This window comes from Vulcanococcus limneticus LL, from assembly GCF_002252705.1.
In the GTDB taxonomy this organism is placed as follows: Bacteria; Cyanobacteriota; Cyanobacteriia; order PCC-6307; family Cyanobiaceae; genus Vulcanococcus; species Vulcanococcus limneticus.
Window position 1 is genome coordinate 1 of sequence record NZ_NQLA01000019.1, and the last position, 53,148, is coordinate 53,148.

The following is a 53,148-nucleotide window of genomic DNA, read 5'->3' on the forward strand; positions in this document are numbered from 1 at the left end:
AATTTGGCCGTAACAGGCCGATTTGCGCACATTTTACCGGCAGAAGCTGCTCAGATCCATTGCGGCGCAGAAGATCTGGTGTTTCTCAGGAGGCCCTGACTACAGCCAGGCGCGAGCGCCTGTCACATACTTTGAACCAGCCCTGCCCTCAGCCCCGAGCAGCAACAGCAGCCGGCGCAGGTCATGGGTGAGTGGGGGATCACCACCGAGCTGCAACAGCCAAGCCTTGAGTGCCTTCTCCACCGCCTGCTGCAGCCAGAATCCCCATCGGTCTCCAGATCGGCCATGGCGATCCGCAGCAGGTCTTCCGGCTCAGACAGCACCATCGATCAACAGCCCCTCCCGGAGTGCTCGACCGATCACGTGGCTGTGCCAGTTGCGGCGTTCCTCGCACTCCAGCCTGGAGTACAACAACAAGTCGAGCGACACATCCGCTCGCGCCAGCAGCCCCCAGAGCTGATTGAGCACCTCGAAGCGGTTGCGCCCCTCCAGCCAGGAGTCCGGAGCCGTGATCAGCAGGTCGATGTCCGACTCAGGACCCGCTGTGCCCCTTGCCCTGGAGCCGAACAGTCATACCTCCGAACCCGGAATCACGCCATGGATCACGGCCGCCATCCCCTGCAGGCGGGCATCGATCGGCAGCGCAACAGGGGTGCTCATGACCGCCATTCTGATGCCTCCCATTCGCCGTCGTTCAGACCACCGCCGCCGATCGGGGCATCAAGGCTCAGGATATGGACCCTACTCTCGCTGGTGCGGTCCCCAGACCCCGCCCTCGGAACCGCCCATCCGGGGTAGCGTCTGACCCTGGCGACAGGCCCGCTCTGGCATGACCTACGGCATCGGCTACTGGCTGGAGAAGGGCCTGGTGCTGGCCTCCGATTCCCGCACCAACGCCGGGGTGGATTACATCTCCACCTACAGCAAGATGACGGTGTTCCAGCCCGCCCCGGATCGGCTGTTCGTGATCCTGGCGGCCGGAAGCCTCGCCACCACCCAGGCAGTGATCAACGGCATCCGCCGCGATCTCGACCGTCCCGTCGAGCTCCAGGGCGGCGCCGGCCACGACCTGCGCCACTGCGACTATCTGTTTGAAGCCGCCGCCTACGTGGGCCGCCTGAGTGTGGCGGTGCAGCAGCAGCACGAGGAGGCCCTGCGCCAGTCGGGGGCCAGCGGCAGTGCCACCTTCCTGCTGGGTGGGCAGATCGGCAACGAACCCCATGAGCTCTACCTGATCTATCCCCAGGGCAACGCGATCAAGGCCACGCCGGAAACGCCCTACCTGCAGATCGGCGAGAGCAAATACGGCAAGCCCCCGCTCGACAACATCGGCCACGCCAACCTCTCCCTGGAGGATGCGGCCCGCCTCTGCCTGATCTCCCAGGTGCTTACCCAGCGCTCCAATCTCTCCGTGGGGCCGCCGTTTGAGCTGGTGGTGATCGAGGCCGGCAACAAGGCCATCGCCCACCAGATCAAGCTGGAGGCGGGTGATCCCAGCCTCGACGCGATGATCCACACCTGGAGCCAGGCCCAACGCGAAGCGCTGCACCGCCTGCCGCGCCTCCCCTGGGAACCCGATGACAGCGGCAGCGGCCCCTGATCCAGGCGGCATGACGCTGGAGGACTCCCTGATCGCCTGGATCGGCATCCGCGGGCGCCGCTGCAGCGTGGGCGAGGCGGCGGCCAGCACCGGCCTGGCCCTGCAGGAGGTGGAGCAGGGCCTGCTGGCCCTGGTGGCGGAAGCGCCCGGCCGGCTGCAGGTGGCCGACGACGGCACCTTGCTGTTCGTGTTCCCCCCCGCCCTGCGGGCGCGGTTGCTGGCCCGTAGCGGCCGCCGGCGCCTGCAGGCCCTGCTGCAGGCTGTCCTGCGTTTCGCGGCCCGGGTGATCCGGCTCAGCTTCGGGGTGGTGCTGGTGCTCGTCACCACCCTGGTGGTGGTGTGCCTGCTGGTGCTGCTGCTCGTGCGGCTGATCGCCAGTGACGAGGGCGGTGATGTCGCCCTGGGGGTGCTGCAGGTGGTCGCCCAGGTGCCCGTAACCATCCTCGATCTGCTGGTGTCCGGCATCGGTGCCCTGGCGCGCGAGGGCTCCTCCTCCGCCACGCGCCAGCAGCTGTGGAGCCTCCTCTGGGACCTGCCCGGCGAGGGGGGCGAGCCCGATTCGCTGGGCTTCCTCACCGCCGTGTTCTCGATCCTGTTCGGCGATGGCGATCCCAATGCCCGCCTCGAGCCGCTGCGCTGGCGTCGCATCGCCGCCTTCCTGCGCCTGCACGGTGGCGTGGTGATCGCCGAAGACCTCGCCCCCCTGCTCGTTCTGCCCGACTGCCCCTCCGATCCCGACCGTCGCCGCGACCTGGCCGATACCGCCATGTTGCCGGTGCTGCTGCGCTTCGACGGCCGCCCCGATGTGAGTGAGGAGGGCGATTTGATCTATTGCTTTCCCTCCCTCCCCGCCAGCGCCGGCGGTGAGGGCGTGCCAGCAGAGCCCCTCCCCGCTGCGCCGGTGCCGCCCCTGCGCGAGCGGGCCCATCGCTTCAGCAGGGCAGGCGTTGAGCAACGGGTGGCCTACGGCATCGGCGTGGGGGCCCTGCTGGTGCTCTCGCCGTGGCTGTTGGCGATCACGCCCGCCTGGCTGCCGCCCGTGGCCTGGCTGGCGCGCTTCGCCATCGTCTACGGCCTGTTGCTCTTGGTGGTGCCCCTGCTGCGCCTGCCGCTGCAGCGCTGGCGCAACCGGGCCATCGCGGCCCGCAATGGCCGCCGCCAGGCCTGGGCCAGGGCGGCCCGCTACGGCGGCTCCCGGCTGCAGCGGCGCCGTGCTGCTGCCCGCCGTCTCCGCGCCGCAGAGCCCCAGCGGCCCGAGCCGCGCCTGATCTACGACAGCGGCCGCGACCTGCTCGAGCAGAGCATCGACGAGCTGGCCACCGATCCAGAGCCCCCATCCAGCTCCCGCCTCTGACGCGCCACCAGGGCACCCGATCGGGCGGCTGGGGACACGCGGCAGGCTTGCGCCCGCCGCAGCTGCGGGCGAGCCTGGTGCCGTGCCTCGGGCTCCGCACCATGCCACCGGCTGATCCCTGGGTTCGATGCGGCGCCGCGGTGGCCGCAGCGCTGTTGGTCTGCCCGGCGGTCCCGCCGGCGGCGGCCGCGCCAGTGCCCTGCCCCGCGCCCCTGGTGGCCCAGATCGATGGCCTCTACCGCTGGCAGGTGGCCCGGCAGGACGTTCCGGGGCCCATCGATCTCTCCAGCCAGGCCGGCCGCTTCACCCCCGCCCTGGCCCGCCAGCTGCGCGCCGCCTTCCGCCTCGACCCGGTGGCCGATGGGCGCTTCGTGGATTTCGACGTGTTCAGTGGCACCCAGGTGGGCACCTTCGGCGCCCGGGTGCTGGGCTGCAAGCCCCTCCAGGGCGGTGATCTCGAGGCCCTGGTGGCCGTGCAGGCCGGCCTGCGCAACCGCCCGGCCGAGGCCCCGCAGCAGCTGCGCTACCGGATGCGGCCCGGCCCCGGCGGCACCTGGCGCATCGCGGACATCCACTACCCCGGCAACCCGGGCTTTCGTCTCTCCTCCTTCCTGGCCGATCTGTTGAAACCGCCCCGCCCGTGACTCCATCCGTCACCGGCCGGCGATGACGCTGGTGCCCCACCTCGACACCCTGCTACGGCTCGTGCTGCCGAAGCTGCTGTTCATGACCGTGCTGAGCGCGGTGGTGGGCGGCGTGGTGGGCGCTGTGGTGGCTGGGATCGTTTCCCTGCTGCGGCGTTCACGGCCAAGGGCCGTTGGGCCCGTGTGGGGCTCCTTCCTGGGGGTGCTGCTGGTCGGCCTGTTGCCGATCGAGGCCAATCCGGCCTCCCTGATCGGCGGGCCCTACGCCGGCCTCTGGTTCCTGTCCATGGCCCTGCTGTTCGTGCCCGTGGGGGCCGTGGGCGGCGCGCTGCTCGGCATCCTCGCCATCGGTCATCCCCGCGCGCGGCTGCGTGGGCCCCGGGCTCTGGCGGCCCTCACCTTGGGCGCCTACGCGCTCAGCGCCGTGGTGCTCACGCTCACCCTCTCGCCACCGGCCATCACGATCCGCACGCCCCAGCCCGGGGGGCCCTTCCCCCTGCTGGCCGAGGTGAGCGGCCTTGAGAGCATCCCTTCCCACCTGGCCCTCAGCGGCGATGGCCGGCAGCTGGCGGTGCTCAGCGTGCGCTACGGCCGCCAGCAGGTCGACATCCTCGATCTCACGTCGCGGCAGCAGCACCGGATCCGCAACTTGCACGGCAAGCCCGAGGGTCAGCAGACCCTGCGCGAGATCCTCTCCACCCTGGCCTTCACGGTGGATGGCAAGGAGCTGGTCACCGCCGCCCTGCAGCAGGTGCAGGTGCGACCGCTGCCCGCTGGCCGGCCCCGGCTGCGCCTCGATGGCGGCTCGGTGGCCTATCCCATGGCCGCTGGCCGCCTGGTGACCCTCACCCCCAACGACGCCAGCCCCGCCCCCCGCAACCTCCAGGTGTGGGATCTCGCCAGCGGGCGACGGCTGCAGGCGATGCCCGCCGATCTCAACACCGTGGAGCGCGCCACGCTTCCGGTGGCGGTGAGCCCGGATCGCCGCCTGCTTGCCTTTCCCCTCCGGGTCGACGACGACCGGATCGAGGTGTGGGACATCCCCCAGGCCAGGCGGATCACCACCCTGGAGCTGGGGCGCCGGGCCGGCCTGCTCGCCCTGGCCTTCTCACCGGACGGCCGCCAGCTGGCCGTCGCCCTCGGCCAGGGACCACCGATCGCGATCTGGGATCTGGCCACGGCCCGCCGGATCCGCAGCCTCGACAGGCCCCAACCGGTGCAGCAGCTCCACTGGACCACCGAGGGCCTCCTGGCCAGCAGCGACGATGGCTTCAGGGTGCTCAGCCCGCAGGACGGCCGCGTGCTGCACACGCTTCCCCCGGCTGCCGCGGCGCCTTCAGTGCCGGCCAGGCCTGTGCTGTCGCTGGGCCCCTCCGCCCTGAGCGGCGATCGCAGCACCTTCGCCGTTCCGATCCCCGGCCAGGGCATTGCGGTCTGGCGGGTGGGGCGGCCGGTGACGGCTGATTGAACCTCTGCCAGCAGTGGCGCCGCCACCCCTCAAGCCTGGCCCTCGATCCTGCGGCAGCGTCCCGTGCGCTTGCCCTCAGCCATCTCTGGCCCCGCATCGAGCTGCAGCGTCCACGCCGACGCGTAGTGCAGCGTGGAGAGATCAATCGCGTGACTGTCCCTCTGCAACTGGGGGCGATACATGCTGCTCTCCCAGGTGATGCGCCGCAGCGTGATCGTCACCTTGCTGTCATCGATGATGCCGCCACCCAGCTCCGCTGGCGGTTCGCTGGTGGTGATCGTGCGCGTCACCTCGCCCGTTTTGGGGTCCAGCTCCTGCACTTGCTGCAGCCGGGGCTCGATGCGGAACAGCGTTGGCGGGTCGGAGCCGAGGCTGCAGCTCAGGCGGAAGGGCTGTGCCGTCCAGCGCCAGAGGGTGTCGCATCCGCCCAGCAGGGGAGTGAGCAGCGCCAGCGCCGTGACGCGCCAGGGCATCGGGCTCCGGGCCCTGGAGCTGGCGGGAGTGGCGACTGGCTTCGGATCAGGGGCGTGGTGGGTCATGCCCAACGGCGGATCGCGTGGGAGGGGCCTGGGCTTGGCGACGGTTTCAGGATGGCTAGCCGCTGCCCACCGCGCTATCAGCGGGTCTGCCCCGCCCCGCCGCCACCACCCCGCGATGCCCGATGCCATCCTCGCCGTGAACCTGCAGGCCTTCGAGCGCGGCGATGCCGCTGCCCGGGCGGCGGTGGTGGATGGGGTGCGCCGCAGCCTGGCCACGGGCTTCGTGTATGCCCGCACCGATCTCTCGCCCGACCTGCTCGACACCGCCTACGGCCTGCTGGGCCAGTTCTTCGCCTGCGACACCGCCACCAAGGAGCGCTTCCGCGCCCCCGGCAGCGCCGGCCAGACGGGCTACACGGGCCTGCTGGTGGAAACGGCTGCCGGCAGCGCCCAGGCCGACTGGAAGGAGATGCTCAACTGGTCGGCCGCGCTGCCGCCGGACCATCCGCTGCGGCGCCGCTATCCGCTGCTCTACCCCGAGCCCCTGCTGCCGGAGGCTGTGGTGCCGGGCATCACAGCCGTGCTCGACAGCTTCCACCGCACCCTCGCCGAGCTGCAGCGCCGCTTCCTGCGGGTGGTGGCCCTGGCGATCGGCTGCGCCGACAGCTTCTTCGATGAGATCGTGCACGAGGCGCCCACCCTCAGCCGCGCCGTGCGCTACCCGCCCATGGCCCAGGCGCCGGCCGCCGGCCACCTCTGGGCCGAGGCCCATGCCGACATCAACCTGATCACCGCCCTGCCCCGGGCCACCTCCGCCGGCCTGCAGGTGCAGGTGGAGGGCACCTGGGTGGAGGCGCGGCCGCCCGAGGGCCACGTGATCCTCAACAGCGGCCTGATGCTCGAGCGCCTCAGCAACGGCGCCATCCCGGCCGGCTGGCATCGGGTGATAGCACCTGCCGGCCACAGCGGCGAGCGGCTGAGCGTGGTGCAGTTCTGCCACGCCCGCCCCTGGACGGTGCTCACCCCCGTGCCCTCCTGTTGCACAGCGGAGCGCCCACCCCGCTGGGCCGGCATCACGGCCGCCGATGCCCTGGAGGAGGTGCTCTACCGGATCAACCTGCTGGGGGCTCCGGCGCCGCGTCCCTGAACCAGCTCAGCGGGGGCAGGCCGTCGCCGCGCCAGCCGTCCCCGGGGCGGCGTGGGGGATCACGTTCTCCTGTTCATTGGCGTCGTTGCGGGCCACCAGGGCGATGGCGGGCTCCCGGCTGCTCAGGTTCACCGGCATGTGCGGCACGCCGGCGGGAATGAACAGGAAGTCGCCGGCGCGGTTGGTCACCGTCTTCTCCAGGCAGGTGCCGTAGAAGGTCTTCACCGTGCCGGTCAGCAGATAGATCGCCGATTCCGAACCCACGTGGCGGTGCGGCGCCGCCCGACCCCCAGGCGGAATCACCACCCGGTTCATCGAGAGGCCCCGGGCGCCGCTGTTGGCGCCGGAGATCCCCACGAACTGCTTCAGGCCCTGGCGGCTGGTGATGCTGCTGCGGGGCCGCACGGTCACGATTGAATCCGGCCCCGGGGTGCCGATCACCTGCACCGCGGGCGCTGCTGCGGCTCCCGGATCCGCCTGCGCCAGGGGGGGATGGGCTGAGGCCGGCCGGGCCAGCCCCGGGCCCGCCAGCGCCAGCCCCAGCAGGCAGGCTCCGATCCTTCCCATCGCCTCGATCTCCGGCCGACTGATCTCCGGAGGTTTAGCGCTTCTGCCGATGCCGTGCTAATCGCTCCGGCTCAGAGCTGGCGCTTGTCGAGGGCGTCGGCCAGGCGGGTCACGGCGGAGGCCAGCTGGGCCTGGGGGTCGGGCCCTGCCACGGCCTTCTCGGAGCGCCGCAGGGCCTCGATCGCACGCACGATCAGGAACACCACGAAGGCGATCACCACAAAGTTGATCAGGGCCACCAGCACGGCCCCGGCGGGCCACTCGGCGATGGCGGCCACGTTGGCGGCCTTGAGGGCCGGCTGCAGCAGGGCGCCCATCACCAGGCTCACCACGGCATCCACCACCTTGCCGAAGGCGCCGCCAATGACCACGGCCACCGCCAGGTCAACCACGTTGCCCTTGTTGATGAAGTCCTTGAAATCAACGAGGAATGAACGGCTGCGTGACATGACGAGCGAGGCCTACCAGGTGGAGGAACGCCCTCAGGTTTACCCCAAAAGGGGGGTGTTGTCTCAGGTCTGGCGGGCCATCGATGCCCAGAGCCAGGCCGCCAGAGTGGAGACGGCGGCCCCGAAGGCGAGAAAGGCGATCAGCAGGTCGGTGCGTTCCATGGCGTCATCCTGGCTCGGCCGGGGGCCGCGCGGCTGGCTCAGCCATCGGGCTGCTCGATCGCCGGTGGCGTCGTGGTGATCCCCTGCTGCTGCATCACCCAGGTGGTGGCGGCCCTCTGGGTGTGCCAGGCCTGCAGCAGTTGCTTCGCCAGATCGCGCAGCTGGCTGGCGTCAGCCGTGGCGTCGATCACGCGGTTAAAGCGTTCGATTTCGAACTGCTGGCCCACGCTCAGCTCGATCTTGCACTCCACAGGGCGACTCCCAAAGGTGGCCGCAAGGTATGAACAGCCGCGTTGAGAAGAGGTAGCGACAGCAACAGAGTGCGAACCCTGTCAGGGATCGGTGGTGTCAGCAGACCCTGCGATCACGCAGTCAATCAGCTAGTCGAATAGCAGTGATCAGCGCGACTGATTGGAATCCGAACGGGCGGAGCCTGCCTGGCCGTTGTCGTTCAGATCCTGGAGCAACAGCAGCAGGGCGACCCCCATCAGGGCCAGGGCGGTGCCGCTGTTCTCCTGGCCGGCATGCCCCAGGGTGCGCGCTGCAGACAGATGCTCGGACCAGGTGAAGCGCATGCCGCTACTTGAGCTCCTCTGTTCCTAGCAACAGTGGCCGGCTGGCGCGCCGCTGGCGGCCCGTTGCGGCCGGTTGCGTTACAAATGGTCACAGGGTGGAATCGGTTCTGCGGGCGGCCGCTGAGCCCCCCTGGTCCACCCCTCTGCCGCAGGAATCGCCTGTGTTTTGCAGGTGGTCGCCGATCGCTCCTGTTGCTGGATCTGTAGGGGAGGGATCTCGCGGCAGCTCAGCACCACGCCCCCGGCGCTGGATGGCCCGATAGCTGTTCGCAGACTGCAATGCAACGGGCCCTCCGCCGCAGTGCGAACCGCTCCACGGCGTGAAGCACTCAACGGCGCGTGCATCGAAGACCGCCTGAATGCCGGCGCGCCACCGGCTCGGGCCGGCCGGCCAGGGTGCGCACCAGGCATCAGGGCTGGGCTCGACCTTGCGGCCGCTGCTGCGCGAGCGGCCCCGGAGCATTGACACGCTCCCATGCCAGGGCTAGTACAGGTGTACTTAGCTCTCGGAAGGTCCATGGCTGCCTGTGCCTCCGTGTCGCGCGTCGTCGCCGCCTGTTCTCCCTACGCCGTGTTCCGCGCCAGTGAGCTGGCCCGAACCTGCGCCTGGGCCGCGCCGCCCTGCACGCCTCCGTTCGCGCCGCCCTCCACGCCGCCCTCCACGCCGCCGCCTGCCGCTGGCCCGCCTGTGGTCGCACCGCCGCAAGCCCCGCGGCCCTACCGGCCGCGCCACCGCCGGGGTGCCGCCGCCGTGATCCAGGGCGAGCTGTTCGCCCTGCCGCCGCGCCTGGCCCAGGGCAGCTAGGCGCCCAGCCTGCCCCTACTGCCCACCCAGCAGCTCCAGCAGGGCTTCGCCGTAGCGCTCCAGCTTGGCGGCGCCGATGCCTCCCACTTCCCCCAGCTCCGCCAGGGAGCCGGGGCGGCGGGCGGCCAGCTCCAGCAGGGTGCGGTCGTGGAATACCACGTAGGGGGGCACCGCCTGCTGGCGGGCCTGCTCCGTTCGCCACGCCTTGAGGGCCGCCACCAGCTCCGGATCCGCCTCGCCCCACTCCGCGCTGGCGCCGGGTCCCTGGGCGCCGCCACTGCGGGAGCTGGAGCGGCGCCGCTCCTGGCGCGGTGGCGGCAGCGGCAGCTCCACACTGCGCTCGCCCCGCAGCACCGCCCGCACCTCCGCCTCCGGGCCCCACTGCAGACCGCCGCGCCCCTCTGGCACCGGCTCCAGCAGCCCCATGCCCGTCATCTGGCGAATCAGCGACTTCCACTGCTCCTTGTCGAGTTCGCCGCCAATGCCGTACACGCTCAACTCCTGGTGTCCCTGGGCGCGGATCTTCTCGGTGTTGGCCCCCAGCAGCACGTCCACCAGATGGGCGGCGCCGAAGCGATGGCCCGTGCGCCACACCGCCGAGAGCAGCTTCTGGGCCGGCACCGTCACATCGGTGCGGGCCCGGGGCTCGAGGCAGCCGTCGCAGTTGCCGCAGGGCTCCGGCAACGCCTCGCCGAAGTGGGAGAGCAGCACCTGACGGCGGCACCCTGTGGCGTCGGTGAAGCTGATCAGGGCATCGAGCTTGCCGTGCTCGATCCGCTTCTGGGCCAGGGGCGCGTCCGAGTCGTCGATGAAGCGGCGCAGCTGGGGCACATCGCCCGGGCCGTGCACCATCCAGGCCACCGCCGGCAGGCCGTCGCGGCCGGCCCGGCCGGTTTCCTGGTAGTAGGCCTCCAGGCTCTTGGGGAGGTCCACGTGGGCCACGAAGCGCACATCCGGCTTGTCGATGCCCATGCCGAAGGCGATCGTGGCCACCACCACCACGCCTGACTCGCTGCGGAAGCGTTCCAGGGCGCGGCTGCGCTCGGCGGCGCCCAGGCCCGCGTGATAAGCCACCGCATCGAAGCCGGCGCCGCGCAGGTCGGCCGCCAGCTTGTCCACCCGGCTGCGGGAGCGGGCATACACGATGCCGGAATCCTGGCGATGGTCGTCCAGAAAGCGCAGCAGTTGCGTCCTGGGCTCCTGCTTGTCGCGCAGCAGGTAGCGAATGTTGGGCCGATCGAAGCTGGCCAGGAACACCTGGCCCTCCTGCAGCTGCAGGCGCTCCACGATCTCGGTGCGCGTGCGCGGATCGGCGGTGGCGGTGAGCGCCAGCCGCGGCACTGCCGGGAAGCGCTCCGCCAGCACCCCCAGCTGGATGTACTCGGGCCGGAAGTCGTGCCCCCACTGCGACACGCAGTGGGCCTCATCGATGGCGAACAGGCTCAGGGGTTCCGGCCCCGGCAGGGCCGCCAGCCGCTCCAGCAGATCCCCCGCCAGCAGCCGCTCGGGCGACACGTACAGCAGTTGCAGCTTGCCGGCGTTGAGCTGGCGCCACAGGGTCTGGGCCTCCTCCGGCTCCAGGGCGGAGTGCAGGGCTCCAGCCGCCACCCCTGCCTGGCGCAGCGCGGCCACCTGGTCCTGCATCAGGGCGATCAGGGGCGACACCACCACCGCCAGCCCCGGCCGGCACAGGGCCGGCACCTGGTAGCAGAGCGACTTACCACCGCCGGTGGGCATCAGCACCAGCCCCGAGCCGCCGCCGATCACGTGGCGCACGATCGCCTCCTGGGGGCCCCGGAAGGCGTCGTAGCCAAACACCTGGCGCAGCACCTGATGGGGCTCGGCGAGGGTGGCCGGGGTGGCGGCGGCGCCGGCTCCGGAGCTGGTCAAGGCGCTGGATCTGCCATCGGGATCTCCCACAATGGCCGCATCCAGTCCGGCGTGATGCAAGGCCCTTCCCCCTCGTCCGCCAGGCCAGCATTCCCCACGGATGGCGCGGCGGCCCGTCGCCGCAGCGCCACCGCCTGGGGGTTCCTCGCCCCCGCCCTGCTGCTGATCGGCCTCTCGGTGCTGATCCCCGCGGCCATGGCCCTGGTGATGAGCTTCACCCGCAGCGGCCTGGATGTGGGCGAACCGCTCCAGTGGGTGGGCCTGGCCAACATCCGCCGGCTGCTGGCCGATCCGATGTTCTTCAAGGTGCTCGGCACCACGCTCCTTTATCTGGTGGGCGTGGTGCCGCCGGTGGTGCTGGGCTCCCTGGTGCTGGCGGTGCTGGTGAACCGGCAGCTGCCGGGGATCCACTGGTTCCGGGCCGCCTTCTACACGCCGGTGCTGGTGTCGATCGTGGTGGCGGCGATCGCCTTCCGCTGGCTCTACGCCGAGACCGGCCTGATCAACGGCTGGCTCAGCGCCCTGGCCCGTGACGGCTGGCTGGCGGGCCTGCTGGGGGGCTCCTTCCAGCCCATCGGCTTCCTCACCAACCCCGCCCTGGCCCTGCCCTCGGTGATGCTCGTGACCCTCTGGAAGGGCCTCGGCTACTACATGGTGATCTTCGTGGCGGGCCTGCAGGGCATCCCCCAGGACCTCTACGAGGCGGCCGAGCTGGACGGCAGCGAGGGCTGGCGTAAGCACTGCGACATCACTCTGCCGCTGCTGCGGCCCTACATCACCCTGGTGGCCGTGATCTCCGCCATCGCCGCCACCAAGGTGTTCGAGGAGGTGTACCTGATGACCCAGGGCGGGCCGGCCGAGTCCACCAAGACCCTCGTGTACTACGTGTACGACCAGGCCTTTGCCGAGCTGGAGATCAGCTACGCCTGCACCGTGGGCCTGGCCCTGTTCGTGATCGTGCTGCTGCTCAGCCTGGTGCGCTTCGCCTTCGCCGGCGACAAGGGCTTCACCTGAGCCCCGAGGGCCCAGTGGTCCGCGGCCGCCATCGTCCCTAGGGTCAGCGCGCGCGTGAACCCGGCCATGGCTTGCTCCGGCGGCAGACGCCCCAGCGGCCTCAACGAGCGCCAGTGGCTCGGGGTGTTCAGCCTGGTCCTGGGCCTGGTGCTGTTCGGACTGATCGTGGCGCGCGGCAAGCAGGCCGAGGCCGAGGGCGACCAGAGCTTCCGCAACGACGCCCTGCTGGTGCTCGTGTCGCCCCTGGTGTTCTCCGCAGCCGGGGTGGCCCTGCTGCGCTCCGGCAGATCTGGCGCGCCCCGCGCCGTGCGCCCTGGTGCCAGCCCGGCCTGGGCCGCCCAGCGCCCGCGTGATTCCCAGCTTCCCAAGAGCCTCGATCAGGCCGCCACGGCCGCCCGCCGCGCCGATGCCAGCCTCAGCGTCGCTGCCGACTAGCTCCCGGGCCAGGAGGCCCGCCGCCAGGGCCAGCTCAAGATGGAGGCCTCCCTCAGCGGCCAGGCCGGCAGCGTGCAGGGAGTGGTGGCGGCGGCACGGGTTTCCCAGCAGCGCTCGGAGCAGTTGGCGGCCGAGCTGGCGGGCCGCCAGGCCGAACTTCGGGCGGCCCTGGAGGCCCTGCAGCACAGCCAGGCCTCGGAGCTGGACCAGGCCCGGTCCGCTGTGGCCCAGGCCCCGGGCGCCGCCCAGGCCAGCGGCGCCCAGCTGGAGCAGCTCGCCGCCAGCCTTGAGGGCCAGGCGGTGCTGCTGCGGGGCCAGCTCGATCAACTGGAGGCCCAGCAGGCCGGCGCGAAGGTCGCCACGGAAACCTGGAGCCTGCCCACCCAGGAGGGCGACCCAATTCCTGCGCTGCTACCGCGAGGCCTGCGAACAGATCGGCGTGCTGCCGGGTAGTTCCTGGCAGGAGGTGCGGGCGGTGTGGCGCCGCAACCTGCTGCAGTGGTATCCGGACCAGGACGGTGATACCGACCTCTGGGGGCGCCGCAATGCGGCCTACCTGCTGCTGGCGGCCTGGTACGAGTTCCACGGGGCCAGCTGAGCGCCAGGGGTGGTCTTGGGCTTCAGCTGCGGCCACCCGGCGGGGATGCGAAACTGGCCGATTGGTCCGCAGTGCCGGCTGGATCTGGTGAGCACGATCTCCCCTGCCTTCATCCCTGCGGCTGAGGCCGGCCCCGCCATCGGCATCGTGGGCGGCGGCCAGCTGGCCTGGATGCTCGCCGAGGCCGCCCGCGCCCGCGGCGCCGCCCTGCACGTGCAGACCCCCGCTGACCACGACCCGGCCGTACGGCTGGCCAGCAGCGTGGTGAGCGCCGGCATCCGCGATGCCGCCGGCACCCGGGAGCTGGCGCGGCGCTGCAGCGCCATCAGCTTCGAGAATGAGTGGGTGGATCTGGAGGCCCTGGCGCCCCTGGCCGCCGACGGCGTGCAGTTCGTGCCCAGCCTGGAGGCCCTGCGGCCGCTGGTGTGCAAGCGCAGCCAGCGGGAGCTGCTCGATCGCCTGCACCTGCCTTCCCCCCGCTGGCTGCCGCTGGACCAGCTGCTGCAGTCGCCGGAGCAGGCCCCCGAGACCGACCAGAGCAGGATCGCGGCCGAGAACTCCGGCGACGGGGCCCTGGCCGGCGCCGCGGCGGATTCCGCGGCTGGGGCCTCCGACCGGGTCTGGGCCTTGCCGTCAGGCTGGGCCTTTCCCGTGGTGGCAAAGGCGGCCACCGGTGGCTACGACGGCAAGGGCACCCAGGTGTTGCGCTGCGCCGAGGAGCTCGAGGACCTGCTGCAGCGCGTCCAGCCCCAGGACTGGATCCTGGAGGAGTTCGTGGCCTTCGAGCAGGAGCTGGCCCTGGTGGCCGGCCGCGATCGCGTCGGGGCGGTGGTGTGGTTCCCCCTGGCCAAGACCCACCAGCACCAGCAGGTGTGCGACTGGGTGCTGGTGCCGGCCCAGGCCAGCCACGCCTTGGAGCAGGCCGCCCGCAACATCGCCGCCTCCCTGCTCACCGCCCTCGATTACGTGGGTGTGCTCTCGATCGAGTTCTTCTACGGGCCGGCGGGGTTGCAGGTGAACGAGCTGGCGCCCCGCACCCACAACTCCGGCCACTACTCGATCGAGGCCTGCAGCCTCAGCCAGTTCGCGCTGCAGCTGCAGTTGGTGTCTGGCCAGACGGCCCTGCAGCCGGAGCTGAGTGCCGCCGGCGCCCTGATGGTGAACCTGCTGGGTTACCAGGACAGTGACGACAGCGACTACCTGCCCCAGCGCCAGGCCCTGGCAGCCCTGCCCCAGGCCCACCTCCACTGGTACGGCAAGCGCGGCTCGTCCCTGGGGCGCAAGCTCGGCCACCTGACCCTGCTGCTGCACGAGCGCCGCGGGCCCGAGCGGGAGCAGGAAGCGATGGCCCGGCTGGCCGATGTGCGGGCGATCTGGCCGCTTCCACCCTCCTGAGGGCTTAGGCTGATCCCGGACTGCTGTGTTGGTGACTGCCTTCTACAGTTTTCTGATCTGACTCCCTTTTCGACTTGGGGTGTCTGTCGCGACGGCAACGTAAACCGGCCCTGTAGCCGGAAACGGAACCCCGCTCTGACGCCCCTTCTGGTTTATCCAGGTCGGAATCTGGGGCAGAACGGCACGGTGGTCCACCCCTTTCTGGCTCGCGCTGCTCGCCGCCCTCCATGCAGAGCCGCCCGCCCCGTTCCCAGGCCGGCCGGCGACTGCGGGCCGTCCGCAATGGCATGGTCAGCCTGGCTCTCGGTGCCCTGCTGGCCCTGGCCCTGCTCCTCCACTCCGAGCAGGCCCGCCGCCAGGGTGACCTGCTACTGGCCCGCGACAGCCTGCGCATGCTGTGGTCCCCGGCGGTGTTCGCGGGGGTGGGGCTTGTGTTTCTGCTGCGCAGCATCGGCCCGCCGTACCGGCTGTCCGGGTCCGGACCCCGGCGGTACCAGGCGGAAAGTCCCTCCGAGCTCCACTCCGCTCCAGCCCGATCCAGCGCGGCAGCGGCAGGGAAGCCCCCGGTATCCCCGGTGGCCGCGCCAGCGCCCCACGCCGCCGCCGCGCCCGCCGCAGGGGACCGCTACGTGCAGGCGTGCCAGGAGCTGGGGGTCAGCCCCGGCGCCGACTGGGTTGTGATCCGGGCCACCTGGCGGCGGCAGCTGCACCACTGGCATCCCGACAACGGCGGCGAACCGGAGCAGTGGATCCGCAAGAAGGCCGCGTATGCCCTGCTCGAGGCCTGGGAGCAGTTCCGCGCCTGAACCTGCAGGGCCGATCTAGGTCGTCGCCAGGCAGATCTCGATCAGCCCCTGCAGCCCTGCCTGCTCCAGCGCCGTGACCACGAACACTTCCTGGGCGCTGGAGCCGCGCCGGGCCAGTACTTTCCAGCCCCCCGTGATCGGCGTGGACACCCGCAGCCGCAGCTCCGGCGCCCGGCCCCGCACCCGGCTGATCACAGCCGGTGTGACCGTGTCGATGGCGCGGTTCTCGGCGAGGCGGCGCAGCACAGGGATCAGGCCCTCCAGGTAGGTGCTGTGGGTGATCACCAGCCGCCCCATCGCCACTCCCGGATCTGTGACGTCCAATCCTAGGAAGTTCTGCTAAGAATCATGTCCCTCTGGCCCGCCCCATGGCCGTGGACCCGCCAGCTCCTCCAGACGCTGGGACCCAGTCGGACGGCGGCAGTGTGCCCTCCCGCCAGGTTCTGACCCGTGAACTCAGCGAAGCCCTCGGTGTTCCCGCTGCCGTGGTGAGCGTGAGGCCGGAGAGCCGCGGGCGGGTTCGGGGCCTGGCGGTGAGCTCCGGCCGCATCCTCAGCTTCGTGCGCGAGGCCCAGGGGCAGGGGCTGCGCACCCGCGAGCTGTTCGTCCTGGTGCGGCGCACCGTGGGCGCTCGGCTGACGCCGGAGCCAGAAGCCAGGCCAGCGTCAGGTCCAGGTTCGCTGGATGGGGATTGATCGCGCGGCCTAGCCCCGCTCCAGCGGCGCCATGGTGAGGCCCTCGGCCCCCAGTTGCTGGTGGTAGAGCTCCGCCTGCTCCAGCGGACCGCTCCACACCTCGGCGGAGCCGCTGCCGTCGATGCGGTGGGCCAGTTCCCAGGCCCGATCGGGCGTCATCGCCGGGATGATGCGCACCAGGCACTCCACCACGTGCTGGAAGGTGTTGATGTCATCGTCGAGGACGATCACGCGCCCATTCGGATAGGGCTGGCGCAGGCCCTGCCGATCGAGCACCTGCTGGGGGCTGGACAGGGTGGCGGAGGGGCGGACCGCAGCCATGGCGGAAGGGGCGAAAGCGAACGGGTGATCGGGCGCTCGACTGAGGTTAGAGGTCTACAGTGCGCCTGCACGACCGATTCGCCCCATGTTGATCACGCTGGGATGGGCCTCTCTGGCCGCTCTGTTCAGCTTCTCGATCGCCATGGTGGTGTGGGGCCGCAACGGCGACGGCTCCGTCAACTTCTGAGCTGCCTGGCCCTTGGTTGACCTGCCCCTTCCGGCCACCAACCTGCTCGCCATCGTCGCCACCGTGCTTCTGGTGTTCGTGAGCGGTGGCGTGCTCTATCTCTCCACCGTTGAATGGCGCGACCGGCGGCGGCGTCAGGCGGCCGGGTCCTCCAAGCGGTGAGCGGCCGGCCCGCAGCCCTGGCGGACTGGTCCTGGAGTCTTGCTGCAGACCTACTGGTCCCCCCTCCCGAACCGGGAACGCTGACTGCGGAGGTCTGCGCTGCTGCGCCCGACGGCGATCCAGAGGCTGGCCTGCAGAGCCTGGTGGAACGTCTGGATCACCTGCTGGATCCCCGTCGTGCCCAACCTGCCGGACCCTCCCAGGCAGCTCCGCTGGCCCTGGAGCTGCTCACCTGGCAGGCCCAGGCCTGTCCGTCCAGCGCCAACGATGGGCCCACCAGCGATGCCGGAGCAGAGCCCCCCGCCGTGGCCAGCCTGCGTCGGCTAGCCGACCGGAGACGCCAGGCCCTGGCCGGTGAGACGGTCACCTACGTGGTGAATCGCAACCTCAACTTCACCAACCACTGCCAGAAGCACTGCGGCTTCTGTGCCTTTCGCCGCGACGCCGGCGAACCGGGAGCCTTCTGGCACTCCCTGGAGCTGCTCCAGGAGCGCGCCCGCCAGGCCCAGGCCGTCGGCGCCACAGAGCTCTGCCTGCAGGGCGGTCTCAATCCCGAGGCACGGCTCGACGGCAGCGCCCTTGCCTACTACAGCCGGCTGCTGGAGGCCTGCCTGGAGGCCGCCCCTGGCCTCCACCTGCATGCCTTCTCCCCCCAGGAGCTGCTGTTCATCGCCGAGCAGGACGGCCTGCCGCTGCGGCAGGTGATCGCCGCGCTGCGGGCCGCTGGGCTGGGGTCGGTGCCGGGTACCGCCGCCGAGGTGCTGAGTGAACGGGTGCGGCAGCGGCTCTGCCCCGAAAAACTCAGCGCCCGGGCCTGGTGCGCCGTGGTGCTCGAGTTGCACCGGGAGGGCCTGGCCAGCACCGCCACCCTGATGGCAGGTCACATTGAGCAGCCGGCCGACCTGGCGGCCCATCTGCTCACCCTGGTGGCCCTGCAACAGCACGCCTGGCAGCATTCCCGCCGTGGCTTCTCCGAGTTCGTGCTGCTTCCCTTTGTCGGAGCCCATGCCCCGGCGCCGCTGCGGCAGCGGGTGGGGCGCGACCAACCCGACCTCCAGTCCATGCTCAGGCTCACGGCCCAGGCGCGCCTGCTGCTGGGGCGCTGGTTTGTGAACCACCAGCCCAGCTGGGTGAAGCTCACCCTCGCCGGCGCCCGTGAGGCCCTGCGTTGGGGCTGCAACGACCTCGGCGGCACCCTGATGGAGGAATCGATCACCAGCATGGCTGGAGCCCTGGGGGGCACCGCCCAGACCCCGGAGCAACTGGAGGCCGCCGCGCTTCAGCTCGGCCGGCCGGTGCGCCGGCGCACCACCCTCTACGGAGCCCCGGCGTGAGCCTTGCCCTGCCCAGGCCCCTCAGCCCCCAGCTGCGCTCCGCCCTGCTGCGGCTGCCCCTGCCCGCCACCTGCCTGGCCCTGGCCCTGTTGCTGGTGCTGCCCCTGATCGGTCTGCGCCGTCAGCCCCGCAGCAACGCCGCCGGGCTGCAGCGTCTGTTGGGGTCGGCCGCCCTGCTGCAGAGCTTTGGAACCGCCAGCGGCCAGCCCGCACCGGAGCTGTGGAGCCAGCGCCTGGGCCCGGCGCGGGCCCAGCAGCTCTGGCAGCGTCAGCCGCGGCTGTGGTGGCAGTTCTGGGGCGCCCATGCCGATGCGGGCGCCTATCTGGTGCTCCCGGCCGAGCTGGTGGCGCCCCGCCCCAGTTCGCCCCTGCCGGCCCAGGCCGTGCGTCTCGACGACCTGGTGGTGGTGGCCCCCGATCCCCTGGCCCTGCAGTTGCTGCAGCAACAGTTGCGGGTGCGGCAGCGGGCGCCCCACGGGCTGGAGCAGCGCTGCATTGCCCTGCTGGGCCAGCGCGAGGCGGTGCTCTGGAACGGGGCGGCCCTGGGCCAGATGCTCGGGCCCCTGGCCCCCCTGGCCCTGGCGCTGCAGCAGGGCTGTCTCGGCCTCGACAGCCGCGGCGCCTCCCTGCTCTGGCAGGGGGAGGCCAGCGCCACCGCGGGCTTGCTCAGCGCCGCGCCCCCCGTGCCCACCCCTGGCCCGCACCGAGCGCTGGCGGCCCCGGTGGTGCTGGAGCTGGAGGGCCGTCGCCTGGGGCTGATCAGCCAGGGCCTGCTCGCCAGCCAGCTGCTGCGCGAGCCCCTGGCCCAGCGCTACGGCCTCGGGCCAGCCCAGCTGCCGCTGCTGCAGCGCACCCCCTTCCGCCTGCGGCTGCGGCAGCAGCCCACGGGCCCGTTCCAGGCGGGCCTGGAGCTGGAGCTGGCCGTCGGCCCCGACCGAGGCCCCTGGCTGGAGGTGCTGGCCCGCACCCGCAAGGCCCTGCTCGATCAGGGTCTGCTGGAGCAGGAGTCCGGGGCGTCAGGTCAGCAGCTGCAGCGGCCGGGCCCAGGCTCCAGCCTGCCGGTGAGCACCTGGGAGCGGGAGGACGGCACGGTGGTGGGCGGCTGGCGCTGGAGCCTCCCCCGCGGCGGGTCCGCCCAGCTCCCCCGGCTGCTGTTCTCGCTCGGACCGGCCCCTGCCCTGACGGCCGGATCGGCTGGCGAGGCCGGAATGGGCAGCTCAGCCGATCTGCGGCTGAGGCTCAGGCCCGCCGCCCTGGCGCGGCTGGGACTGCTGCCCGAATCCTTGCCCACGCTGGTGCGGCGGGCGTCCCAGGTGGAGCTGCTGGGCCTCAGTGCCCCTGCCGATCGGCGGGGCTCCCAGGACCCGCAGCTGGGTCTGGCGGGCCGCCTGGAACTGGGCCCCTGAGCCTGGCGATTCGCGGCTCTCGCCACAGCCCGTAGGTCAGCTGGCCTGGGCGGGGGTGTCGCTGGCCGGCGCCGGTTGGGGAGCGGCTGCTTCGGTGGCAGGCGAGGGGGCGTTGGCGGCGTCCTCCTGGCGCTGGCGGCGGCGACGCTCGGCCGCCAGGGTTTCCTCCATCAGCTCCACCGCCTGGGCCAGCTTTTCCAGGTTGGCGGCGTAGAGGGCCAGGTCCTTGTCGACCCGCTCCTTGAGCAGGCCCATCGCCTCCCCGATCCTGTGGGCCGCCTCCCGCAGGGCCTGGGGCTCGAGCCCATCGGCGCCCTGGGTCCGCTGCAGCACGCTGAGCAGGCCAACGGCCACCAGGCGGGAGTAGTGGAAGTCGCTGCGCTGCACCTGGCCCAGAAGCTCGGCGATCGGGCCTGGGGCACCCTCGCCCCGGTTGGACAGCCAGCCGCTCACCTCTTCCAGGCTGTGGTGGCCCACGGCTTCGATCGCCTGGTCGGCCTGGCGGCGCAGGTCGCCCGCATCGAAGCCGTTGGCGCCGCAGAGGGCCTTGAACAGGGGGTCCTTCTGCTCGTCCGGGCGGTACCCGCGCGAGAGGCTGTCGAACACCTGGGTGAGTCCCACGGCGAACAGGCCATCGGGGCGGAAGCCCTTCTGGTGGCTGAGCAGGTGCAGCTCCACCAGCAGCTCATCCACCAGTCGGCGGTAGAGCGGCGCAATCACATGGGGAAAGGCCTGGTGGAAGGCGCGCTTGCTGTCGGCGACGGTGAGACAGGCGCCCACGCTGAGGGATTCAAGGGTCCTGGGACCTTAGCGCTGCAGCCGCTGGCGCCGCTCGCGCAGCGGCCGGGCTCAGTAGGATCCAACCCAGCCGCTGTCCTGTCTGTGTCCGTGATCCCGATCGTGATCGAAGAGTCGGGCCGGGGAGAGCGCGCGTTCGACATTTACTCGCGCCTGCTGCGCGAGCGCATCATCTTTCTGGGCGAGCCGGTGACCGCTGAATCGGCCAACCGGGTGGTGGCCCAGCTGCTCTTCCTCGAAGCGGAAGACCCCGAGAAGGACATCTTCCTCTACATCAACTCCCCCGGCGGCTCCGTCTACGACGGCCTCGGCATCTTCGACACGATGCAGCACATCAAGCCCGATGTGCAGACCGTGTGCCTGGGCCTCGCCGCCTCCATGGGCGCCTTCCTGCTCGCCGCCGGCGCCAAGGGCAAGCGCAGCAGCCTCACCCACTCGCGGATCATGATCCACCAGCCCCTGGGCGGCGCCCGGGGCCAGGCCAGCGACATCCGCATCCAGGCCGACGAGATCCTCTACCTCAAGAAGAAGCTCAACCAGGAACTGGCCGACCGCACCGGCCAGCCCCTGAGCCGGATTGAGGAGGACACCGACCGCGACTTCTTCATGTCGCCGGCGGAGGCCGTGGAGTACGGCCTGATCGACAAGGTGATCGACAAGCGCCCCGTTCGCCCCGTCTGATGGGTCGCGGCAAGCCGGACGCCCGTCCCGGCGGCAAGGGCCTGCCCCCCAGCCAGCGCCCCTCCAAGGTCTGCCCCGTGTGCGGCAGGCCTTTCGCGTGGCGCAAGAAGTGGAAGGCCGTGTGGGAGCAGGTGACCTACTGCTCCGATCGCTGTCGCCAGCAACGCTGAAGCCCCCTGGATCCACGCAGGATCCAGGGGGCTCGTCAGTAAGCGGCCGCAGGGGGGCGGCTGGAAACCCCAGGCCTCAGCCAGCTGCGGCGGGCTCGGGGGCAGCAGTGGCCTCCACACTCAGCTCGGTGAGGAAGGGCGAGAAGCGCTCCTTCTCGGGGATCGTGGCGAATTCACCCACGATGGCGCGGAATTCGTCGCCATCGAGGCTCTCCTTCTCGATCAGCAGCTCCACCACCCGGTCCATGCAGGCGCGGTGATCGGCCACGAGCTTCACGGTCTCGGCGTAGCAGGTCTGCACGATCTGGCGCACGGCGTCGTCGATCTTGCTGGCCAGGCGGTCGGAGCCATCGTTGCGGGTCATCAGGTCGCGGCCCAGGAACACCTCCTGGTTGCCGGCCTCGAACGACACCTGACCCAGGTCGCTCATGCCGAAGCGGGTCACCATCTGGCGGGCGATCGAGGCCACCTGTTGGATGTCGCCGCCGGCGCCGGTGGTCACCTCGGCGTGGCCGAACACCACATCCTCGGCGGCGCGGCCGCCGAGGGCGCCCATGATCCGGGCCCGCAGCTGGGCGCGGCTCACGAGCATCTGCTCCTCATCGGGCGAGAACCAGGTGAGGCCCTGGGCCTGGCCGCGCGGAACGAGGGTGACCTTCTGCACAGGGTCGTGGGCCTTCACCAGGGTGCCCACCAGGGCATGGCCCACCTCGTGGTACGCGATCAGACGCTTGCTGCGGCCATCGGTGAGGGGCTTGCCCTCCATGCCGGCGATGATCCGGTCCACCGCGTCATCGATCTCGGCCAGGGTGGTGGCCTCCTTGCGGCGGCGGGCGGTGAGGATCGCCGCCTCGTTGAGCAGGTTGGCCAGGTCGGCGCCGGAGAAGCCGGGGGTGCGCCGGGCGATCGCCTCCAGGCTCACGTCCGCTGCCAGCTTCTTGTCGCGGGCGTGCACGTTGAGGATCGAGAGGCGGCCCTTGATGTCGGGCACGTCCACCATGACCTGGCGATCGAAGCGGCCTGGACGCAGCAGGGCCGAATCGAGCACGTCAGCCCGGTTGGTGGCGGCGATGATGATGATGCCGCTGTTGCCCTCGAAGCCGTCCATCTCGGTGAGGAGCTGGTTGAGGGTCTGCTCCCGCTCATCGTTGCCGCCGCCTACGCCGGCGCCGCGCTGACGGCCCACGGCGTCGATTTCGTCGATGAAGATCAGGCAGGGGCTGTTCTCCTTGGCCCGCTTGAACAGATCCCGCACCCGGCTGGCACCCACGCCGACGAACATCTCCACGAACTCGGAGCCCGAGAGGGAGAAGAAGGGCACGCCGGCTTCACCGGCGATGGCCTTGGCCAGCAGGGTCTTGCCGGTGCCCGGGGGGCCCACCAGCAGCACGCCCTTGGGGATCTTGGCGCCCACGGCCGTGAAGCGCTCGGGGGTCTTGAGGAAGGTCACCACCTCCTGCAGGTCCTGCTTGGCCTCCTCCACGCCGGCCACATCGTCGAATTTCACGCCGGTTTCAGCCTCCATGGCGAAGCGGGCCTTGGTCTTGCCGAAGGCCATCGCCTGGCCGGGACCGCCGGGCATGCCGCTGCCGCGCCGGGCCAGGAACACCAGGGCGCCGATCAGCAGCAGCGGGAAGAGCAGGTTGCCGAGCAGGCCGAGCACCGGCGGGGTGGCCCGGGGCGGGTGAACGTCGAAGCTGATGCCTTCGGTCTTGAGCTTGTTCACCAGCTCAGGGGCCAGGCCGGGCAGGTCCACCCGCAGGCGTTGCACGCGGTTGTCCAGGTCCGGATCCACGGCCTCGATCACGGCGCTGCGGCCGCCGTCATACACATCCACCGCCGTGACACGGCCCGCCTCGACATAGTCGAGGAAGCGGCCGTAGCTCATGCGGGCCACGGCGGTGTTGCGGGGCGCCACGGTGGGGCCGCTGGGGCCGATGCGGTTGGGCCCGCTGCCGAGCACCTGCCAGCCGAGGAACAACGCGACGCCGATCGGGAGGACCCAGAGGGCGATGGTGCGCCAGCGCTGATTCATGGCGGGGACGGAATCCTGAGGGATGTTTAACAAGTGTAAAGCTCCCGTCTGCTGGGGCGGGAGCTTCGAGCCCACGTGTTCTCTCCCATTCTGGGCCGTCTAAGGGGGAGCGGTTCGGCAAGCGAAGCGCCCTTGAGGCACCGCCGTGCTGGCTCAGCCGGCGTGCAGCCAGCGGGCCGGCTCCAGTGAACGGCAGCCAGCGGGCTCGGGGGCCAGACCGAGACCGCCTGATTCGCCGCCCCGCCCCGCCGTGGATCTGGCGGTCCCCTCCGTCCTGGCGTCGGGCTCCTGGGCAGCCTCAGGCTCTGGATCGAGTTCCTGCTCCTCCCCGAGTTCAGCCGCGTTGAGGCTTTCCAACAGCTCAGCTCCCCCGAGGCCGTGGGTCCAGATCTGCACAACCGTTTCCCGCGGTGCCAGGAAACTCAGCAGCTCAAACGGGAACACCACCCGCTCGAGGAAGAACTCCTCGGGGCCGAGGCAACGCACGATCACCATGCGATCAGTGCCATTGCGGTAGCCGCAGGAGAGCAGGCCCAAGGTTCGATACCTCAACATCTCGACCTATCAAGCCACCGCCGCCCGAGTGGATTGGTGGCTTTCGACACGGATTGACGTTCTTAAGGGTTTCTTCCTGGATCGGGCCTTGGCAGCGCCGCCCCCCAGGGACCCATCGGCTGCTCAGAGGCTGCGCAGGGCAGCGATCGGATCCAGCCGGGCGGCCCGGCGTGCCGGCAGCACCCCGAAAATCAGGCCGATCGAGCCCGAGAGCCCCACGGTGATGAGCACGCTGTCGGCGCCGATGGCGGCCGGCAGGGGGGAGAAGCGGGCCACCGCCGTGATCGCTGAGAGGCCCAGGGCACTGCCGATCAGACCCCCCAGGCTGGCCAGCACCAGCGACTCCACCAGAAACTGGGCCAGCACGTCGCTGCTGCGGGCACCCACGGCCTTGCGCAGGCCGATCTCCTCGGTGCGCTCACTCACCGACACCAACATGATGTTCATGATGCCGATCCCGCCCACCAGCAGGGAGATGGCGCCGATGGCCGCGAGCATCAGGGTCAGGCCCCCGGTGATCGTGCCCACGATCGAGAGGGCGTCCTTCTGGGAACGAACGGCGAAGTCGTCGTCCCGCAGGATGCGGTGCCGCTGGCGCAGCAGGTTGGTGATCTGGAACTTGGCGGCCCCGGTGCTGGCCTCATCGCGGGCCTCCACGCTGATGAAGCTGAGGCTCACCCCGTAGGTGGGATCGCGGCCGCTCAGCTTGCTCACCATCGTGGTGAGGGGGATGTAGGCGATCTCGTCCTGGTTGGAGCCGAAGACGGCCCCCTTGGGCCGCAGCACGCCGATCACCTCGAAACCCTGGTCGCGGATGCGCAGGTTGCGGCCCAGGATCGAGCCCACCGGCTGCAGCTTGCTGGCCAGGTCCGGGCCCACCACCACCACATTGCGGGCCGAGTCCATGTCGCGCTGGTTGAAGAAGCGGCCCTGGGCCACCTCGAAGCGCCGCACCGTCAGGAAGTCGGGCGTGATGCCCGACACCGAGCTGCTCTGACTGCGGGATCCAGCCTGAACCACCGCGTTGATCGTGATCTGGGGTGCCACCCGCCGCACGCTCGGCACCTGCTCGGCGATGGCCTCGGCGTCCTGCAGCACCAGGGTCTTGGGGGAGTCGATGCCCTGGCGGCGGGTGTCGTTGTTGCCCGGCACCACGAACAGCACGTTGGCGCCGAGGGTGTTGAGCTGCCCCTCCGCCAGGTTCTGGGCCCCCTTGCCCACCCCCACCAGGGTGATCACCGAGGCGTTGCCGATCACGATGCCGAGCATCGTCAGCAGGCTGCGCAGCCGGTTGGTGCGCAGCGTGTGCAGGGCCATCCCCACGGTTTCACGCAGGGGCAGCTTGGCGGCCATGGTGGTGCGGCTCCGCTCGATCAGAGGTTGGCTGGGTGATCCTGGCGGATCTGCATCAGCCCAGCGAGCCGGCGGAGGCCACGGTGTGATTGCGGGCGCCGCGGTGCACCACCCCCTCCCGCAGCTCCAAGGTCACCATCTCGCCGAGGCGGAGCTCGGTGGTGGCGTTGGCCACCCCCACGATCACCGGCACGCCCAGGCGTTCGGCGATGGTGGCCGCGTGGCTGCCTGAACCCTCGGCCTCGGCGATCACACCCTTGGCCCGGCGGATCGCGTCGAGGTAGTCGGCGTCGGTGTCGCGCACCACCAGGATCTCACCACTCTCGAGGCCGTCGGCCTCGGCGGCCGTGGTGGCCAGCCGCACCCGGCCGCTCACCGAGCCGTTGCCGATGCCCAGGCCCCGGCCCAGCACGGCACTCACGATGCCCACCTTCACCAGATCGGTGGAGCCGCTCACTCCGGCCAGGGTGCCGGCGGTCTGCACCACCAGGTCGCCCTCGCTCAGCACGCCCAGGTCCTGGGCTACGCCCATGGCGATCGTGAAGGTGCTGGTGGCGGAGTGCTCCTGGTGCACCAGCAGGGTGTTCACGCCCCAGACCAGCTGCAGACGCCGGGCCACATCCACCTCGCTGGTGATCGCCAGGATTGGGGTGGAGGGACGGAACTTGCTGACGTTGCGAGCCGTGGCGCCGCTCTTGGTGAGGGTGAGGATCGCCGAGGCCTCCAGCTGGCGGGCGATGGCGCTCACGGCCTGGCTGATGGCGTTGGGGATGGTGGAGGCCAGATGGGTTTCCACCGAGCGGCGCGGGTAGTCGCGCTCGATGCGGCGGGCGATCTGGCTCATGGTGGCCACCGCCTCCACCGGGAAGTCGCCCACGGCGCTCTCGTTGGAGAGCATCACGGCGTCGGTGCCATCAAGGATGGCGTTGGCCACGTCGCTCACCTCGGCACGGGTGGGACGGGGGCAGCTCACCATCGAATCCAGCATCTGGGTGGCAGTGATCACCGGAATGCCCAGGTTGTTGGCCTTGCGGATCAGTTCCTTCTGGAGAAGTGGAACCTCCTCAGCTGGCATTTCCACGCCGAGGTCGCCACGGGCCACCATCACGCCGTCGCAGAGGGGCAGGATCGCGTCGATCTGATCGATGGCCTCGAACTTCTCGATCTTGGCCACCACCGGCGTGTTGTAGCCGTGGCTGCGGATCAGCTCCTTGATCTCCTGCATGTCGGAGGGGTTGCGCACGAAGCTGAGCGCCACCCAGTCCACCCCGTGCTGCAGCCCGAAGGCCAGGTCGGTGCGGTCCTTGTCGGTGAGGGCCCGGATCGAGAGCTGCACGTCAGGGAAGTTGACCCCCTTGTTGTTGGAGAGCACCCCGCCCACCGTCACGGAGCAGTACAGGGTCTGCTGGGCGATGTCGACCCGCTCGACCACCATCTCCACCCGGCCGTCATCCAGCAGGATGCGGCTGCCGGGCAGCACCTCATCGGCCAGCTTGTCGTAGGTGACGGTGGCGATCTCCTGGTTGCACTCCACGCTCCGTGAGGTGAGCGTGAAGGCATCGCCCTTGGCCAGGGTGATCGGGCCGTCCTTGAAGCGGCCCAGGCGGATCTTGGGGCCCTGCAGGTCCTGCAGGATGCCCACATCGATGCCCAGTTCGTGGCCCACCTGGCGGATCGTGGCAATGCGGGCGGCGTGCTCGCTGTGGTCGCCGTGGGAGAAGTTGAGACGGAAGGTGGTGGCGCCGGCCTCGATCAGGTCGCGCAGCTTCTCGGGAGATTCCGTGGCAGGGCCGATGGTGGCCACGATCTTGGTGCGACGCGTGAGATCGGGCAGGGCCATTCGGCGGGGCCAAAGTTGGGGCCGACCCTACCATCGGGGCCCACCAACCCTGTTGTCCCAATGGATTTGAACACCTATCAGCAGGGAGCTCGCCGCACAGCCAAGTACCCGGATGTGGGCAGCAATCCCATCTATCCAACCCTGGGGCTCTGCGGCGAGTCCGGTGAAGTGGCCGACAAGGTGAAGAAGGTGCTGCGCGACAGCGGCGGTGTGTTCTCGCCGGAGGTGCGGGAAGCCCTGAAGCTGGAGCTGGGCGATGTGCTCTGGTACGTGGCCCAGCTGGCCAGCGAGCTCGGCTTCGAGCTGGAGGAGATCGGCGCGGCCAATCTGGCCAAACTCGCCAGCCGCGCCGCCCGTAACGTGATCGCAGGCAGTGGCGATCAGCGATGAGAGGGGCAGTGCCGGGGGCAGCGGAGTGGTCGTCGTGGTTGCGCCGGTGGCCCTGGCCCTCCCCCGGGCGTCAGCGGCTTGCACGGCGCCTCGTCTGGGGCTTGCCCACGCTGCGTCTGTCCCGCGCCCTGCTGTCTGCGCTGCTCCCCCTGGTGCTCGCGCTGGTGTTCGGCGGCGGCTCCCTGCTGGCAGGCGCCGCGCCCGCCTGGGCGGCCACCCTGGTGGTGAGTGAGGTGAGCCTGGAGCCCTGCCCCTCCGAGGACGTGGGGGCCCAGCCCCAGCTGCGACGCCCCAGCGGGGCCAGTTGCTATGCCCTGCGTGGGGTGGTGACCAACCCGGGCAAGAAGCCCGTGGTCGACACCGATGTGTTCGCCCAGATCCTCGATGCCAGCGGTGAGCCGGTGCTGCAGAACCGCTCCCGGGTGGGATCGATCGGCGATGTGCCCCCCGGCCGCTCCCCGTTTGCCCTGCGGCTGGCGGTGCCGGCCGGTACCCCGGGGCCTTTCACCTTCTCCAACGTCAAGGCCCGCGGCTTCAATGCACCGGTGCGCACCCGGGCCGGGCTGGACGATGAACTCCTGCCCCTGGAGCTGGATGTGGCGGGCTTGAATTAGTCCAGCAGCCCCCACGCCGGGTTTTCAGCGGCCGACGCGGATGCCTCGAATCGAGTCCATCAGTCCGAGCCCATTGAGCAGCCAGATGACCACCGCTACAACGACGACGATATTGAGGATTCGTTTGATCTTGCTATCCATCGGGATGTAGCTGTTGACCAGCCACAACAGCACGCCCACGACGATGAGCGTAACGATCAGTGAAATGAGATCCATTTACCAGGTCACAGCTGCCACCCGGCATTCTGATTCGTCCATGCAGAGCCGGGCCATGCACCCAGGACAAAGCTCGGCAATCAGGTGCCGTTTGACTGTGGGCGTGATGCCAGGACCCAGGTAGATGCCCGTCTTGACTGTCGCTTACCTGACAAAACTGCGCGTTTCTGATGGTGAGAGCGGCAACCAGGCCAGCCTGCCTGCCACCTCACCGCGCACCATGGGGTCAGCGCCCTCAGTAGCCGCTGGCCAGGATGCTGATGCTCGCCGCACCCAGGAGCTGCTGGCCGAGGCTGAGGGCGAGGAAGGCCACGATGGCCGAGAGGTCCAGGCCGCCGATGGGCGGAATCAGGCCGCGGAAGGCATTCAGGTAGGGATCGGTGATGGAGCTCACGGTGGCGAGCACCGGGTTGCCCCAGTCCAGGTTGGGGAACCAGCTCAGCAGCACCCGCACCAGCAGGATCAACGAATAGATCTCCAGGGTGCGGCCCAGCACGTTCAGGAGCAGGCTCACGGCTTCCATGGGCTGATCGATGGCGATGGTGGAATTGCTCCGAACTCTATGCAGCGCCGTTCCTAGGCGGCCTGGTCCCAGGCGTCTGCCGGGTGTCCAGCCTCGGCGAGGGGAGCCTCATCCCCAGCGGATCCGGGCTCCGGAGCGGCCCCGGCTTCGCTCTGGTCCTGCCGCTGCGGCCCCGGCACGGGGCGCGGACCCCGCCGGGCCGTCTGCAGGGCGTCGTTGCTGACGGCGAAGGTGCGGTGGAATTTCTCGCTCAGGCTGAGCCAGAAGGAACGGCCCTCGCTCTGGCGCTTGCGCTCGATGAAGTCCTGGGCCAGCAGCTCCTTGATGTGGTCGTAGGCGCCGGAGCCGCGCAGCTCCACCAACTCCGACTGGAGCACCCGCTTCTTGAGGGCGATCGTGGCCAGGGTGCGCAGGGCGGCGGTGGAAAGGTCCACCGGCAGCAGGTTCTGCACCAGATCTCCCAGGCCGTCGCGCAGCTGCAGGCTGTAGCGCTGGCCCTCCTGGCGGATCTCCAGGGCCGTGTCGCGGTGCGCGTAGTCGGCCATCAGGGTGATCAGCCCCAGCTCGGCGGCATCGCGCTCCACGCCGGCGATCTCGGCCAGTTCACCCAGGGAGAGGGGCCGGCCCTTGAGGTAGAGGATCGCCTCCATCCGGGCCGGCAGCGAGAGCCGCTCCAGGCTGGGATCGTCGCTGGGCATGGCCTCGCTCCAGCTCGGGGGTGGTGAAACGCTACCCAACGGCTGCGGTGCCGGCCACCAGCGCCTGCAGGGGCTCCTCCAGCTCGCCCAGGAACAGGCGGTAGGCCGGGTTGTCGGTCTCGTTCACATAGGCGTAGTCGAGGCCGTCGAGGAAGCCCTGCCAGGCCTCCAGCTCCGCCGGCGCCACCTGCACCCCCACCACGATCCGCCCCACGTCGGCGCCGTGGTTGCGGTAGTGGAAGATGCTGATGTTCCAGTCGGGGTGCAGGCTGGTCACGAAGGCCATCAGGGCCCCGGGCCGCTCCGGGAACACGAAGCGATAGAGCAGCTCGCGGCCCTTGCCGGCCGCTGCCCCGGCGCCGGCGGGCAGCCGGCCCCCCACCATGTGGCGCAGGTGCAGCTTGGCCAGCTCGTTGTGGCTGAGGTCGAGGCAGGGGAAGCCTGCGGCCCCCAATGTGGCGATCAGGCTGCGGGTGTCGCTGGGGCCCTGGGTCTGCACCCCCACGAAGATGTGGGCCCGGCGCGGGTCGGCCAGCCGGTAGCTGAACTCGGTGAGGCTGCGCTGGCCCAGCAGGCCGCAAAAGCGCCGCAGGCTGCCGGGCTGTTCGGGGATCTCCACCGCCAGCATCGCCTCGCGCTCCTCGCCCAGCTCGGCCCGTTCAGCCACGAAGCGCAGCCGATCGAAATTCATGTTGGCCCCGCAGGCCACCGCCACCAGGTTGCGGCCCTTGAGACCCCGCCGCGCCACATCCGCCTTCATGCCCGCCACGGCCAGGGCGCCGGCGGGCTCCAGGATCGAGCGGGTGTCCTCGAACACATCCTTGATGGCGGCGCAGATCTCGTCGGTGTCCACCGTCACCATGGCGTCGATGGTCTGGCGGGCCAGGGCGAAGGTGGTGGCGCCCACTTCGCGCACGGCCACGCCGTCGGCGAACAGGCCCACCTGCTCCAGGCGCACCCGCTTGCCCGCCGCCAGCGAGCGGGTCATGGCGTCGGCATCCACCGGCTCGACGCCGATGATCTCCACCTGGGGCCAGAGCGCCTTGACGTAGGCCGCGATGCCGGCAATCAGGCCGCCGCCACCCACCGCGATATAGATGGCATCCGGTGGTTCGGAGCACTGGCGCAGGATCTCCAGGCCGATGGTGCCCTGGCCTGCGATCACGTCCGGATCGTCGAAGGGGTGGATGAAGGTGAGCCCCCGCTGCTCGGCCAGGCGATAGGCCTCGGCGCAGGCGGCGTCGTAGTTGTCGCCGTGGAGCACCACCTCGGCGCCGCGGGCGGCCACGGCCCGCACCTTCATCTCCGGCGTGGTGACCGGCATCACGATCACGGCCCGGGTGCCCAGTTTCTGGGCCCCCAGGGCGACGCCCTGGGCGTGGTTGCCGGCGCTGGCGGCGATCACGCCCCGCTCCAGCTCGGCCGGTGAGAGGCCCGCCATCTTGTTGTAGGCGCCCCGCAGCTTGAAGCTGAACACCGGCTGCAGGTCCTCCCGCTTGAGCTGCACCGTGTTGCCCAGGCGGCGCGAGAGGTTGGGGGCCGGATCCAGGGGCGACTCGATCGCCACGTCGTAGACCCGTGCCCGCAGGATCCGCCGCAGCATGTCGGCGCCGGGATCCGGTTCGGCCGCGCCGGTGGGCTGGCCAGCCCCTTGGGGACTGGACTGGTCCGTCACCGGCTGCTGATCGCCGCTCCCCATCCGAATCTCCCCTGCCGTCGCGCCGATGGGACCAGTGTGCCAAGCGCTTGACGGAGCATGGCGCCGGGCGCCAGCTCCCGGGCTGCAGCGCGTAGATTGAACCCCAATGAAGGCGTGGGGCATGCATCTCAGCGAGCTGAATCATCCGAATCAGCTGCATGGCCTGAGCACCGCCGAGCTCGAGGGCATCGCCCGGCAGATCCGCGAGCGCCACCTGGAGGTGGTGAGCACCAGCGGCGGCCACCTGGGCCCCGGCCTGGGCGTCGTGGAGCTGACCCTGGCCCTGTACCAGACCCTCGACCTCGACCGGGACCGGGTCGTGTGGGACGTGGGACACCAGGCCTATCCCCACAAGCTGGTGACTGGCCGCTACAACAGCTTCGACAGCCTGCGCCAGCAGGGTGGGGTCGCCGGTTACCTCAAGCGCTGTGAGAGCCGCTTCGACCACTTCGGCGCCGGCCACGCCTCCACCTCGATCTCGGCGGCCCTGGGCATGGCCCTGGCCCGGGACCAGCGCGGCGAGCACTTCAAATGCGTGGCGGTGATCGGCGATGGCGCCCTCACCGGCGGCATGGCCCTGGAGGCGATCAACCACGCCGGCCACCTGCCCAAGACCAACCTGCTGGTGGTGCTGAACGACAACGACATGTCGATCAGTCCACCGGTGGGGGCCCTCTCGACCCACCTCAACCGCATGCGGCACAGCAAGCCGCTGCAGTTCCTGCAGGACAACGCCGAGGAGGCGATCAAGCACCTGCCCTTCCTGCACGGCGAGCTGCCCAGTGAGCTCAAGACCCTCAAAGAGAGCATGAAGCGCCTGGCGGTGCCCAAGCTGGGCGCCGTGTTCGAGGAGCTGGGCTTCACCTACATCGGACCGGTGGATGGCCACAACATCGCCGAGATGGTGCGCACCTTCGAGCAGGCCCACGGCACGCCGGGGCCGGTGCTGGTGCATGTGGCCACCACCAAGGGCAAGGGCTACGCCTATGCCGAGGAAGACCAGGTGGGCTACCACGCCCAGAGCGCCTTCGACCTGGCCACCGGCAAGGCCTACCCCTCCAGCAAGCCCAAGCCCCCCAGCTATTCCAAGGTCTTCGGCCAGACCCTGGTGACCATCTGCGAGCAGGACCCCCGCGTGGTGGGCATCACCGCCGCCATGGCCACTGGCACCGGCCTGGACCTGTTGGAGAAGGCCCGCCCCCATCAGTATTTCGATGTGGGTATTGCCGAGCAGCACGCCGTGACCATGGCGGCCGGCATGGCCTGCGAGGGGCTGCGGCCCGTTGTGGCGATCTACAGCACCTTCCTGCAGCGTGCCTTCGACCAGCTGATCCACGACGTGGGCATCCAGAACCTGCCCGTGACGTTCGTGATGGATCGGGCCGGCATCGTGGGGGCCGATGGCCCCACCCACCAGGGCCAGTACGACATCAGCTATTTCCGTGCCATCCCCAACTTCACGGTGATGGCCCCCAAGGACGAGGCGGAGCTGCAGCGCATGCTGGTGACCTCGATCCACCACAGCGGCCCCTGCGCCCTGCGCATCCCGCGCGGTGAGGGTGAGGGCGTTCCGCTCATTGAGGAGGGCTGGGAACCCCTGGAGATTGGCCGAGGTGAGCTGCTCACCGACGGCGATGACCTGCTGATCGTGGCCTACGGCGCCATGGTGGCCCCGGCCATGGCCACCGCCGGCCTGCTGCAGGAGCAGGGGGTGCGCGCCGCCGTCGTCAATGCCCGCTTCCTGCGACCCCTGGATGAGGCCCTGATCGGCCCGCTGGCCCAGCGCATCGGCCGGGTGGTGACGATGGAGGAGGGTGCCCTGGCCGGTGGCTTCGGCGCCGCCGTGGTGGAAGCCCTCAACGACCACGACGTGCTGGTGCCGGTGTTCCGCATCGGCATCCCCGACGTGCTGGTGGACCACGCCAGCCCTGACCAGAGCAAACAGGCCCTGGGGCTGACACCACCGCAGATGGCGGATCGAATCCTGCAGCGTTTCGGCTCGGCCCTGCAGCGCCGTCCGGTCGGCGTCTGAGGCCGCCCGCAGCTGCCCTGCTCCCTCAGCGCTGCGACGTGCTGATCGCCGGCTGTGGCCCCGCTGGGGCCGAGCTGGCGCGGCTACTGGCCCGCCGCGGCGTGGATGTGCTTGTGGTGGAGGCCCTGCCGGACCTGGCGCGGGCGGCCTTCAGCAGTGCGGCGCTTCCCCTGGCTGCCCTGGAGCGGTTTGAGATCCCCGCAGAGGTGGTGGCGCACCGCTGGACCGGCTGGCGTTTACTGGGGCCTGGGCCGGCCGATCGCCACTGGCGGGCCAGCGATGGTCGCCCCCTGGGGGCCGTGCTGGATTTCGCGGCCCTGCGCCGCTGGCTGGCGGGCCAGGCCCAGGGCTTCGGGGCCCAGATCGCCCTGGGCTGGCGCGCCCTGGCGGTGCAGCAGCCGGGTGGGATGGTCCGGACCCGTCTGCGGGGGCCCGGGGGCGAGGAGTGCTGGCTCACAAGCCGCTGGGTGGTGGATGCCACAGGTCAGCAGCGGGGGCTGCTGGGGGATCCGCCGGCCAGCTGCTCCGATCCCCTGGTGAGCGGGCTGGGCGCCGAGTGGCTGCTGGAGATTCCCCTGGAGCGCTGGCGCCCATGGAGCGATCAGCTCACCTTCCTGATGGGCAGTGACTGGATGCCCCAGGGCTATGGCTGGGTGTTTCCGATGCAGCCCGGCCAGCTCAAGCTGGGGGTCTGTCGCCTCAATGACGACGCTGGCGCGACTGCGGGACCGCCGCTGGCTGGACGGCGCCAGCAGCCGCCCCTGGGGCCCTGGCTGGAGGCCACCCTGGCCCGCACGGGCCTGGCCGGGGCGAGGGTGCTGGACCGCCACGGCGGCCTGATCCGCAGCACGGTGCGGCGCCGCGAGCCCCACCAGCGGGGTCAGCTGATCGGTCTGGGCGATGCGGTGAGCACCGCCAACCTGCTGGGGGGCGAGGGCATCCGCCATGCGATGGCCAGTGCCCGGGTGCTCGCCTCCGTGCTGCTGCAGGCCCTGAATGGCGAGCCGGAGCGGCTGAGGACCTATCCGGGCCGGCTGCGGCGGGAGCTGGGCTGGCGCTGGGGCCTCAGTGGTCGGCTGGCGCGGCGCACCTGGCTCGGCCTGGAGGGGCCGCGGGCGGACCGGCGCCTGGAGCGGTTGCTGATGGGGCTGGAGCAGCAGCACAGCGCCGAGGATCTTTCGGCCCTGTTGTTCGACTACCGCTTTGAGCGCTACGGCTTGCGCGCCCTGCCCTACCTGCTGGGCTGGCGTCGCTGACGCTCAGCATCACAAGGAACGCACGAAAAAGGCGGGGGTGCAGAACCCCCGCCCGAGCGCTATGGCGTCGCTGCTGCTCAGAGCACGCCGCGGGAGGCCAGGCCCAGGATGGTGCCGATGCCCAGGATGTGGCCCAGGCTGGTGGTGGCCAGCAGGGAGGCGTGGCTGAGGCCGCCGAAGAAGGCGTCGTTGGGGAGCTTGGCGCCGACGTTGGGCTGTTGGATCGTGGCTTTGCCGACGGCGATGGCGATCACGTTCGAGATGATCATCACCAGGCCCACCTTCGGGGACCAGGTGACCGCAGCGGGAGCGATAGCCAGCAGGGTGGGGAGCATCGGATTCAAGGCGACGCCCCATCTTCTGGGCATCGGTCACCGGCTACCCCGCCCGCTTAAGACTTGTTCATCGCCTCCCGGCGCAGGGCCGCGACCACGCCCTGCTGCTTCAACCGGCTGATGGCGTGATCAATGCGGGCTTCAGTGGCCCGATCCAGCTGGGGTGACAGCACGAAGGCCTGGGATTCGCTTTGCTGGTTGCGAAGCACCAGCTCAAACTGGCGGTTGCCGGAGTGCCGCAGCAGATACTCCAGCTGTTGGTCGTCGGCCAGCACGGCATCGGCCCGGTCGTCGGCCAGCAGCTGCAGGGCCTGCTCCACCCGCGGCAACGGCACGACCGTGATCGGCTCGGCCATGCCGGTGGCATTGAGTCGCTCCAGGGTGGCGCTGCTTACGCTGCCCGGGCGAGCCGCGACGCGCTGGCCGGCCAGCTCCTGGAGGCTGCGGATCGGTCGGACGCCGCTAGCCCGCGGCTCCTGCACCACGTTGATCGTGATGTAGCTCACCAGCAGCGAGGCGGTGACGATGCGAACCAGGTAGCTCACGATCACCAGCCCGTGGCCGCGGGTGGTGCTGGCGATGGTGTTGGTGCCGGGGCCGGTGGCCAGGATCTGGAACACCTTGGCGAAGCCGCGCCGTTGGCCCTGGCCATCCCGCAGGCGCTGCGGGCCCTCCACCACCCACAGCAGCCCGCTCACCAGGCCGATCGCCACCAGGTAGCCGCCGAGCAGACGCAGCAGATCGGGTGCCAGCAGCGAGCGCAGCACGGCCTGGCCCAGCTCCAGCCGGTCGCGTTTCACCAGCACCGCCAGCCCCATCTCCTGGAAGGGCAGGCTGAAGCGGTAGCGGCCGATCCGCTCCGGCGTCACGTTCAGGCAGCCCACGCCCACATCCACCTCGCCGGCGGCGGCCGCCGCCAGCAGGCTTCTGGCGCTGTCGCGGGGCTCAAAGATGAAGGGCAGGCTCTCTTCGATGGCCAGGCGGTTCCAGAGTTCCACCGCGCTGCCGCTCCAGCGGTTGCCCCTGTGGTCGGAGCAGGGGGCGGAGCCGCTCAGGACGCCCACCCGCAGCACCGGCGGTGGAGCGGCGGCACCAGGCTGGCCGGCGAGCGGCACGATCAGCAGCAGCCATGCCAGCAGCAGCACCGCCAGCGCCAGCGCGGCCTGGAGAACGCCCCTGCGCTGGGGCTGATGGCGGCTCATCGCCCCGACTTGCCGCCCTGGCTGAAGCCGGCGAGCACCAGCAGGTTGCTCAGGGTCAGCAGCGACTCGGCGGCCCCGTGCAGGTGATCCACATCGGCTAGCTGGCGGCCGTAGTTGACCTGGGCCAGCACCGCGGCCACGATCGTGGCCGCCACGAACACCAGCGTCATGGCGAAACCCAAGAGCGCGAGCGGCGGGAAGCGGTGGCTGCGCCAGCCCCACCACAGGAAGGCCAGATAGGGCACCAGGGAGAGCACGAACAGGGGGGCCGGATCGAAACCGGCCAGCCCGTCGAGGAAGGCGCCGGCGCTCATGCGGACGGGAGGTCCTGGACTGGCGGCGCGTCGTGGCGGGGGCTGCGGCTCTGGCGCCAGATCACGAAGGCCACTGCCGCCAGGGCGATGTTGCCGAGCAGGGTGGTGCCGGCCTGGAGCACCACCAGCCCCCGCAGCCCGTCAGGGTTGTCGAACAGGTGCCAGGTGCAGGCGCACATGGCGCTCACCAGGGCCGGCAGCATCGCCAGGGCCACCCAGCTCCAGATCCGTTCGCCGCGGCGCTGGCCCCAGCGCTGCACCAGCAGCATCGCCAGGGCCCACTCGAGTACCGAGGTGACGTGGATCCACCAGGTGGGCAGGGAGAGGGCGTGCATCGGCTCAGAGCATGTGGCCCAGAGCGTTGGGCTCAGACCGTGCGGCAGGGCCTGAACCCCAACGCGATGGCGCTCAATGTAGGCAGCGCGGGCCCGGGGGCGGGCGCTGAGTCCTCCGGCACGGTCGCCGTGGGCAGGGTCCCATGCCGCCAGTACAACGATGGGGTCCGGGTAGGACCGCCATGACCGGCATCGCCCAGCTGATCCACGCCGCCTTCAGCTTCCAGCCGGGGGATTTCCAGCGGCTGGAGACCGTGGCGCCCGGCACCGCCATGGCGGTGTGGGTGGCGGTGCTGGCGGGCCTCTCCCAGGGGGTGGGCGAGGCCTTCGTGCTGTTCGTGAACCGGGTGAGGCCCCAGCGTTTCGTCCTCAGCCTGCTGGTGGAGGCGCTGCTGTTTGGCTGCGGCTTCCTGGCGTGGGCACTGAGCACCTGGCTGGCCGCGAGGCTGCTGTTCGGTGTGGCCGTGCCGCTGGCGGCGGTGGTGCGGGCCCTCGGCCTGGCCCACACCCCCCAGCTGCTGGCCTTCCTCGGCGCCCTCCCTTACCTGGGGGTGCCCTGGCTCACCCTGCTCTCCCTCTGGACCGCCGTGCTGTTCGTGCTGGGGCTGGTGACCGCCACTGGCCTCTCGGCCTGGGGGGCCTTCTGGTGCCTGCTGAGCGGCTGGTTGGCCATGCACGCCCTGCAGCGCAGCGCCGGCCAGCCGGTGATGGCCCTGGGTCGCCGCCTGCAGGACTGGGCCGCCGGCGTGACGATCGTCAGCGACGGCGCGCGGCTGCAGGAGCTGCTGCGGGCCGGACCCCGCGGCCGCCGCTGACGTGCTCTCCTCCGCCACGCCCCCCCACCTGAGATCCGTCTGCCGTGCGCCGTCCGTCCATCTCGCCACGCCAACGTCTCTGGCTGCTCCTGGTCCTGGTGGGACTGGTGCTGGTGCCGGGCACCGGGGCGTTGCTGCACCTGGCCTACGCCGGCCTGCGCCGCTCCTTCGGGCTGGCCCTGGACCTGGGCCTGATCGCCCTGCTGCTGGTGCTGATCGCCCTCTTCTTCGCGCCGCTGGAAGCCCTGGGCTGGTGGGCCGGCTGGGAGGGTGATCAACCTCTCGAGACCGGCACCCCGGCCGGGTCGCTGGCGGCCCCCGTGGCTCGCGATCGGCCCCTCAGCCGCTTCGTGGTGTATCTCGATGGCATCGGCCAGGCTTCCGGCGATGCCCTGCCGGAAGGGGAGGACTTCCTGCGGCGTCTGGCGCTGCGTCTGCCGGATGACATCGCCATCCTGCGGGGTCTGATGCCCTATTCGGTGCGCAACGTGCCGCTCACCGAGGGCAGCTGGCTGGCGGGCTTCTGGCGCTGGGTCGATCGCCTGCGGCTGCGCGATCCCCGTGCCCTGCTCGGCGCCCTGATCAACCTGCGCAACGTCACGGTGGTGGCGGTGTCGGCCGACCAGCGCTACGGCCCCATCTACAACCAGGGCATGGCCCAGGTGATCGCCGACAGCCTGCTGGCCCACGGTTACCCCCTGGAGAGCGGCATTCCCGTGACCCTGCTGGGCTTCAGCGGAGGCGGCCAGATCGCCCTGGGGGCGCTGCCCCACCTGCGTCGCAGCCTGCGGGCCCCGATCGAGGTGATCTCCCTGGGCGGGGTGTTCGCGGGCAACACCCACATCCTGGAGGCCGAGCACCTCTATCACCTGCTGGGGGATCGGGATCCGGTGGCCCGGCTGGGGCCGCTGCTGTTCCCGCGGCGCTGGCGCTGGCAGGTGCTCAGCTACTGGAACCGGGCCCGCCGGCGGGGCAAGGTGACGATCCGCTCTATGGGGCCGGTGGGCCATGCCCTGCCGGGCGGCCTGATGGATGCCGCCTTCCTGCTGCCCGATGGCCGCAGCGCCATGGACCAGACCGTGGACCAGGTGGCGGCGATCCTCCTGGATCGGGACCCCGCCACTGCCCTGCCGGAGCAGGCCCCGAGCAACGTCGATCGCTTCCGGGCCAACGGCTGGCACCACCTCGACGTGGGCCGTGACTCCGCTCCCCCACCGGCTCCCGGTTTCCGGCCCCTGGCGGGCTGGATCGGCCGGCTGCGGCTGCCGGAGCCGGAGCAGCGGGACGGCGGCCGGGTGGGCTTCGAGGTGTTCGCGGCCCCGGAGCCCTGGCGCCACCTGGTGAGCCGCACCTGCCAGCTGGAGTGGCAGGACCCGCGCCTGGGAGCGGTGGTGCAGGACGTGAACCTCAGCCCCGAGGCCCGCTGGAGCGCCGGTCAGGGACTGGTGCACCCGCTGCGGCTGGACCACTGGCGCCGCGTCTCGCCGCTGGAATCCCTGGCTGGCAGCCGCCCCGACGACGACGTGCTGGTGCGGCTGCCCGAGCCGGTGGAGGTGCTGGAGGACGGCCGGCTGCTGCGGATCGAGGCCGAGCCGGTGCAGACCACGGGCCTGGCCCTGGCCCTGGTGCAGTTCCGCCAGCCCCTGGGTGGAGACCTCTGGAGCGCCGCCAGCTACGAGCCGCAGCGTGCTGCCTTCCGCGACCTGGCGGACCTGCGGCTGCGGCTGCCCATGCCGATCGCCAACGGCGAGGGGATCCTGCCGGCCACCGCCGAGGGCATCGAGCGCTCCGCGCTGAATGCCGAGGGTTGGCTGGTGAGCGGGGTGCCCGATGGGGCCGGGGCGTTCGTGGTGCAGTCCCTGGTCCCGCGCCGCCTGCGCCGCCTACTGCCGGATCGGGTCGTGACGGGCCGACAGGCGGCCCGGCGCCTGCTCAAGCGGGAGCTTTGGGATGCCCTGGAGCCGGGGACGGCCTTCAGCGCCCTGGTGTCGCTGCAGCCCCTGGCGGCGGCCTCCTTGGCGGCCCCAGCGCCGGGCCCAGCGCTGGCCTCAGCAGCGACCCCCACCCTGCCGTCGGGCTGGCAGCTCGGCGAGCGGCTGCTGGTGGTGCATGTGTTCGGCGGTATCGGCGGCGAGCAGCGGGAGCAGGCGCTGCAGCACGGCCCCTGTGTGGGCCACTTCGCCTACGGCATCGCCGAGGTGGTGGCGGAGCCCCTGGCGGGTGAGCCGGCGATCCAGCTGGCCTACCGCCAGGTGTACGCCCACAACCCCGATGGCCTGATCGCCGGCCGCCACGACGACTGGCGCTACCTCGGCGATCGCCAGTGGGGCTGGCTCGGCACCCGCCCCGTGGCCGACATCCTGCTGCGCTACCCGCCCTTCACCGGCTCCTACCGCATCGGCGACCACAGCCGTTCCCCCCTCGATGGCTTCGATCACCAGCTCACGGCGATGATGGCCCGCTATCGGGTGGGCGATGGCACCGGCGCCACCTTCGTGGGTCCGGCCAACAACTGCGCCCAGGATTCCAACCAGGCCCTGTTTGCCGCCATCCGCGCGCTGCAGCAGGAGATCGCCCACCAGGATCCGGCGGCCCTGCGGGCCTGGGAGCAGGCCGATCGGGAGCAGGCCGAGCGGCTGCGGGCGCTGCTGCGGCTGGAGCGGCGTCTGCGCCACCAGCTGCTGCCCTTCGCCGGATTGCGGCCGGATTGGCAGCGCAATGCCGCAGTGCTGGGCAGCAGCCTGGAGGATCGCCCGCTCGACAACCTGCTGCGGGGCCTCGGCAGCTGGCGCATGCTGCTGCCGCGCCTGGCCAGTGAAACGGTGGTGTGGACCTTCCTGGAGGCCGGCGCCAGCGCCCTCATCCTGCGCAGCAACCAGTGCGGCGGCGAGCATCCCCAGATCGAGCCGGTGGCGCCGATCACCCTGCCGCTCTGAGGGGTCCTGAGGCACGGTGGCCCCGCCAGGGCCGGCGATGGCGGCAGCGTCGCGGCACCAGAGTGCCCTCACGATCATTCGTTTCGCCGATGCGCAGGCCCTGGTACCTGCCCCTTCTGCTGGCCCTGAGCTGCCTGCTGCTGCCAGCGGCCTGGGCCAGCGACCCGGCGTCGGCTCCCACGGCCCCGCCGGACCCGGCGGAACGCCTCGCCGGCAGTTACGACGTGGCACCGGTGCGGATCCTGGGAATTCCGGCCATCAGCGTGGCCTCGCCGGTGGTGGGCCCCGGTGAGGGCAGTCCCGATGCCCGGCGGCGGGCATCGGTGATCGAGGGCAACCTGAGCCTGCTCTACAGGCCCCAAACCCTCTGCAGCGGCGGCGAGGCCGTGGCCGAGGCGGTGCTGGAGACCCTGGTGCTGGGGGGGCCGGACCGGCTCTGCACGGGGGATCCCTGGAACGTGCTCGGCACGCCCCAGGACCTCAGGGTGGTCGTTACGCAGTCGGCCCCTGGACCGCCGGTGCTGGAGGCGCGCCTCAAGGGGCGCCCTGAAGCGCTGCCGCTGCTCACCGTGACGGCCGCGGATGCCCGGCTGCATGGTCAGACGCCGACGGCCCTGGCCGGCCGCTGGCGCCAGCTGCTGCAGCGGCGCTTGCGCCACGCCCGGCTGACCATGCAGCCCGATCAGCTGGCGATACGGCTCCAGGCCACGCTGGCGGCGGAGCTGTTCCTGGCCCTGTCAATGGGCCTCAGTTTCTGGGGCTGGTCGCACCTGCGGGCCCGGCTGCGGGCACGGCAGCAGAGCGCCCAGACGGCCGCCGATCTGCAGGGGCTGCGGCCCCAGCTGCTGATGCTGCTGGGCCGGCTGCTGTTCCTGGCGGTGCTGGTGCAGCTGGTGATGATGCTGGCCCTCGGGGTGACGGCCATCCCAGGCCAGATCCCCCTGGGCATGGCCCTGTTGATGCAGCCCATCGCCGTGTTGTTCAAGCTGCTGCTGCTGGGCCTGGTGGCCTTCCTGCTGCGGCTCCTGGCCGCCTTCGTGCTGCGTCAGTGGGTGAGCAGCCTGCGCGTGCCGTTCGAGGAGCGGGCCCGACGCGACCAGCGCTACCGCAACCTGGTGCAGGCCAGCCAGCGCCTGATCGACCTGGGCTGCATCGCCATGCTGGTGATCCTGGTGCTGGCCGACATACCCGGCATCAGCGAGCTCTCCTTCAACGCCGTGCTGGCCGGTGGTGCCCTGTTGGGCGGCCTGGCGATCGCCTTCCAGGGCCTGCTGCGGGATTTCGTGGCGGGTCTGGTGGTGCTCGTCGACGACCACTACGCCGTGGGCGACTGGGTGGAGATCGACGGGCTGGAGGGGGATGTGGTGGACGTGGGGCTGCTGGTGACCGTGCTGCGGGCAGCGGACCAACGGGTGGTGGTGGTGCAGAACAGCAGCTGTCAGCACCTGGTGAACCACACCAAGATCCGCTCCGGTATCGATGTGGTGCTGCCCCTGGCGGTCACCAACGCGGACCTGCCGGGCGCCCTGGCGCTGATTCGCGCTGAGCTGGAGCTGTTCGCCAGTGATCCGCTCTGGAGCCTCGAACAGATGGCTCCACCGCAGCTGCGGGGTGTCAACGGCGTGGGGCCGCTCGGCATTCAGGTGAGCGTGATGCTCACCACCCGCACCGGTCGGCAGTGGGCTTGCCAGCGCGAGCTGCTGGCCCGTTTGGTCACGCGGCTGCAGCGGGAGGGCATCGCCCTGGCCGGAGCCTCTGCGGCGGTGCTGCCGGCCCCATGACGCGGTGCCGCTGCTGATCTGAGCTAGTACGGAACCAACGATCAACGCTGCCTTCACAGGCTCCTGGGGCCATGCTCACCACCCACCGCCCCTCGCTTCCCCCACCCGCAGGCCGTAGTGGCCCGATCCGGCCGGGCAGGGGGGCAGCAGGAGTCCGGCTTGCAGGCTGGATCGTCCCCGGGTTGCTGGCCCTCCCCGCCCAGGCCGGTCCGCCCGTGCCCACGGGCCCGCCCCAGGCTCAAGCGGCCCCGATCGTGCTGGGCTCGGTGCCGCCGCATCCAAGCCCCGACAGGCCCCTGGAGGCGGCCCTGCGGCAGGTCCTCTATCCGGTGCGGGTGGACGATGGCCAAGGCCATGGCCCCGATCCTGGTTCGGCTGAATGGCGGCAGGCCCAGGGCCGCCTGATCGAGCGTTCCTGCCTCGCAGCTCGTCAGCCCGGCCAGGAGACGCGCTACGCCTACAACCGCGTCGACCTCAACGGGGATGGCCGCCCGGAAGTCGTGGCGACGCTCCTGGGCCCGCTGGACTGCGGCACCGGCGGCTGTCCGCTGCTGATCTTCCGCGAGCGCCAGGGGGATCTCGAGCTGGTGAGCCGCATGACCCTGTTCCGGGATCCCCTGATCGTGGGCGAGGGGCGCCACCATGGCTGGCGCGACCTGATCAGCCGCGTGCGGCTGGATGCCGCCCACGGCTACTACGCCCTGCTGCCCTTCGACGGCCGCCGCTATCCCAGCAACCCCAGCGTTCCCCCCGCCCGGCCGCTGACCCGTTCGGTCCGCGGCAGCGCCTACCTGGCCTGGTCGGACGATCCGGCCACGCGACACCCCCTGCCCTGCGCCGCCCCGCAGCAGCCGTAGGCTCGGCCGGTGCGGCATCGACGCTTTGGCAGGGGTTGGGGACCTCCGGGACGACGGGCCTCAACCCGTGCTGCTCTGCGGCTACTACGGCGAGCACAACCTGGGCGATGACGCCCTGCTCACGGCCCTGCTCCACCAGCTGCCGCCCCAGCTCACCCCGCTGGTGACCGCCCATGACCAGGCGGAGGTGCGCGAGCGCTTCGGCGTTGCCACGGTGGATCGCCGCAGCCCCCGGGCCGTGCTGGCGGCCCTGGCCGGCTGCGGGGCCCTGGTCTTGGGCGGCGGCAGCCTGCTGCAGGACGCCACCAGCTTCCTCAGCCTCGTCTACTACGCGGCCCTGATCGCCGCGGCCCGGTTGCAGGGCAAGCCCGTGCTGCTCTGGGGCCAGGGGCTGGGCCCCCTGAAGCGACGCCGCAGTCGCGCCCTTGTTCGGGCCCTGCTGCCCCTGGCCCAGGGGATCACCTGGCGGGATCCAGAGTCGGCGCAGCTGGCGGTGGGCCTGGGGCGGCGGGCGCCGGTGGGGAGTGATCCGGTCTGGTCACTGGAACCCCAGCACTGGCTGGGGGAGGGCGGGCCGATCGTGGTGTGCTGGCGGCCTACGCCCCTGCTGAATGGCGCGGCCTGGCGGCCCTACCTGCAGGCCCTGGAGCAGCTGGCGGAGCTGGGGCAGCGCGAGGTGCTCTGGCTGCCGTTCCACCGCGAGCAGGACACCGGCCTCTACTCCCGCCTGCTGGCAGAGGGTCTGGTGGGCGAGGGGCTGGCCCGCCGCAGCCGCCAGGTGGAGGCACACCAGCCCAGCGAGGCCATGGCGGTGTTCGGCAGCGCCGGCCTGGTGCTGGCCATGCGCCTGCACGCCCTGATCCTGGCGGCCCTCTCGGGGGCGCCGGTGGCGGCCCTGAGCTATGACCCCAAGGTGCGCGCCGCCGCCACCGGCTTCGGTGCCCCCTGCTGCGACCTGGCCGAAGCTGAGCCCAGCGCCGAGGCGTTGGCGGCCAGTTGGGCCAGCAGCCTCGATCAGCCCATCGGCCCCGCTGCGATCGCCGCCCAGCGGGCCGCCACGGCGGTGCACCGCGACCTGCTCACCCTGCTTCTGGATTGACCATGCGCGCCATCGGCTACCAGCAGTCGCGGTCCGTGCAGGATCCGCTCTGCCTGCTCGCCATCGAGCTGCCTGACCCCACGCCTGGGCCCCGCGATCTGCTGGTGCGGGTGGAGGCGATTGCCGTGAACCCGGTCGATGCCAAGGTGCGGCGCCGCGATACACCCGCCTCTGGCACGTGGAAGGTGCTGGGCTGGGATGCGGCCGGCACGGTGGAGGCCGTGGGCCCGGCGGTGCAGGGCTTCCAGGTGGGCGATCGCGTCTGGTATGCCGGTGCCCTGGACCGGCCGGGCTGCAACGCCGAGCTGCAGCTGGTGGATGAACGGCTGGTGGCGCGGCGTCCGGCCTCGCTGACGGCGGCCGAGGCGGCGGCCCTGCCGCTCACGGCGATCACGGCCTGGGAACTGCTGTTCGATCGCCTGCGGCTCGCCCAGGGACCCGAGGCCCACCGGGGCGAGTCCCTGCTGGTTGTGGGGGCCGCCGGCGGCGTGGGTTCGATCCTGGTGCAGCTGGCCCGCCGGCTCACCGGCCTCACCCTGGTGGGCACGGCGTCGCGGCCCGAGAGCAAGGCCTGGCTGCGGGAGCTCGGCTGCGACCACGTGATCGACCACCACCAGGGCCTGGCCCCCCAGCTCCAGGCCCTGGACATCGCGGCGGTAGAGCGGGTCATCAGCCTCACCCACACCGATCAGCACTTCCCCCAGCTGGTGGAGGTGCTGGCCCCCCAGGGCGCCCTGGCCCTGATCGACGATCCGGCCCCCGAGGCCCTCAATGTGCTGGCGCTCAAGCGCAAGAGCCTCTCCCTGCACTGGGAGTTGATGTTCACCCGCTCGCTGTTCCATACCGCCGATATGGCCGAGCAGGGAGCCCTGCTGGCTCGCGTGGCCGCGCTGGTGGATGCCGGTCAGATCCGGAGCACCGCGAACCAGCAGCTCGGAGCGATCACCGCCGACAACCTGCGCCGCGCTCACCTCCTGATGGAGAGCCACACCAGCGTGGGCAAGGTGGTCCTGGCCGGCTGGGAGTGAGGCTGGTCGCCGTCCGGCACCTCCAGACGCCCTGGCGCCGTTGATGTGGGTCTATGGATCCTGCTGTCGCTTCGCCCTGGGCGGTGCTATCAGGTGTGGAGGCTGGCTCCCCATGACCCTCTCCACCCAGAGTCTGGTGCTGCCGGTGCGGCAGTACTACGTCCAGACCGACAGCCAACTGCCGGGCCAGGCCCTGCGCATGTGTTTCTCCTCCACCTGCGCCATGGCGGTGAAATACCTGCAGCCCAAGGCGCTGCTCGGCCCCAATGCCGACGACGCGTACCTGCGCACCGTGCAGCGCTACGGCGACACAACATCCCCAGAGGCGCAGATCGCCGCCTGCGCCGATTTCGGCGTGGTCGCCAGCTTCCGCACCGATGGCACCCAGGACCAGCTGCTGGAGGAACTGGAGGGGGGCTTTCCGGCGGCGACCGGCTTTCTGCACCACGGCCCCTCCTCGGCCCCGCGGGGTGGTGGCCACTGGATCCTGGCGGTGGGCTACAAGCCGGGTTTCGGCGTGTTCAACGATCCCTACGGCGAACTCGACAACCGCAACGGCGGCTACCTGCAGGTGGGTAGCGGCGGCCGGGCCGTGGCCTACAGCTGGCGCCACTGGCTGCCGCGCTGGCAGGTGGAGGGTCCGGCGGCTGGCTGGTGGATGCGCTTCCGCCCGGCCCCGTCCGGGGCACCCCCAGCTCAGCCGAGCGATGCCCGGCTCGCCTGAAGCCGCTCCAGCTCAGTGAGCACCTCCTGGCTGTGGCCCGTGGGCCGCACCGCCACCCAGCGGGCCCGCAGCACCCCCTCCGGATCGATCAGAAAGGTGTGGCGCTGGGAAAAGGGGGCGATCCAGGAGCCGTAGCGCTGGCTCACAGTGCCCCCTGGATCAGAGAGGAGGGGGAAGGCGAGATCCTCGCTGCCGCAGAAGGAGGCGTGGGAGTCCGGGTCATCGGCGCTGATGCCGACCACGGTGGCGCCGCGGCGCCGGAAGGCCGCCAGATCCTTCTGGAAGCCCCGGGCCTCCAGGGTGCAGCCCCCTGTGAAGTCGCGCGGATAGAAATAGAGCACCAGCCACTGACCGGCGAAGTCGCCCAGGGCGCGATGGGCCTGGCGCACGGCGCTGCCCTCGGGCACCACGCCGTCGAGGTCGAAGGCCGGGGCGGGGTGATCGATCTCGGGCAGGACCCCACCAAGGGCAAGGGCCTGCGGCGCGAACGCCAGCAGGCCCAGGGATGCCAGGGTGAGGCCGCCGAGGAACTGGCGGCGCTGCATGGTGATACGTCTGAGAGCTCTGGAGCCGGAGACGACGGAACCGTTGGCTCAGATCTTGGCGAGGTTGATGCCCAGCTCCTTGGCATAGGCACCCAGACCCTTCTTCTGGATGGTCTTGAGGGCGCGGGTGGAGACGCGCAGCTTGATGAAACGGTTGCCCTCGGCCCACCAGAGGCGACGCTCCTGCAGGTTCACCTGCTGCAGCTTCTTGGTGCGCACGTGGGAGTGGCTGACGGCCATGCCGTTGTTGGCGCGCTTGCCGGTGAGTTGGCAGACCCGGGACATGACCTTCAACCGAAGAAAAACATTGCAGGCCGTGGCCTACTGGGGGATCGTATCAAACAGGAGATCACCACCGGCTGAACGCCAATCGTGCGCCATTCGAACGCCGGGGATCACCCAGGGGCTCACAGCGGCCCCAAGCGGCAGCGCTCCCCTGAGCTGGCATCGAACCACAGCTCCCGATCGACCCGCCAGCTCACCTCGAGCGGCTCCTCAAGGGTCTGGTCCGCACCACAGAGCAGCTTGAGCGGGCCCCGGCTGCTCTCCAGCCACAGGAGTTGCTGGGCCCCCAGCCACTCGCGCTGCCGCAGCTGCACCGGCAGCCCTCCCTGGCTCACCAGCTGCAGGTGCTCGGGTCGCAGGGCGAGCTGGCGACCCGCCTCAGCCGCCAGCAGATTGATGGCGGGACGCCCCAGGAAGCTCGCCACAAAGAGGTTGGCGGGATCGTGGTAGAGCGCGTGGGGGGTGCCGAGTTGCTGCAGACGCCCCTGGTGCAGCACCGCGATGCGATCGGCCAGCCCGAGGGCCTCCTGCTGGTCGTGGGTGACGTAGATGGCCGGATGGCCGCTGCCCCGCAGCAGCTGCCTCAGCTCCGGCCGCAGGGCATCGCGCAGCTGGGCATCGAGGTTGCTCATCGGTTCATCCAGCAGCATCAGCTGCGGCTGGCGCAGCAGGGCCCTGGCCAGGGCCACCCGCTGCCGTTGCCCGCCCGAGAGCTGGGCCGGCCTGCGCAGCTCGAGCCCCTGCAGCTGCAGCAGGTCGATCACCGCCGCGATGCGATCGCGCCGCTGGGCCGCCGGCATACCCCGCACCTCCAGCCCCAGCTCCAGGTTTCCCACCACCGTGAGGTGGGGGTAGAGGGCGTAGCTCTGGAACACCATCGCCACTTGGCGGGCCCCCGCTGGCTCCGCCGTGATCTCCCGCCCGTTGAGCAGGATGCGGCCGCTGCTCACCGGGTCGAGGCCCGCCAGCAGCCGCAGGGTGGTGGTCTTGCCGCAGCCGCTGGGACCCAGCAGGGCCAGCACCTCCCCCGGGGCGACCTGCAGGCTCAGGTCCTCCAGCAGCGCCCGCCCAGCCTGGTGACGGCACAGCCGCTGCAGCTCCAGCCCGCTCATCGCCGCGTCCGCCTCACCAGCCTGGGGCCGCCGCGTCTCCATCTCATCCCCTCACGGAGCCCTGGGTGAGGCCGCTCACGATCTGGCGCTGGAACAGCAGAACAAGGGCCAGCAAAGGCAGGCTGCCCAGCACCGTGGCGGCGGCGTAGGCCCCGTAGGGCACGGCATACACCGAGGAGCCGGCGATCCGGGCCATGGCGGTGGGCAGGGTGAGCAGCTCGGCCCTGCTGATCCAGGTGAGGGCGATCGGGTACTCGTTCCAGCTGAACAGGAACACGAGGATCGCGGTGCTGGCGATGGCCGGTGCCAGCAGCGGCAGCAGCACCCGCCGCAGGCGCTGCCCCAGGTTCAGCCCCTCCAGCCGCGCCGCATCCTCCAGGTCGGGCGGCAGATCGGCCAGGGCCGCCCGCAGCAGCAGCACCGCCAGCGGCAGGGACAGGCCCGCGTAGGGCACCGCCAGGGCCAGCAGCTGGTTGCCCCAGCCCAGGGCACGGGCCAGCTCCAGCAGGGCCAGAAACAGGAGTACATAGGGGAACTTCGCCGCCGCCAGCAACAGCAGGGTGATCAGTCGCTGCAGCCGCAACCCCTGCTGCTGCAGGCCGTAGGCCGCCGGGATGGCCAGGGCCAGGGTGAGTCCCGTGCTGGCGCCACCCACCAGGGCGCTGTTGAGCAGGTAGCGCCAGAACGGCGGTTGGCCCAGCAGCACCTGCCGGTAGTTGGCCAGGGTCCAGCCACTCAGCCAGGCCGCCGGTGTTGGGGCTACAAGGGCTTCCGGCGTGCGCAGGGAGGTGAGCAGCTGCCACAACAGGGGCAGCAGGCTCCACAGCAGGGCCCCCAGCAGCAGCAGGGGGTGGGGAGGGCGTCTCATCGCAGCGTCCCCTGCCAGCCGCGCCGGAGCAGCAGCAGCCCTGAGGTCAGCAGCAGCACCAGCAGGAACATACCCAGCATCACCGTGGCGCTATAGCCGAAATCGAGAAACCGCATGCCGTTGAGGTAGGCATAGAGCCCCAGGCTCTCGGTGCTGCTGGCCGGCCCACCCCCGGTGAGCACCTGAATCAGATCAAACACCCCCAGGGCCTGGGCCAGGCGGAATAGGGCGGCGAGCAGCAGGTAGGGGGCCAGCAGCGGCAGGGTGAGGCGCCACAGCCGCTGGAGCGGGCCGGCACCCTCCAGCAGGAGGGCCTCCTCCAGCTCGGGCGGGATCGTCTGCAGCCCCGCCAGCAACAGCAGGGCCACAAAGGGCGTGCTCTTCCATACATCCGCCAGCACCGTGAACAGCCAGGTGGTGGCGGGGGTGGAGAGGAAGCCGTAGGGGCTGCCGCCCAAGCCCTGGATCAGGCGGTTGAGTGGGCCATAGGGATCGTTGAGCAACCAGCGCCAGCCCAGGGCCATCACCGTGGTGGGCAGGGCCCAGGGGAGCAGCACGGCCGCCCGCACTGCCCCGCGCTGCCGCAGCGGCTGGTGCAGCAGCAGGGCCAGCGCCAGCCCAAGCAGCAGCTCCAGGCTGAGGGACACGCCGGCGAAGCGCAGGGTCTGCAGCGTGTCCTGCCAGAAGCGCCCGTCACTCAGCAGCCGCTGCCAGTTGGCTCCGCCATTGGCCAGCGGCACCAGCCCCGTGAGCACCGAGGCGGCATGGCCGCTCAGCCAGGCGTAGCGCAGCAGGGGCCAGAGGAACACCACCCCCACCAGCAGGAGAGCCGGCGCCAGCAGCAGCAGGCTCATGGCGTCTCCCCCGCCGCCTGCAGGATCAGGGCGCTCTGGCGCTGGGCGCGTGCCATGGCCAGAGCCGCCGGCTGGTCGTCGCTCAGCAGGGCCGAGAGCTGGCGCTGCAGGGCATCGCTCAGCTGGGCGTAGACGGGCGTGAGCGGTCGCAGTTCGGCGTGCAGCAGGCCCTGGCGCAGCGCGGGCAGGAGGGGCAGGGCGGCCTCCAGGCTCGGGTCCTCCAGCAGCGATGTCCAGACCGGGGTGTAGCCGTAGCGGATCGCCAGCTGCCGGCCCACCGCCTCGCTGGTGAACCAGCGCAGCACCTCCGCCGCCTCGCGAGGGTGGCGGGAGCCCTTCAGCAGGGAGAAGCCCCAGCTGCCCTGGGTGGCGGCGGCCTGCTCGCCGGGAACCGCCACCAAGGGCGCCACCCCCACCCGGCCGGCCACGGCACTGCCGGGCCTGGTCAGTTCCCGCCAGGCGTAGGGCCAGTTGCGCATGAAGGCGGCCTCCCCCGCGCCGAAGATCTGCAGCGCTTCCGCCTCCGACACCGTGGCCACGGCCCGGGGGGTGATGCCCTGCCGCACCAGGCCGCTGAGCCAGTTGGCGGCGGCGATCGCCTCGGGTGACTGCAGCGCCGGTTGGGGGGCCTGGCCCGCGTCGTGCTGCAGCCACTGCCCGCCGAAGCCCCGCAGCACCTCCAGAAATACGCAGCTGAGCCCCTCGTACTGGCGCCCCTGCCACACGTAGCCCCAGCTCACCGCGCCACGCCGCTGCAGTCCGCGGGCGATTGTCTCCAGCTCAGTGGTGGTTCGCGGTGGCGCCGCCATCAGATCGGTGCGCCAGTACAGCAGGCCCATGTCGGCGAGCAGGGGCAGCCGCCAGAGATGGCCTGCGAAGGCGTTGCCCGCCTGGGCACCTGGGGCCATGCCGGCCAGGGCCTGATCCCCCAGCAGGGGTTCCAGGGGCTCCAGCCACCCGGCCGCCGCATACTTCGGCGTCCAGGTCACATCCATCAGCAGCAGGTCGTAGGGGGCATCCCCGAGCAGCAGGCTGCTGATGGCCAGGTCCGAGAGGGCCTCGGTGTCGAGGGGGCCACGGCTCACCGCGATCTGAACGCTGCGGTGGTCGCGGTTGAACTGCTGCACCAGCTCCGCCGTGGCATCGGCGAAGGGGGCTGGCATCAGCACCCCCACGGTCACACGGCGGGCTCGGGCCAGGGCCAGGCCACCGGCGAGGGCCAGCCAGAAGGCGAGTACGACGGCGATCAGCCGTCGCGCCGGGTTCGGCAGGGGTGGAAACCAGCCCGTCAAGCCATCAGAGGCCGCGCTCCATCAGCTTGCCCATCAGATCGCAGCTGCGCTGCTGGAAGCCGGCCAGCTGGTTGGGCTCCAGGCCGCCCACCGCGAGGCGCGCCGTCTCATAGAGGTGACGGCTCAGGTCATCCGCCAGCTGCTGGCTGGGGGAGCTGGCGCCGGCGCCGGTGATCACGGACCCGGCGGACAGCTTGAGCAGGCCCTCCACGAGCTTGTGCCGGCGGTTCACCAGCAGCACGTGGTGGTCGGGCAGGCCGGGCAGGCGCTGCTCCATCAGGGCGCCCATGTCGTTGAGGCGGCGCATCTGCTCCGGCAGCAGGATCAGGGCGGCCGGGGCGTTGTCGCCCTTGAGGGCCTGCACCTGGATCGTCACCTTGTCGTTGGCCAGGGCGCCCTTGAACAGGTCCCGCAGTTTTTCGGAGCTGTCCTTGCCGTCGGCGTCTGCCAGTTCGCTCTCCTGCTCCTGCAGGGAGTCGTCGAGCTCGGCGTCCACCCGCTGGAACTTCAGCTCGCTGTGGCGGTATTCGAGCCAGGGGATGAACTGGGTGTCGATGAAGGTGTCGGCCAGCAGCACTTCGGCGCCCTGGCTCTTCCACAGGGCCAGGGCGCCGGCCTGGCCGGCCTCATCGGTGCAGTAGAGGACCCGCGTGTCGGCGGCGGCATCCAGGCGGCTGCGGTAGCCCGCCAGGGTGGTGTAGGCCCTGCCGGCCTCGCCGGGGATCGGGTCGGGGTTGGCCAGCTCCGCCTCGCCACCTTCCTGGGCGGCGGCGGTGGTGCCGAACAGCACCAGATCGGCCACCTGATCAGCGAATTTCTCATCCTCCATGGCTCCGATCTTGATGAAGGGCGCCAGGGATTCCCAGATCTCGGCGTAGCGCTTCGGATCGTCTCGGTGCAGCTGCTTCAGCCGATCACCCACCTTCTTGGCCACGAAGCCGCCGATCGACCGCACGCGCCGATCGGTCTGCAGGGCCGAGCGGCTCACATTCAGGGGGATGTCAGGCGAATCGATCACGCCGCGCAGGGGCAGCAGGTAGCGGGGCACCACCTCCTTGATCGAATCCGACACGAACACGTTGTTGCAGTAGAGCCTGATCTCGCCCTTCTCCCAGTCGGCGCGGCCAGTGGATTTGGGGAAGAACAGGATGCCCTGCAGGTTGTAGGGGTAGTCGGTGTTGAGGTGCACCCAGAGCAACGGGTCACCCTGGAAGGGATAGAGGTAGCGGTAGAGCTCGATGTAGTCGTTGTCGGTGAGGTCGCGCGGGCTCTTACGCCAGGGGGCCTCGCGCCTGTTCACCGTTTCACCTTCCAGCTGCACTTCCACTGGCAGGAAGTCGCAGTAGGTGGTGATCAGGGTGCGGATACGGGAGGGCTCGATGTATTCGAGCTCCTCCTCCATCAGGTGCAGGATCACATCGGTGCCGGGCTCGCTGCGCTCGGCGCCCTCGAGGCTGAAGTTGGGGGAGCCATCGCAACTCCAGCGCACGGCCTCGGAGCCCTCGCGGGCGGAGCGGCTCACCAGCTCCACCTGCTTGGCCACCATGAAGCTGGAGTAGAAGCCCAGGCCGAAGTGGCCGATGATGGCGTCGCTCTCCTGCTTGTATTTCTCCAGGAAGTCTTCGGCGCTGGAGAAGGCCACCTGGTTGATGTAGCGCTTCACCTCATCGGCGCTCATGCCGATGCCGTTGTCGGAGATGGTGAGGGTCTTGGCCTCGCGGTCGATGCGGATCTGGATCCTGCCTTCAGGGCCCTCCGTGCAGTCGCCGGCCATGGCGGCCATGCGCCGCTTGCTGATGGCATCGACGCCATTGCTCACCAATTCCCGCAGGAACACCTCGTGGCCGGAATAAACGGCCTTCTTGATGATCGGGAAGATGTTCTCGGTGTGGATCTGAATCTGGCCCTGTTCTTCCAGCACCGCCATGGCAGCCCTCGCGTGGTCTGGTGCGACCGTAGGGGCCGCCGGCCGCCGGTCTCAACGGCGGCGAGGGAGGGGTCCCCGAACAGGCCGGGCCCGAGGCCACCACGTCTGAGGCAGGCCTGGGCCCATGCGGCCTCCCGCTGCGCTCGCTCGCGAGAGCCTGCTCGTTGGGCTGCTGGCGCTTCTGGCCGTCTGGGTGAGCCAGCACAGCCGCTCGATTGTCTTGGACAACCAGGTCCTGATGAGCCCCAGCCTGGGGGTGTTCGCCCTGCTGGAATTCGGCTGGCTGGGGCTGCCGGTGGGGATCGCCCACCCCTCTGCACCGCGTTGCCGTGGGGCCAACGATGGCGGCTGCAACCAAATGGGCCCGAGTGAGGTGCGCTAACCGCCGGCCCTGCAGGGGCTTGGCAGGGGGTGGAGCATGGGTGTGAGGTGCCTGCGCAGGCGCCGCAGGCTGCGCCGCTCGGCGTTCTGCACCTGGTTTTTGTT

At 70.7% G+C, this 53,148-nt stretch carries 60 protein-coding genes, 1 other RNA gene and 1 pseudogene; 32 read left to right on the forward strand and 30 right to left on the reverse strand.

Annotated elements, in window-relative coordinates; genetic code table 11:
- Positions 1–99: 99 nt before the first annotated feature.
- Together CJZ98_RS19525 and CJZ98_RS19530 are read right to left on the reverse strand one after the other, a co-directional pair.
- A complete protein-coding gene (locus CJZ98_RS19525) occupies positions 100–255 on the reverse strand; it encodes a HEPN domain-containing protein (protein ID WP_094590659.1) in 156 nt (51 codons plus the stop codon).
- 57 nt (positions 256–312) lie between these two features.
- Entirely contained in the window at positions 313–570 is a 258-nt protein-coding gene (locus CJZ98_RS19530; protein ID WP_094590661.1) for a nucleotidyltransferase domain-containing protein, read from the reverse strand.
- Positions 571–829: 259 nt separating this feature from the next.
- On the opposite strand from CJZ98_RS19530, the gene CJZ98_RS09305 reads away from it, so the two are divergent.
- The 4 genes from CJZ98_RS09305 to CJZ98_RS09320 all read left to right on the forward strand — a co-directional run bounded on the left by CJZ98_RS09305 (position 830) and on the right by CJZ98_RS09320 (position 5,066).
- Positions 830–1,600 carry a 20S proteasome subunit A/B gene (locus CJZ98_RS09305; RefSeq protein WP_094590663.1) on the forward strand — a complete coding sequence of 257 codons (771 nt, stop codon included), beginning with the start codon at positions 830–832 and terminating at the stop codon, positions 1,598–1,600.
- Positions 1,601–1,610: 10 nt separating this feature from the next.
- Positions 1,611–2,954 carry a hypothetical protein gene (locus tag CJZ98_RS09310; protein ID WP_094590665.1) on the forward strand — a complete coding sequence of 448 codons (1,344 nt, stop codon included), beginning with the start codon at positions 1,611–1,613 and terminating at the stop codon, positions 2,952–2,954.
- A 140-nt stretch (positions 2,955–3,094) separates the two neighbouring features.
- On the forward strand, positions 3,095–3,598 hold the full coding sequence (locus CJZ98_RS09315) for a hypothetical protein (protein WP_232756360.1): 504 nt from the start codon (positions 3,095–3,097) through the stop codon (positions 3,596–3,598).
- Between the two features lie 22 nt (positions 3,599–3,620).
- Positions 3,621–5,066: a WD40 repeat domain-containing protein gene (locus CJZ98_RS09320; RefSeq protein ID WP_094590667.1), complete on the forward strand. Its 1,446-nt coding sequence runs from the start codon at positions 3,621–3,623 to the stop codon at positions 5,064–5,066.
- A gap of 29 nt (positions 5,067–5,095) precedes the next feature.
- Here the strand turns inward: CJZ98_RS09320 and CJZ98_RS09325 are convergent, their stop codons facing one another.
- Positions 5,096–5,605, reverse strand: coding sequence for a hypothetical protein (locus CJZ98_RS09325; protein ID WP_157910940.1), 510 nt, complete (start codon positions 5,603–5,605; stop codon positions 5,096–5,098).
- A 115-nt stretch (positions 5,606–5,720) separates the two neighbouring features.
- Here CJZ98_RS09325 and CJZ98_RS09330 point away from each other — a divergent pair, with 115 nt between their 5' ends.
- Positions 5,721–6,692 (forward strand): isopenicillin N synthase family dioxygenase, encoded by a 972-nt coding sequence (locus tag CJZ98_RS09330; protein WP_094590670.1) that lies wholly within the window; start codon positions 5,721–5,723, stop codon positions 6,690–6,692.
- A 6-nt stretch (positions 6,693–6,698) separates the two neighbouring features.
- Here CJZ98_RS09330 and CJZ98_RS09335 read toward each other — a convergent pair whose 3' ends face one another.
- The 4 genes from CJZ98_RS09335 to CJZ98_RS18795 all read right to left on the reverse strand — a co-directional run bounded on the left by CJZ98_RS09335 (position 6,699) and on the right by CJZ98_RS18795 (position 8,445).
- Complete coding sequence (locus CJZ98_RS09335; RefSeq protein WP_094590672.1) at positions 6,699–7,259, reverse strand: cupin domain-containing protein; 561 nt, start codon at positions 7,257–7,259, stop codon at positions 6,699–6,701.
- A gap of 71 nt (positions 7,260–7,330) precedes the next feature.
- Entirely contained in the window at positions 7,331–7,708 is a 378-nt protein-coding gene (gene mscL / locus CJZ98_RS09340; protein WP_094590674.1) for a large conductance mechanosensitive channel protein MscL, read from the reverse strand.
- Between the two features lie 200 nt (positions 7,709–7,908).
- On the reverse strand, positions 7,909–8,121 hold the full coding sequence (locus CJZ98_RS09345) for a hypothetical protein (RefSeq protein ID WP_094590676.1): 213 nt from the start codon (positions 8,119–8,121) through the stop codon (positions 7,909–7,911).
- Between the two features lie 147 nt (positions 8,122–8,268).
- Entirely contained in the window at positions 8,269–8,445 is a 177-nt protein-coding gene (locus tag CJZ98_RS18795) for a hypothetical protein (RefSeq protein WP_198537646.1), read from the reverse strand.
- 535 nt (positions 8,446–8,980) lie between these two features.
- On the opposite strand from CJZ98_RS18795, the gene CJZ98_RS18285 reads away from it, so the two are divergent.
- The gene (locus tag CJZ98_RS18285; protein ID WP_157910941.1) at positions 8,981–9,250 is read left to right on the forward strand and encodes a hypothetical protein; all 270 of its coding nucleotides are present in this window, start codon (positions 8,981–8,983) and stop codon (positions 9,248–9,250) included.
- A gap of 15 nt (positions 9,251–9,265) precedes the next feature.
- Here CJZ98_RS18285 and recQ read toward each other — a convergent pair whose 3' ends face one another.
- Positions 9,266–11,140, reverse strand: a complete 1,875-nt coding sequence (gene recQ / locus CJZ98_RS09350; protein ID WP_094590678.1) for a DNA helicase RecQ — start codon at positions 11,138–11,140, stop codon at positions 9,266–9,268.
- Positions 11,141–11,194: 54 nt separating this feature from the next.
- Here recQ and CJZ98_RS09355 point away from each other — a divergent pair, with 54 nt between their 5' ends.
- The 7 genes from CJZ98_RS09355 to CJZ98_RS09380 all read left to right on the forward strand — a co-directional run bounded on the left by CJZ98_RS09355 (position 11,195) and on the right by CJZ98_RS09380 (position 15,388).
- A complete protein-coding gene (locus CJZ98_RS09355; protein WP_094590756.1) occupies positions 11,195–12,154 on the forward strand; it encodes a carbohydrate ABC transporter permease in 960 nt (319 codons plus the stop codon).
- A 66-nt stretch (positions 12,155–12,220) separates the two neighbouring features.
- Positions 12,221–12,589 carry a hypothetical protein gene (locus tag CJZ98_RS09360; RefSeq protein ID WP_094590680.1) on the forward strand — a complete coding sequence of 123 codons (369 nt, stop codon included), beginning with the start codon at positions 12,221–12,223 and terminating at the stop codon, positions 12,587–12,589.
- Between the two features lie 39 nt (positions 12,590–12,628).
- Positions 12,629–13,042: an HlyD family secretion protein gene (locus CJZ98_RS09365; protein ID WP_094590682.1), complete on the forward strand. Its 414-nt coding sequence runs from the start codon at positions 12,629–12,631 to the stop codon at positions 13,040–13,042.
- Positions 13,029–13,187 (forward strand): hypothetical protein, encoded by a 159-nt coding sequence (locus CJZ98_RS18290; protein WP_157910942.1) that lies wholly within the window; start codon positions 13,029–13,031, stop codon positions 13,185–13,187. Before CJZ98_RS09365 ends, CJZ98_RS18290 begins: the two co-directional genes overlap by 14 nt.
- An 87-nt stretch (positions 13,188–13,274) precedes the next feature.
- A complete protein-coding gene (locus tag CJZ98_RS09370) occupies positions 13,275–14,582 on the forward strand; it encodes a 5-(carboxyamino)imidazole ribonucleotide synthase (RefSeq protein ID WP_232756361.1) in 1,308 nt (435 codons plus the stop codon).
- A gap of 14 nt (positions 14,583–14,596) precedes the next feature.
- A non-coding RNA gene (gene ssrS, locus CJZ98_RS09375) (6S RNA) lies at positions 14,597–14,779 on the forward strand.
- Between the two features lie 30 nt (positions 14,780–14,809).
- The gene (locus CJZ98_RS09380; protein ID WP_094590684.1) at positions 14,810–15,388 is read left to right on the forward strand and encodes a hypothetical protein; all 579 of its coding nucleotides are present in this window, start codon (positions 14,810–14,812) and stop codon (positions 15,386–15,388) included.
- 15 nt (positions 15,389–15,403) lie between these two features.
- Here CJZ98_RS09380 and CJZ98_RS09385 read toward each other — a convergent pair whose 3' ends face one another.
- Positions 15,404–15,685: a DUF2103 domain-containing protein gene (locus tag CJZ98_RS09385; RefSeq protein WP_094590686.1), complete on the reverse strand. Its 282-nt coding sequence runs from the start codon at positions 15,683–15,685 to the stop codon at positions 15,404–15,406.
- Positions 15,686–15,756: 71 nt separating this feature from the next.
- Here CJZ98_RS09385 and CJZ98_RS18800 point away from each other — a divergent pair, with 71 nt between their 5' ends.
- Complete coding sequence (locus tag CJZ98_RS18800; RefSeq protein ID WP_198537647.1) at positions 15,757–16,083, forward strand: hypothetical protein; 327 nt, start codon at positions 15,757–15,759, stop codon at positions 16,081–16,083.
- Positions 16,084–16,092: 9 nt separating this feature from the next.
- On the opposite strand, the gene clpS is transcribed toward CJZ98_RS18800, so the two are convergent.
- Positions 16,093–16,404, reverse strand: a complete 312-nt coding sequence (gene clpS / locus CJZ98_RS09395; protein WP_094590688.1) for an ATP-dependent Clp protease adapter ClpS — start codon at positions 16,402–16,404, stop codon at positions 16,093–16,095.
- 85 nt (positions 16,405–16,489) lie between these two features.
- Here clpS and petN point away from each other — a divergent pair, with 85 nt between their 5' ends.
- The 4 genes from petN to CJZ98_RS09410 all read left to right on the forward strand — a co-directional run bounded on the left by petN (position 16,490) and on the right by CJZ98_RS09410 (position 19,493).
- Positions 16,490–16,591 carry a cytochrome b6-f complex subunit PetN gene (petN, locus tag CJZ98_RS09400; RefSeq protein WP_094590690.1) on the forward strand — a complete coding sequence of 34 codons (102 nt, stop codon included), beginning with the start codon at positions 16,490–16,492 and terminating at the stop codon, positions 16,589–16,591.
- A gap of 12 nt (positions 16,592–16,603) precedes the next feature.
- Positions 16,604–16,753 (forward strand): hypothetical protein, encoded by a 150-nt coding sequence (locus CJZ98_RS18295; protein ID WP_157910943.1) that lies wholly within the window; start codon positions 16,604–16,606, stop codon positions 16,751–16,753.
- A 143-nt stretch (positions 16,754–16,896) separates the two neighbouring features.
- Complete coding sequence (locus CJZ98_RS09405) at positions 16,897–18,087, forward strand: CofH family radical SAM protein (RefSeq protein WP_315855797.1); 1,191 nt, start codon at positions 16,897–16,899, stop codon at positions 18,085–18,087.
- Positions 18,084–19,493 carry a hypothetical protein gene (locus CJZ98_RS09410; protein WP_094590695.1) on the forward strand — a complete coding sequence of 470 codons (1,410 nt, stop codon included), beginning with the start codon at positions 18,084–18,086 and terminating at the stop codon, positions 19,491–19,493. Before CJZ98_RS09405 ends, CJZ98_RS09410 begins: the two co-directional genes overlap by 4 nt.
- 36 nt (positions 19,494–19,529) lie before the next feature.
- Here CJZ98_RS09410 and psb29 read toward each other — a convergent pair whose 3' ends face one another.
- The gene (gene psb29, locus CJZ98_RS09415; RefSeq protein ID WP_094590697.1) at positions 19,530–20,273 is read right to left on the reverse strand and encodes a photosystem II biogenesis protein Psp29; all 744 of its coding nucleotides are present in this window, start codon (positions 20,271–20,273) and stop codon (positions 19,530–19,532) included.
- 108 nt (positions 20,274–20,381) lie between these two features.
- On the opposite strand from psb29, the gene clpP reads away from it, so the two are divergent.
- Both clpP and CJZ98_RS09425 read left to right on the forward strand, forming a co-directional pair.
- Positions 20,382–20,972: an ATP-dependent Clp endopeptidase proteolytic subunit ClpP gene (gene clpP, locus CJZ98_RS09420; RefSeq protein ID WP_094590760.1), complete on the forward strand. Its 591-nt coding sequence runs from the start codon at positions 20,382–20,384 to the stop codon at positions 20,970–20,972.
- Entirely contained in the window at positions 20,972–21,142 is a 171-nt protein-coding gene (locus CJZ98_RS09425) for a DUF2256 domain-containing protein (RefSeq protein WP_094590699.1), read from the forward strand. Before clpP ends, CJZ98_RS09425 begins: the two co-directional genes overlap by 1 nt.
- Before the next feature lie 76 nt (positions 21,143–21,218).
- Here the strand turns inward: CJZ98_RS09425 and ftsH are convergent, their stop codons facing one another.
- The 4 genes from ftsH to pyk form a co-directional block, all read right to left on the reverse strand.
- Entirely contained in the window at positions 21,219–23,177 is a 1,959-nt protein-coding gene (gene ftsH, locus CJZ98_RS09430) for an ATP-dependent zinc metalloprotease FtsH (protein WP_094590701.1), read from the reverse strand.
- Positions 23,178–23,330: 153 nt separating this feature from the next.
- Positions 23,331–23,714, reverse strand: coding sequence for a DUF1830 domain-containing protein (locus CJZ98_RS09435; protein ID WP_094590703.1), 384 nt, complete (start codon positions 23,712–23,714; stop codon positions 23,331–23,333).
- Positions 23,715–23,855: 141 nt separating this feature from the next.
- Positions 23,856–25,085 carry an ABC transporter permease gene (locus tag CJZ98_RS09440; protein ID WP_094590705.1) on the reverse strand — a complete coding sequence of 410 codons (1,230 nt, stop codon included), beginning with the start codon at positions 25,083–25,085 and terminating at the stop codon, positions 23,856–23,858.
- A 55-nt stretch (positions 25,086–25,140) separates the two neighbouring features.
- Positions 25,141–26,925 (reverse strand): pyruvate kinase, encoded by a 1,785-nt coding sequence (gene pyk, locus CJZ98_RS09445; RefSeq protein ID WP_094590707.1) that lies wholly within the window; start codon positions 26,923–26,925, stop codon positions 25,141–25,143.
- Between the two features lie 60 nt (positions 26,926–26,985).
- Here pyk and CJZ98_RS09450 point away from each other — a divergent pair, with 60 nt between their 5' ends.
- Both CJZ98_RS09450 and CJZ98_RS09455 read left to right on the forward strand, forming a co-directional pair.
- Positions 26,986–27,315 carry a nucleoside triphosphate pyrophosphohydrolase family protein gene (locus CJZ98_RS09450; RefSeq protein WP_094590709.1) on the forward strand — a complete coding sequence of 110 codons (330 nt, stop codon included), beginning with the start codon at positions 26,986–26,988 and terminating at the stop codon, positions 27,313–27,315.
- A 110-nt stretch (positions 27,316–27,425) separates the two neighbouring features.
- On the forward strand, positions 27,426–27,929 hold the full coding sequence (locus CJZ98_RS09455; RefSeq protein WP_390625513.1) for a hypothetical protein: 504 nt from the start codon (positions 27,426–27,428) through the stop codon (positions 27,927–27,929).
- A gap of 24 nt (positions 27,930–27,953) precedes the next feature.
- On the opposite strand, the gene CJZ98_RS09460 is transcribed toward CJZ98_RS09455, so the two are convergent.
- The 4 genes and pseudogenes from CJZ98_RS09460 to ilvA form a co-directional block, all read right to left on the reverse strand.
- Positions 27,954–28,145: a Thivi_2564 family membrane protein gene (locus CJZ98_RS09460; protein ID WP_094590710.1), complete on the reverse strand. Its 192-nt coding sequence runs from the start codon at positions 28,143–28,145 to the stop codon at positions 27,954–27,956.
- Between the two features lie 235 nt (positions 28,146–28,380).
- Positions 28,381–28,668: a YggT family protein gene (locus tag CJZ98_RS09465; protein WP_094590712.1), complete on the reverse strand. Its 288-nt coding sequence runs from the start codon at positions 28,666–28,668 to the stop codon at positions 28,381–28,383.
- A 212-nt stretch (positions 28,669–28,880) separates the two neighbouring features.
- A pseudogene (gene scpB / locus CJZ98_RS09470) lies at positions 28,881–29,366 on the reverse strand (SMC-Scp complex subunit ScpB); the annotation flags it as partial.
- A gap of 31 nt (positions 29,367–29,397) precedes the next feature.
- Positions 29,398–30,969 carry a threonine ammonia-lyase, biosynthetic gene (gene ilvA / locus CJZ98_RS09475; protein ID WP_094590764.1) on the reverse strand — a complete coding sequence of 524 codons (1,572 nt, stop codon included), beginning with the start codon at positions 30,967–30,969 and terminating at the stop codon, positions 29,398–29,400.
- A 217-nt stretch (positions 30,970–31,186) separates the two neighbouring features.
- Here ilvA and dxs point away from each other — a divergent pair, with 217 nt between their 5' ends.
- Entirely contained in the window at positions 31,187–33,097 is a 1,911-nt protein-coding gene (gene dxs / locus CJZ98_RS09480) for a 1-deoxy-D-xylulose-5-phosphate synthase (protein ID WP_094590716.1), read from the forward strand.
- Between the two features lie 38 nt (positions 33,098–33,135).
- Positions 33,136–34,353, forward strand: a complete 1,218-nt coding sequence (locus tag CJZ98_RS09485) for an NAD(P)/FAD-dependent oxidoreductase (protein WP_094590718.1) — start codon at positions 33,136–33,138, stop codon at positions 34,351–34,353.
- Positions 34,354–34,430: 77 nt separating this feature from the next.
- Here the strand turns inward: CJZ98_RS09485 and psaK are convergent, their stop codons facing one another.
- The 4 genes from psaK to CJZ98_RS09505 are packed head-to-tail and all read right to left on the reverse strand — an operon-like array spanning position 34,431 to position 36,539.
- Entirely contained in the window at positions 34,431–34,688 is a 258-nt protein-coding gene (gene psaK / locus CJZ98_RS09490; protein ID WP_094590720.1) for a photosystem I reaction center subunit PsaK, read from the reverse strand.
- Positions 34,689–34,744: 56 nt separating this feature from the next.
- Complete coding sequence (locus tag CJZ98_RS09495) at positions 34,745–35,890, reverse strand: transporter substrate-binding domain-containing protein (RefSeq protein WP_094590722.1); 1,146 nt, start codon at positions 35,888–35,890, stop codon at positions 34,745–34,747.
- Positions 35,887–36,204, reverse strand: coding sequence for a DUF3593 domain-containing protein (locus tag CJZ98_RS09500; protein WP_094590724.1), 318 nt, complete (start codon positions 36,202–36,204; stop codon positions 35,887–35,889). The genes CJZ98_RS09495 and CJZ98_RS09500 overlap by 4 nt, the downstream gene beginning before the upstream one ends.
- Entirely contained in the window at positions 36,201–36,539 is a 339-nt protein-coding gene (locus CJZ98_RS09505; RefSeq protein WP_094590726.1) for a DUF2499 domain-containing protein, read from the reverse strand. Before CJZ98_RS09505 ends, CJZ98_RS09500 begins: the two co-directional genes overlap by 4 nt.
- A 182-nt stretch (positions 36,540–36,721) precedes the next feature.
- On the opposite strand from CJZ98_RS09505, the gene CJZ98_RS09510 reads away from it, so the two are divergent.
- The 7 genes from CJZ98_RS09510 (at position 36,722) to CJZ98_RS09540 (ending at position 45,779) form a co-directional block, all read left to right on the forward strand.
- On the forward strand, positions 36,722–37,354 hold the full coding sequence (locus tag CJZ98_RS09510) for a hypothetical protein (protein ID WP_094590728.1): 633 nt from the start codon (positions 36,722–36,724) through the stop codon (positions 37,352–37,354).
- Between the two features lie 44 nt (positions 37,355–37,398).
- A complete protein-coding gene (locus CJZ98_RS09515) occupies positions 37,399–40,290 on the forward strand; it encodes a hypothetical protein (protein WP_094590730.1) in 2,892 nt (963 codons plus the stop codon).
- Positions 40,291–40,379: 89 nt separating this feature from the next.
- Positions 40,380–42,071 (forward strand): mechanosensitive ion channel family protein, encoded by a 1,692-nt coding sequence (locus tag CJZ98_RS09520; protein ID WP_094590732.1) that lies wholly within the window; start codon positions 40,380–40,382, stop codon positions 42,069–42,071.
- Between the two features lie 215 nt (positions 42,072–42,286).
- Positions 42,287–42,928 (forward strand): hypothetical protein, encoded by a 642-nt coding sequence (locus CJZ98_RS09525; protein ID WP_198537648.1) that lies wholly within the window; start codon positions 42,287–42,289, stop codon positions 42,926–42,928.
- Positions 42,929–42,995: 67 nt separating this feature from the next.
- Positions 42,996–44,027: a polysaccharide pyruvyl transferase CsaB gene (gene csaB / locus CJZ98_RS09530; protein ID WP_232756364.1), complete on the forward strand. Its 1,032-nt coding sequence runs from the start codon at positions 42,996–42,998 to the stop codon at positions 44,025–44,027.
- Positions 44,028–44,029: 2 nt separating this feature from the next.
- Positions 44,030–45,055 carry a zinc-binding alcohol dehydrogenase family protein gene (locus CJZ98_RS09535; RefSeq protein ID WP_094590738.1) on the forward strand — a complete coding sequence of 342 codons (1,026 nt, stop codon included), beginning with the start codon at positions 44,030–44,032 and terminating at the stop codon, positions 45,053–45,055.
- Positions 45,056–45,167: 112 nt separating this feature from the next.
- Positions 45,168–45,779: a hypothetical protein gene (locus CJZ98_RS09540; RefSeq protein WP_094590740.1), complete on the forward strand. Its 612-nt coding sequence runs from the start codon at positions 45,168–45,170 to the stop codon at positions 45,777–45,779.
- Here the strand turns inward: CJZ98_RS09540 and CJZ98_RS09545 are convergent.
- The 7 genes from CJZ98_RS09545 to htpG form a co-directional block, all read right to left on the reverse strand.
- Complete coding sequence (locus CJZ98_RS09545) at positions 45,752–46,324, reverse strand: peroxiredoxin (protein ID WP_094590742.1); 573 nt, start codon at positions 46,322–46,324, stop codon at positions 45,752–45,754. The two genes, CJZ98_RS09540 and CJZ98_RS09545, sit on opposite strands and share 28 nt — an antisense overlap.
- Before the next feature lie 48 nt (positions 46,325–46,372).
- On the reverse strand, positions 46,373–46,609 hold the full coding sequence (gene rpmB, locus CJZ98_RS09550) for a 50S ribosomal protein L28 (RefSeq protein WP_094590744.1): 237 nt from the start codon (positions 46,607–46,609) through the stop codon (positions 46,373–46,375).
- A gap of 122 nt (positions 46,610–46,731) precedes the next feature.
- Positions 46,732–47,763: an ABC transporter ATP-binding protein gene (locus CJZ98_RS09555; RefSeq protein ID WP_390625512.1), complete on the reverse strand. Its 1,032-nt coding sequence runs from the start codon at positions 47,761–47,763 to the stop codon at positions 46,732–46,734.
- Between the two features lies 1 nt (position 47,764).
- On the reverse strand, positions 47,765–48,589 hold the full coding sequence (locus tag CJZ98_RS09560; RefSeq protein ID WP_094590746.1) for a carbohydrate ABC transporter permease: 825 nt from the start codon (positions 48,587–48,589) through the stop codon (positions 47,765–47,767).
- Positions 48,586–49,443 (reverse strand): carbohydrate ABC transporter permease, encoded by an 858-nt coding sequence (locus CJZ98_RS09565; RefSeq protein ID WP_094590748.1) that lies wholly within the window; start codon positions 49,441–49,443, stop codon positions 48,586–48,588. The genes CJZ98_RS09560 and CJZ98_RS09565 overlap by 4 nt, the downstream gene beginning before the upstream one ends.
- Positions 49,440–50,735: an ABC transporter substrate-binding protein gene (locus tag CJZ98_RS09570; RefSeq protein WP_232756365.1), complete on the reverse strand. Its 1,296-nt coding sequence runs from the start codon at positions 50,733–50,735 to the stop codon at positions 49,440–49,442. The genes CJZ98_RS09565 and CJZ98_RS09570 overlap by 4 nt, the downstream gene beginning before the upstream one ends.
- Before the next feature lie 4 nt (positions 50,736–50,739).
- The gene (gene htpG, locus CJZ98_RS09575) at positions 50,740–52,662 is read right to left on the reverse strand and encodes a molecular chaperone HtpG (RefSeq protein WP_094590750.1); all 1,923 of its coding nucleotides are present in this window, start codon (positions 52,660–52,662) and stop codon (positions 50,740–50,742) included.
- A 124-nt stretch (positions 52,663–52,786) separates the two neighbouring features.
- Between htpG and CJZ98_RS09580 the strand changes: the two genes are divergently transcribed.
- Positions 52,787–53,044: a hypothetical protein gene (locus tag CJZ98_RS09580; RefSeq protein WP_094590752.1), complete on the forward strand. Its 258-nt coding sequence runs from the start codon at positions 52,787–52,789 to the stop codon at positions 53,042–53,044.
- Positions 53,045–53,148: the final 104 nt, after the last annotated feature.

Bases quoted from the DNA above. Each gene is read 5' to 3' on its own strand.
- CJZ98_RS09305 (WP_094590663.1), top strand. From the start codon at position 830: ATGACCTACGGCATCGGCTACTGGCTGGAGAAGGGCCTGGTGCTGGCC.
- CJZ98_RS09310 (WP_094590665.1), top strand. From the start codon at position 1,611: ATGACGCTGGAGGACTCCCTGATCGCCTGGATCGGCATCCGCGGGCGC.
- CJZ98_RS09320 (WP_094590667.1), top strand. From the start codon at position 3,621: ATGACGCTGGTGCCCCACCTCGACACCCTGCTACGGCTCGTGCTGCCG.
- CJZ98_RS09325 (WP_157910940.1), bottom strand. From the start codon at position 5,605: ATGACCCACCACGCCCCTGATCCGAAGCCAGTCGCCACTCCCGCCAGC.
- CJZ98_RS09330 (WP_094590670.1), top strand. From the start codon at position 5,721: ATGCCCGATGCCATCCTCGCCGTGAACCTGCAGGCCTTCGAGCGCGGC.
- CJZ98_RS09335 (WP_094590672.1), bottom strand. From the start codon at position 7,259: ATGGGAAGGATCGGAGCCTGCCTGCTGGGGCTGGCGCTGGCGGGCCCG.
- mscL (WP_094590674.1), bottom strand. From the start codon at position 7,708: ATGTCACGCAGCCGTTCATTCCTCGTTGATTTCAAGGACTTCATCAAC.
- CJZ98_RS18795 (WP_198537646.1), bottom strand. From the start codon at position 8,445: ATGCGCTTCACCTGGTCCGAGCATCTGTCTGCAGCGCGCACCCTGGGG.
- CJZ98_RS09355 (WP_094590756.1), top strand. From the start codon at position 11,195: ATGCAAGGCCCTTCCCCCTCGTCCGCCAGGCCAGCATTCCCCACGGAT.
- CJZ98_RS09360 (WP_094590680.1), top strand. From the start codon at position 12,221: ATGGCTTGCTCCGGCGGCAGACGCCCCAGCGGCCTCAACGAGCGCCAG.
- CJZ98_RS09365 (WP_094590682.1), top strand. From the start codon at position 12,629: ATGGAGGCCTCCCTCAGCGGCCAGGCCGGCAGCGTGCAGGGAGTGGTG.
- CJZ98_RS09380 (WP_094590684.1), top strand. From the start codon at position 14,810: ATGCAGAGCCGCCCGCCCCGTTCCCAGGCCGGCCGGCGACTGCGGGCC.
- CJZ98_RS09385 (WP_094590686.1), bottom strand. From the start codon at position 15,685: ATGGGGCGGCTGGTGATCACCCACAGCACCTACCTGGAGGGCCTGATC.
- CJZ98_RS18800 (WP_198537647.1), top strand. From the start codon at position 15,757: ATGGCCGTGGACCCGCCAGCTCCTCCAGACGCTGGGACCCAGTCGGAC.
- clpS (WP_094590688.1), bottom strand. From the start codon at position 16,404: ATGGCTGCGGTCCGCCCCTCCGCCACCCTGTCCAGCCCCCAGCAGGTG.
- petN (WP_094590690.1), top strand. From the start codon at position 16,490: ATGTTGATCACGCTGGGATGGGCCTCTCTGGCCGCTCTGTTCAGCTTC.
- CJZ98_RS09425 (WP_094590699.1), top strand. From the start codon at position 20,972: ATGGGTCGCGGCAAGCCGGACGCCCGTCCCGGCGGCAAGGGCCTGCCC.
- ftsH (WP_094590701.1), bottom strand. From the start codon at position 23,177: ATGAATCAGCGCTGGCGCACCATCGCCCTCTGGGTCCTCCCGATCGGC.
- CJZ98_RS09440 (WP_094590705.1), bottom strand. From the start codon at position 25,085: ATGGCCGCCAAGCTGCCCCTGCGTGAAACCGTGGGGATGGCCCTGCAC.
- pyk (WP_094590707.1), bottom strand. From the start codon at position 26,925: ATGGCCCTGCCCGATCTCACGCGTCGCACCAAGATCGTGGCCACCATC.
- CJZ98_RS09450 (WP_094590709.1), top strand. From the start codon at position 26,986: ATGGATTTGAACACCTATCAGCAGGGAGCTCGCCGCACAGCCAAGTAC.
- CJZ98_RS09460 (WP_094590710.1), bottom strand. From the start codon at position 28,145: ATGGATCTCATTTCACTGATCGTTACGCTCATCGTCGTGGGCGTGCTG.
- CJZ98_RS09465 (WP_094590712.1), bottom strand. From the start codon at position 28,668: ATGGAAGCCGTGAGCCTGCTCCTGAACGTGCTGGGCCGCACCCTGGAG.
- ilvA (WP_094590764.1), bottom strand. From the start codon at position 30,969: ATGCTGCGGCGGATCCTGCGGGCACGGGTCTACGACGTGGCGATCGAG.
- dxs (WP_094590716.1), top strand. From the start codon at position 31,187: ATGCATCTCAGCGAGCTGAATCATCCGAATCAGCTGCATGGCCTGAGC.
- psaK (WP_094590720.1), bottom strand. From the start codon at position 34,688: ATGCTCCCCACCCTGCTGGCTATCGCTCCCGCTGCGGTCACCTGGTCC.
- CJZ98_RS09495 (WP_094590722.1), bottom strand. From the start codon at position 35,890: ATGAGCCGCCATCAGCCCCAGCGCAGGGGCGTTCTCCAGGCCGCGCTG.
- CJZ98_RS09500 (WP_094590724.1), bottom strand. From the start codon at position 36,204: ATGAGCGCCGGCGCCTTCCTCGACGGGCTGGCCGGTTTCGATCCGGCC.
- CJZ98_RS09505 (WP_094590726.1), bottom strand. From the start codon at position 36,539: ATGCACGCCCTCTCCCTGCCCACCTGGTGGATCCACGTCACCTCGGTA.
- CJZ98_RS09510 (WP_094590728.1), top strand. From the start codon at position 36,722: ATGACCGGCATCGCCCAGCTGATCCACGCCGCCTTCAGCTTCCAGCCG.
- CJZ98_RS09520 (WP_094590732.1), top strand. From the start codon at position 40,380: ATGCGCAGGCCCTGGTACCTGCCCCTTCTGCTGGCCCTGAGCTGCCTG.
- CJZ98_RS09535 (WP_094590738.1), top strand. From the start codon at position 44,030: ATGCGCGCCATCGGCTACCAGCAGTCGCGGTCCGTGCAGGATCCGCTC.
- CJZ98_RS09540 (WP_094590740.1), top strand. From the start codon at position 45,168: ATGACCCTCTCCACCCAGAGTCTGGTGCTGCCGGTGCGGCAGTACTAC.
- CJZ98_RS09545 (WP_094590742.1), bottom strand. From the start codon at position 46,324: ATGCAGCGCCGCCAGTTCCTCGGCGGCCTCACCCTGGCATCCCTGGGC.
- rpmB (WP_094590744.1), bottom strand. From the start codon at position 46,609: ATGTCCCGGGTCTGCCAACTCACCGGCAAGCGCGCCAACAACGGCATG.
- CJZ98_RS09555 (WP_390625512.1), bottom strand. From the start codon at position 47,763: ATGGAGACGCGGCGGCCCCAGGCTGGTGAGGCGGACGCGGCGATGAGC.
- CJZ98_RS09560 (WP_094590746.1), bottom strand. From the start codon at position 48,589: ATGAGACGCCCTCCCCACCCCCTGCTGCTGCTGGGGGCCCTGCTGTGG.
- CJZ98_RS09565 (WP_094590748.1), bottom strand. From the start codon at position 49,443: ATGAGCCTGCTGCTGCTGGCGCCGGCTCTCCTGCTGGTGGGGGTGGTG.
- htpG (WP_094590750.1), bottom strand. From the start codon at position 52,662: ATGGCGGTGCTGGAAGAACAGGGCCAGATTCAGATCCACACCGAGAAC.
- CJZ98_RS09580 (WP_094590752.1), top strand. From the start codon at position 52,787: ATGCGGCCTCCCGCTGCGCTCGCTCGCGAGAGCCTGCTCGTTGGGCTG.